Genomic DNA, 57,671 nt, shown 5'->3' on the forward strand with positions numbered 1-57,671 from the left:
AGGCATGAGGCAAAGTCTCCTTTCATTTTAGGTTCTGGATAAACCTAGGGGGTACTTTGCCTTATTTTTTTCCTAAAAATGTTTACACATACTTTTATACACCATCGATATATTTGAATTTACGATAGATATATCCGAAAAATCGTCGATATAATTTCACGTATCAATTAATTTGATGAAAAATTCCTCTCCGTTACATGGTGTATAATAATAAGTACCATTTTCTAATAGGAGCAGACGAATGAACGAACAATATTACGATGCTGTATTACATATAAAAACTGTCGGTGAGCAAAAGGGCTTTAACAAGTCTATGCACTATCACCGTTATGAACCGACGCCATATAGCGGATTAGATGAGTTATTGAATCAATATGAAATAAGAAGTAGCGACCGGGTTGTAGACTTTGGATGCGGAAAAGGACGATTAAACTTTTACATGCACCATAAGTGTGATGCTTCAGCGGTTGGAATTGAAATGAATGAAGAGTTTTATAAAGACGCGTTGGATAATCTTGAGCGCTATGTAAGAAAGGTAAGAAACAGCAAAGATAAAATTGGGTTTGAATGCTGTTTAGCGCAGGAATATGAAATTGACCCACGTGATAACCGGTTTTATTTCTTTAATCCATTTTCTGTACAAGTATTTATGAACGTAGTAAATAACATTTTGCTTTCAGTAGAAGAGATGGAGAGAGAAGTGGACATTATTTTATATTATCCTTCTGAAGATTATATTTTCTTCTTGGAGAATCAGACTGCGTTTGAGCTGAAGAGAGAAGTAAGATTGCCTGGGGCTTATGAGAAGAATGGGAATGAGAGGTTTTTAGTTTATACATTAAGATTATAAAAAAGCAGGTGCCACGGCACCTGCTTTTTTACTCACATCTATATAATTAGTTACGGATTAAGTAATCAAATGCGCCTAAAGCTGCGTTTGCACCTGAACCCATAGAGATGATGATTTGTTTGTACGGATTATTTGTACAGTCACCTGCAGCAAACACTCCTGGTACGTTTGTAGCGCCGTGCTTATCTGTTACGATTTCACCGCGAGCGCGTTCAACTGTTTCGCCTAACCAGTCTGTGTTTGGCACAAGACCGATTTGTACGAATACACCTTGTAATTCAACGTGATGAACTTCTTCAGTTTCACGATCGATGTAAGAAATACCGTTTACTTTATCAGTACCAGTGATTTCTTTCGTTTGAACGTTTTTCAGAACAGTTACGTTTGGTAAGCTGTTAAGACGCTCTTGTAATACAGCATCAGCTTTTAATTCTGGCATGAATTCAAGAACAGTTACGTGCTTAACAATACCTGCTAAGTCGATAGCTGCTTCAATACCAGAGTTACCTCCGCCGATAACTGCTACGTCTTTTCCAATGAATAATGGACCGTCACAGTGTGGGCAATATGCTACACCTTTATTTTTGAACTCAGCTTCACCCGGTACGCCAACGTTACGCCAGCGAGCACCTGTTGAAACGATTACGCTTTTACTTTTCAGAATAGCGCCGTTTTCAAGTTCCACTTCAATAAGTTCTTTTTTCTCTAAACGTTTTGCACGTTGTAGATTCATTACATCGATGTCGTATTCTTTAACGTGCTCTTCAAGGCTTGCTACTAGCTTAGGACCTTCAGTACGTTTTACGCTGATGAAGTTCTCAATGCCCATAGTATCCATTACTTGACCACCGAAGCGCTCAGCAACGATACCAGTGCGGATACCTTTACGTGCTGCATAAATTGCTGCACTTGCACCAGCAGGGCCGCCACCAACAACAAGAACATCGTATGGATCTTTATCAGAAAGCTCTGATGCATCTGGACCGTTACCCATTTTAGCTAAAATTTCTTCAAGAGTCATACGACCGCTTCCGAAAGATTCGCCGTTTAGGAAAACTGTTGGTACTGCCATGATGTCTTTGCTTTCTACTTCCTCTTTAAATGCAGCGCCATCAATCATAGTATGTGTAATACCAGAGTTTAGAACGCTCATTACGTTAAGAGCTTGTACAACATCAGGACAGTTATGACAACTTAGGCTGATATAAGATTCAAAATGATATTCGCCTTGAATGTTTTTAATTTGATCGATTAATTTTTGTTCAACTTTTGGAGCGCGTCCACTTACTTGTAGTAAAGCTAACACTAATGAAGTAAATTCGTGTCCTAATGGAATACCAGCGAATACAACACCAGTGTCTTCACCAGGGCGATTTACGCTAAAGCTTGGTGTTCTCTCTAATTCAACTTTTTCTACTGTAATCTTAGATGACATAGTAGCTAATTCGTCTACTAGAGCTAACATATCTTTAGATACGTCGTCGTCTCCAGCGCTTACTTTAAGTAAAATATCGTTCTCCATTAACTGAAGGTATTGGGATAATTGTGTTTTTATATCTGCATCTAGTATCATTTTGATCGAACTCCTTAGATTTTGCCTACAAGGTCAAGGCTTGGTTTAAGTGTTGCAGAACCCTCTTGCCATTTAGCTGGGCAAACTTCACCTGGATTGTTACGTACGTATTGAGCTGCTTTAATTTTGTTAACAAGAATGCTTGCGTCACGGCCGATACCGTCAGCATTGATTTCCATAGATTGGATAACGCCGTCTGGATCGATGATGAATGTACCACGAGCAGCAAGACCTTCTTCTTCCATTAAAACGTTGAAGTTTGTAGTGATTGTGCGAGTTGGGTCACCAATCATAATGTATTCGATTTTGCCGATAGTTTCTGAGCTATCATGCCATGCTTTGTGAGTGAAGTGAGTGTCTGTAGATACAGAGTATACTTCAACGCCTAACTCTTTAAGAGCTGCGTATTGGTTTTGTAAGTCTTCAAGTTCAGTTGGACAAACGAATGTGAAGTCAGCTGGGTAGAAACAAACTACACTCCATTTTCCTTTTAAACTTTCGTCAGTAACTTGGATAAATTCTCCATTATGGTAAGCATTAGCTTTAAACGGTTTTACTTCTGTGCCGATTAATAACATATTAAAATTCCTCCTAAATGTTGGTTTTGAGCATCAAAAAATAGTGTGCTCATAAAATATATTTTTTAATTAACTATAATAATTCTAATTCGATATTAATTATCATATAGAATTGGTTATTTTGTCAAGAGAATAAACCAACTTTATATCGATTTAATTAATATTTATTCTCAATTAAGATTGTTAAGGAATGAAAAGGTAGTTTTCATATAATAGATTTTCAATGAGTATGTAAAAGCGTAGTGTGTATGTTAGAGATATGTTGTAAGTATAAATTGATAGGAAGGGAATAATTCTTAGAAGTTGTGGATTTGAAAAGGGATTGCTTATTTCTATTTTACAAAGAATTGTGTGATAAATAAAATAAAATGAATTAAAATCTTTTTGAACAATTTTTGTCATCTCAAATATACAACTAGGAAGTATATTGCAGTGGATATAGAAGCATTGACTCAAAGGGCTAACAAGATATAATAAAACCTAGATATACCTTTCAAAAAGAAGAAGATATAATATAGGATGTTTAACCTATTATTTTTTATAGCTTTTAGAAAACGCTTACAATTAGTGTGGAGGAGAAACCATGTCTAAGTTCACGAAGTATTTTTTAATGGAAGCTAAAGATGTGATTGTATATGTGAAAGAGAAATTATGTAAGTTTGAGGATGCAAAGGGGTTACAGTGTAAAGAAATAGGCGATGGTAATTTAAATTATGTGTTCCGCGTTTGGGATGAACAGAAGAATATTTCTGTCATTGTAAAGCAAGCTGGGGATACAGCACGTATTTCAGATGAGTTTAAGTTGTCGACGAATCGTATTCGTATAGAATCAGATGTTTTGCAGTTAGAGGAGGAGTTAGCACCTGGGCTTGTTCCAAAGGTGTATTTGTTTGATAGTGTGATGAATTGCTGCGTAATGGAAGATTTATCGGATCACACTATATTGCGCACAGCGCTTATAAATCATCAAATATTTCCGAGGCTTGCTGACGATGTAACGACCTTTTTGGTAAATACACTCCTATTAACATCGGATGTTGTAATGAATCATAAAGAGAAGAAGGAACTTGTGAAAAATTATATAAACCCTGAGTTATGTGAAATTACAGAAGACCTTGTCTACGCTGAGCCATTTACAAATCATAATAAGCGTAACGAGTTATTTCCGCTAAATGAAGGATGGATTAGAGAGCATATTTATAGTGACAAAGAGCTTCGTATGGAAGTAGCAAAACTTAAGTTTTCTTTTATGACGAATGCACAGGCGCTTATTCACGGTGATCTGCATACTGGTTCTGTTTTTGTGAAAAATGATTCCACAAAGATTATTGATCCAGAGTTTGCTTTTTATGGACCAATGGGATACGACGTTGGGAATGTAATGGCGAATTTAATGTTTGCTTGGGTGAATGCAGATGCGACCATGTCACCCGGGGCTGAGAAAGATACGTATATGAGTTGGCTACAATCGACAATGGTAGAGGTAATTGATTTATTTAAGAAGAAGTTTTTAGATGCTTGGAATATTCATGTGACAGAGATTATGGCGAAGGAAGAGGGCTTTAACGAAGTATATTTACAATCTGTATTAGAGGATACGGCTGCAGTGATGGGCCTTGAGTTAATTCGTCGTATTGTTGGGCTAGCAAAAGTAAAAGATATTACTTGTATCGAGAACGAGGAAGCACGTGCTAGAGCGGAACGCATTTGTCTTCAAGTAGCGAAGGAATTTATTTTACAGGCGAATCAATATAAAACAGGCACAAGCTTTGTAGAAACGTTAAAAGAACAGTCCATGCACTATGCGAAGTAAGGGGAGAAGATGATGGAAGAACAATTAGTACCAATTCAGTGGAAAGATGATGCTTTAGTTTTATTAGATCAAACATTACTACCGAATGAGGTTGTTTATGAATCTTTCAAGACAGCTGAAAGTGTGTGGGATGCCATTCAAGTAATGAAAGTAAGAGGGGCGCCAGCGATTGGTGTTTCGGTAGCTTATGGTGTGTATTTAGGAGCCAAGGAAGTTACTCAAAATACGGTGGAAGAATTGATAGAGGAAGTAAAAAAGGTATGTGCATACTTAGCAACATCAAGACCGACAGCAGTAAACTTATTTTGGGCACTTGAAAGAATGGAGGCAGTCGCGACAGAGAACGCACACTTATCAATCGCCCAGTTGAAAGATAGATTACTAGAAGAGGCAAAAGAGATTCATAGAGAAGATGAAGAAATTAACCGTCAAATTGGAGAGCATGCATTAACGTTATTCCATGATGGAATGGGAGTATTAACACATTGTAATGCAGGTGCGTTAGCGACGACTAAGTATGGTACCGCAACAGCTCCAATGTACTTAGCGAAAGAAAAAGGATGGGACTTAAAAATCTTTTCGGATGAAACACGCCCTAGATTACAAGGTTCAACGTTAACAGCATTAGAACTACAACGAGCGGGAATTGATGTTACTGTCATTACGGATAATATGGCCGCTATGGTCATGTCACAAGGGAAAATTGATGCGGTAATTGTTGGATGCGACCGTGTGGCAGCAAATGGTGATGTAGCAAATAAAATTGGGACATTAGGCGTATCTATTTTAGCGAAATACTACAACATTCCGTTTTATGTAGCGGCACCAACGCCGACAATTGACTTAAAAACACCGACAGGAAAAGAAATTCCAATCGAGGAAAGAGATGCTTCTGAAGTGATTAATCGTTTCGGACAATATTCTGCTCCGAAAGAAAGTAAAGTATATAATCCAGCATTTGATGTCACGCCACATGAAAATGTAACAGCGATTATTACGGAAAAAGGGATTGTAAAAGCACCGTTTACGGAGAACTTAAAAAAGCTATTTCAATAAGTAGATAGAATAAAAAAGTCAGTCATCATAAGCTTCATACTTAGGGGGATGTATATGTTATTACAAAAAGAAAGAGAAGAAATTGTAGCGTATGGAAAGAAAATGATTTCTAGTGGTTTAACAAAGGGGACAGGCGGTAATATTAGTATTTTCAATCGCGAACAAGGTCTTGTTGCGATTAGTCCAAGTGGTTTAGAGTATTATGAAACAAAACCTGAAGATGTAGTTATATTAAACTTAGATGGTGAAGTGGTAGAGGGAGAGAAAAAACCATCAAGCGAATTAGATATGCATCTTATTTATTATAGAAACCGTGAAGATATAAATGCGCTTGTGCATACACATTCACCTTACGCGAAGACAATTGCATCATTAGGGTGGGAGCTTCCTGCTGTATCGTATTTAATTGCTTTCGCAGGTCCGAACGTTCGCTGTGCACCGTATGAAACATTTGGTACGCAGCAATTAGCAGAGGCTGCTTTCGAAGGCATGATCGATCGCCGTGCCGTTTTACTTGAGAACCACGGTTTAATTGCAGGTGCAAATAACATAAAAATGGCGTTTACTGTTGCGGAAGAAATTGAGTTTTGTGCGCAAATTTATTATCAAACAAAAAGCGTCGGAGAGCCGAAGCTATTGCCAGAAGATGAGATGGCGAATTTGGCGAAGAAGTTTGAAGGGTATGGACAGCAGTAAATGAAAAAACACCCTCAAGATTTGACTCTTGAGGGTGTTTCTTACGCCTTTTTAAGCAACAAATACATAAAGTAAGGAGCACCAATTAAAGCAACGACAATACCTGCTGGGATGCCATTAGGTTCAACGATGTTTCGTCCGATTGTGTCTGCTAATAGCAATAGCCATCCGCCGATTAAAAGAGCGATAGGCATGAAGATTTGATGTCTTGGACCTACTAAAGATTTCGCGATATGAGGGGCCATTAGTCCGATAAAGCTAATTCCTCCTGTTACGGAAACAGCTGCAGCTGCAAGCGCAACGGCTGCAACTAATAAGTATCTGCGTTCTTTTTCAATTTCAATTCCAACACCGATTGCGACTGGTTCGTTTAATGCTAGAATGTTTAATCGATTTGCTTTATAGAAAACAAACGGAATTAATACGATTAACCATGGGAGCATTGCGAAAACGAAGACCCAGTCATCTCCCCAAATGTTTCCGGCAATCCACTTAGCGATAAAGTCTACTTTCATACGATCAGCGGATGAAATAAGAACAATCATCATTCCAGATAGTGCGAATGAAAAACCGATACCGGTTAATGTTAGTCGAATTGGCTGAAGCCCAGTTGATTTGCTATATGAAAATACGTAAATTAGAACAGCTGTCAGAAATGCTCCGACAAATCCAACGACAGGTAGTAAGTAAAGAAATGAACCTACATCTATTGGAAAGTATAAAAAGAAAATAGCGACAGCAACACCGGCCCCAGAGTTGATACCGAGAATACCAGGTTCAGCTAAATCATTTCGAGTAATTCCTTGGAAGATAGCCCCTGATAAAGCGAGAGCCATACCAGCTAATAATGTAATAACAATTCTAGGTAGTCTTAAAGAGTATAAAACAAACTCCTCTTTAAAAGTCCCTTGTCCCATTAATGTTGGGAGTAGTCGATCATAAGATAAAGATGCTGAACCAAGTCCCATTCCAACTATAATGGTGGTGATGGTCAGTATTAGTAAAGCGAGTATAATAAGACGTTGTTTTCTTAGAATAGATTGCATCATGAGAATGTTTTTCCTCCTTTACGTACAACGAATAGGAAGAATGGTAGCCCTACAATTGCGACAATAGCGGCAACTGGTGTTTCGTACGGAGCGTTAATAGTACGTCCGATTGTATCTGCAAGTAGCATAAAGGAAGCTCCAGCAATTGCTGACATCGGTATAACAAATCGGTAATCTGGACCGACAATTGGGCGTACCATGTGAGGCACCATTAAACCGATAAATGCCATATTTCCGACAAGCGCTACAGACGCACCGGCAAGCAAGATAATAATGATAAATAAAATGGTTTTAATAACAATAATTTTTTGACCTAGCCCAATAGCCACTTCTTCACTGAAACTAAGAACTGTCAATTTTTTCGCTAGTAAGATAGCGATAAAGATACTAATTGAAATGACTGGAATAATAATTTTCAATTGGCCCCAAGTTGTTCCAATTACGCCGCCAGCAGTCCAAAGTGATACCTCTTGTGAAATTTTAAAGTAAATGCCGACGCCTTCTGAAATTGCAAGGAGAAATGCTGAAACGGCAGCACCAGCTAATACAATTCGAAGGGGGGACAGCCCGCCTTTTTTCACCATACCAATGCCAAATACCATAATCGCGCCAATTGCAGCACCAATAAAGCAAGCAAATGTTAAGTAAAGATAGCTGATGGAGGGGTTGAAGGCTAGCGTTAACGCAAGTGCAGCATTTGCTCCACCAGATAATCCTAATAATCCAGGATCTGCAAGGGGATTTCGTGTTAATCCTTGCATAATTGCTCCAGAAACAGCAAGTCCAGCTCCTACAAAAATAGCAGCTACTTCACGTGGTAAACGAATTTCGCGAATAATAGATATTTTGTCTCCTTTAGCGGAGGATGTGAGCGCTAACCATACGTCTTTTATTGAAGTATCTGCAGCACCTAATACCATTGCCACCATAAAAATAAGAAAGAATGCAATTATGCTCAACATGAGTTTGTATGTAAAAGCTATAGAACGTGGATTGTCGTGATTTTTTGTCATTCGTTTCACATCTTTTCTGTTCATAGAATAAAGGAAGAGGAATTCTTAAATTAAGAATTCCTCATGTTTGTATTATTTACCAAGAAAGCTCTTCTTGAAGAAGTCTAGTTGGAAATCTAATGTAAGTGGATCATTGAAATAGAATTCCATCATGTTTGCTTCGTATACGCGATTATTTTTTACTGCTGGGATGTTTTTATATGATTCTGTCTCTTGGAATGAGTTATCAGTATCTTTGTTCTTACTTACGATTAAGTAATCACCAGCAAATTCAGGTAATACTTCAGTAGATAATGCGTAGTAACCTTCTTTTAATGCTTTTTCTTTTACTTTTTCAGGCATTTTTAATTTCATTTCTTGGTACAGAATTTCTGTTCCACGGCCCCAGTTCTCGCCGTATACATAAAGCTGTTTGTTGAAGTTTTCTACAACAGAAACTGTTGCATCTTCACCGATTTTTGCTTTAATTTCTTTACCAGCATCTTGTGCACGTTTCTTGAAGTCATCAACCCAAGTTTTTGCTTCTTTTTCTTTGTTTAATAACTTACCGATTTCTAAATGCTGTGTTAAGTAATCAACTTTTCCGTAAGTGTATGTTACAGTAGGAGCGATTTTCTTTAACTTATCAACATTTTTAATATTTGATAATCCAATGATTAAATCTGGATTTAGTTCAGCGATTTTTTCAACATTTTCATCTGATACTTCAGCAACATCTTTCAGTTTGCTATCAAAACGTGGGTTTTGTTTAGACCATGAATCTACCCCAACAAGGTTTACATCTAATGACATTACGTTACCAGCGAATGATGATAAAACAACAACGCGTTTTGGATTTGCAGGAACCTCTACTTTACCATTTTCAGATTGGTATGTAATTGTTTCTGATTTACTACCTTTTGCATCGTTCTTTTTGTCTGTAGAGCCATTGCTACAAGCGCTCATAACAAGAACGAAAAGAACTGTTAGTGAAATAAATAACTTTTTCATTGTCTTTCTCCTTTAACATAGATGATATGTGTATACAATAATTTGTTTAACTGTAATCTTTTTGAGAGAGTAGTGGTAATGCAAAATGCTTATTGAAAATCTTGAATATGAGATTCTACAATATAGTATTAACCATATTAATAAAAGAAGATGTAATCTCAAATTTGCTAATTATTAACAAATTGATAATGATTATCACTACTGATTCATTAAATAATATAATTTTATCTAGTTGTATTGTCAATAGTAATTTTAATTGTAAATTTTGCAGAAACAGGTTATATTTTATTGAGAATGATAATCAATGATTAGTAGCTGAGGAGTGAAGGTGGATGAATAGAGAAGAATTGTTTGATGTAACCGTGATAGGCGGGGGACCTGCAGGGCTTTATTCAGCTTTTTATAGTGGACTCAGAGAGATGAAAACAAAAATAATAGAATTTCAACCACAGTTAGGTGGAAAAATACATGTTTATCCGGAGAAAATGATTTGGGATATTGGCGGATTATTACCGGTTACTGGTGAAAAGTTAATTGAGCAACTTGTACAACAAGGGTTAACTTTTCAGCCGGAAGTTGTATTGAATACAAAAATAGAATCAATTATTCGTAATAAAGATGGTATTTTTACGTTAAAAACAAGCACTGGAGAAGAACACTTTTCAAAAACAGTGATCGTTGCAACTGGAAGTGGTATATTGAATCCGCAAAAGTTATCAATTGAAGGTGCGGAGCGATTTGAAGTATCAAACTTAAATTATACAGTTAAATCTTTGAAACGTTTCAAAGATAAAACGGTCATTATCTCAGGCGGAGGTAACTCTGCAATTGATTGGGCAAATGAGTTAGAACCAATTGCGAAAAAAGTTTATTTAACATATAGAAAAGAAGAATTATCCGGTCATGAGGCACAAGTAAAACAACTTATGAACAGTTCAGCAGAATGTTTCTTTAATACATCGATTACAACATTAATTGCTGGCGATAATCATGAAGCGATTGAATATGTAGAATTAACAAATCACGAAACAGGAGAGGTTTCTCAGTTAGCTATCGATGAAGTTATTATTAATCATGGATATGAACGTGACATTACGTTATTAGAAAATAGTGAGTTAGACGTTGCGATTATAGATAATTATTATATTGCAGGTAATGCGAATAGTGAGTCTTCTGTAGATGGATTATATGCTGCGGGAGATATTTTAAAGCATGAAGGGAAATTACACTTAATTGCGGGGGCATTCCAAGATGCTGGAAATGCTGTAAATAAAGCGAAACAATTTATTCAACCAGATGCAAGTGAGTACGGAATGGTTTCTTCGCATAATGAAGTATTTAAGAAGAGAAATCGTGAATTGATTAAGCAGATGATGAAATAAGAAAGGAACAAGTATACCCCCATTTACTTCTCTATTCGAGTGACGAGAGAGGTAAATGGGGGTTTTCCTGTTTACTATATTTTCAATCATTATAATGACACCGGTTTCATCAGTTCATGTAATATGAACGTTTTATTTGTAAATCTATCTATAAAACAATGAATCTATGTTTTGCTGCCGCAGAACAGTAGTACATTATGCTGTCCCTTTAGCTCGTTCGTTAGGAAATGGCATATTTAATATAGAAGCAATGTACTGTTTTCCATGCATTCGAGCTAATGATTCTAATATTTGACGGACGCGTTTTGTAAGATGTCCTTGTTCCTTTATAGCTTCACAATATGCGTCATAGAAAGCGTATTTAGCCCAAAGGAAATCATCTTGTTGGAATAAAAAGTGATTTCTGTACCATTCCCCAATTGTATGGTAACAATTGTTTTCATGTATTGCTACGCTTTGAGAAAGAATGCGATCAGATAAAGATGTAGTTAAATGAGAAATTGTGTTTTCTGTTTCAACCTGTAATGTTTTTTCTAACATTGTAATGATGTGACGAGTAGCCATATGTTAACTCTCCTTTGTGTAAATGGGTAATACCATTCTATATTTAAAAAATTCTTACTATATATTAGTATACAATATATGGAATGCATCTACCTGCTTTTTAAGCTGCATTTACAAAATCTTTTTTATTTGTTTACAAAAATAAAGTAAGATACAGTATATAGGAAAAAATAATAAAGGAATGAACGCGTTGTATATAACAGTAGAAGAAGCTGCGGATTATTTGAATTTACCAAAGTCGTATATTGAAGAACTAATTCAGCAAAAGAAAGTTCGCGCAATATTTGATGGAGAGCAATATTTATTAAATAAAGAACAATTCAATACACATTTAGAACAAATGGAGAAATATAAGCAATTAGTGGAAGAAATATTAAACGAACCAATTCCAGAAGATATGGATGTTAAAGACGAAGATTAAACGATGGGAAATCCTTTTATATGTTGTACAACTAATGGAAAGTTATGCAGTAAAATATAGAGTACGATTTCATTTGCAAGTAGATGGAAATAGGAACGAAAGTAGAGATTTTTTACCGACAGTATAATGGGCTAGAAGAAAATATTTTTCAGAAAAGTGTTCTTGTTGTGTAAATATAAACATTTTATAAAATGTTTCAAGAAGGGTTTTTTTTATAAAATACTTCGTTTATAATGGAGGAAAATATCGACATGAGATTTGTTATTCATGTAACGGTTCGGTAGTGTTAGAAAAAGAAGGGGTGCACACGCATCCTTTTTTCTATGCAGATATTATAAAAGAGGTGGTATTGATGGAATTAACATTAAATTCGACTGTATGTTTACACACGATTCAATTTAGAAAAGAGCAAAAGAATTATATTGTAAAAGATACAATTACAGGAGAAAAATATGAAATGCCGCCACTTTGGATTGATGCATTGGCAATGATGCGTGACGGTTTTTTATTGGGGGAAATTGAGGAGAAATTAAAAGAAGAGTATCCTGACGAAGAAATAAATATGTTAGCATTTACGAGGCAACTGTTAGAGCTAGAGCTTGTCGAAATGGTAGATGGGGAAGAAATAGCTTGTACAAAGAAGAAAGAGAAAGATTATTTAGCTTGGTTACGTCCTCGTGTTGAGCAATTCTTTCTTAATTTAAATAAAAAAAATAGAAGCAAAGGTCAATGATGATCTTTGCTTTTTTGTATAGCTTGTTTAAAAAATTACAGCGAATGCTCTTGCGAAAGCACCGTCGCTATCTTTAATTTTTAAAGGTGCCGCTGAAAAAAAGAAACGCTTCGTGTGTATGGCATCTAAGTTTGTTAAATTTTCGATTAAATAAATATTATTCCCAAGTAGTATGTGATGAATCGGTGATGTTACTGTCGTTACCTCATCAGGAGAGATGAAATCTAAACCGACTGATTTTACTTTTAAGTGAACTAGTTCTTCAGCTAATTCTTCAGAAAGATAAAATGCTTCTTTCTCATACGCCTCTGTATTCCATTTAGTAGATAGATTGGAATGGAAAATGACAATATCACCTTCTTTTATGTCAGCATTGTGCAATACTTCTTTAGGTAACTTTCGTTCTTGAATATGAGTTACATCGATAAGAACAGCTTCACCTACAAATTGATCTAGGGGTAATTGATCAATAGTCGTTGCGCCTGAAATGAAATGGGCAGGAGCATCGCAATGCGTACCAACATGAACGACAGAATGAAAATCTGTAACTTGATAACCTGTTTCTTTAACACTTGTAATGGCTTCTAAATTGATTTTTGGTGTGCCAGGAAATTGAGACATATTGTTTTCAAATGTTTGTGATAGGTCAATTACTTTCACTTTAAATACCTCCAATATATGTTTTGAAATATAAAAAACTCACCTTTCATAATCAAGACAGATGAGTTTTGCACACAATAGTTACGTTTTATCTTTCAAAATGCAGTGCATTTTGCAGGAATTAGCACCTATTCAGTTTATATAAACTGAGGTTGCTGGGCTTCAAAGGGCCGGTCCCTCTGCCTCTCTTGATAAAGATATATTAAGTTTTGGATTCTGAATATTCATTACAATTAAATTGTAATTCATTTCCTTTTTTTGTGCAATAACAAATAGGTATTCACCCAAATAAAGCTACTCGCATATTGTAGCTTATGTAAATAGAATGCTGCGAAGGAGTGAGTGCAGTGACAGGGAATGTACTGAATTATTATGCTGGTGGAAATACAGCTAGAGGGTTTCATAATTTATACGAAGAGAACTTAAAAGGACTCAACAGATTATTTATTTTAAAAGGGGGCCCTGGAACCGGGAAATCTTCTTTAATCAAGTCAATAGGTCGTGAGTGGGTTGAAAAAGGATATGATATTGAATTTTTACACTGTTCTTCTGATAATAAATCGGTTGATGGTGTCATTATCCCGAAGTTAAAAGTAGGAATTGTTGATGGAACATCACCGCATGTTATTGAGCCGAAAATGCCAGGAGTTGTCGAGGAGTATATCAATTTAGGAGTTGCCTGGGACTCAGATAAATTAAGAAAGCAGAAGGTGGAAATTGAACGATTTGTTTCAGAAGCAAGCAAAGCTTTTCAAGCGGCTTACGCTCGTTTCCATGAGGCGCTGATTATACATGATGAGTGGGAGAAAATATATATTAGTAATATTGATTTTAATAAAGCGAATGAACTAACCAATCAGCTAATTCAGAAGTTATTTACAGATAAAGGCGGGAAACAATCGCTTGTGAAACATCGGTTTTTAGGAGCAGCTACACCGAAAGGAGCAGTTGATTTTGTTCCGAATTTAACAGAAGGATTACCACATCGTTATTTTATAAAAGGACGCCCAGGCTCTGGGAAATCAACAATGCTCAAAAAATTAGCTAAGGCAGCAGAAGAAAAAGGATTTGAAGTTGAAGTATATCATTGTGGATTTGATCCAAATAGTCTTGATATGGTTATCGTAAGAGAATTAGGGTTTGCAATTTTTGATAGCACTGCGCCACATGAATATTTTCCGAGCCGCGAAGGTGATGAGATTATAGATATGTATGCCCTGATCGTGACACCAGGGACAGATGAGAAGTACGAGGCGGAGATTCGCGACGTCTCCATTCAATATAAAGCAAAAATGAATGAGGCGATGTCTTTCTTAGCGAAAGCAAAATCAGTTCGTGATAAATTAGAACGAATTTATATTGCTGCTATGGATTTTTCAAAAGTAGACGCATATAAAGAGGAGATTCAAAAAGAGTTTGAACGAATTGCTACTACTGTAATTGAAAAGAAAAAATAGGGCGTTTCAAACTGTCAGAAGTTTTCTGACAGTTATTTTAGTATGTAGTAAAATTAGTAGTATATTTGTCGAATTTCCAAGGAAATAATCAAAAAATGGAGAGGGTATGAAATGAGAGAGAAAATTAGAGTAGAGCTAGAAAGAATTGAAAAAGAGAATGAAGTGAAAATTTTATTTGCAGTGGAATCAGGGAGTCGGGCTTGGGGATTTCCATCGAAAGATAGTGATTATGATGTTAGATTCGTTTATATGCACCCGGTCGAATGGTATTTATCAATTCATGATAAACGAGATGTAATTGAATATCCGATTAGTGATGATTTAGATATAAGCGGATGGGATATTAAAAAGGCATTACAACTATTCGCAAAGTCAAACCCAGCTTTACTTGAATGGATTCGATCACCAATTTTTTATTCGAAAAACTCTCATTTTCCAGAGCAACTTCAACAAATGAGTGAAAAGGATTTTGATCCAAAAGCAACGATATATCATTATTTACATATGGCATCAAAAAATTATCGGGAATTTTTGCAAGGTGAGAATGTAAAGCTGAAAAAGTACTTCTACGTATTACGTCCTATTTTAGCTTGTAAGTGGCTAAAGGAAAAAACAACTTTGCCTCCTGTAGAATTCAATCGATTGATTACAGAATTATCGTTAGAACGTAGCGTATTAGATGAAATTGAACAGTTGTTAATAAAGAAAAAGGCAGGTACTGAATTAGATATTGGATTAAAAATTGAGGTTTTGAATCAATTTTTAGAAGAACAAATTCATTACTATAGGCAATATGTAAAAGGAATTGAAAAGGGATCAGGGATCGAGATTGAGAGTTTAAATACATTGTTTCGAGATATGTTGTTTGCAGTATATGAAAAAGAGCACAAGTAAGTTTGTGCTCTTTTTTTATTTTGTAGGAATAAAGAAAACAGATATTGCTGCAAGAAGACCGGCAAATGAGAATAAGTAAAAATTCCATGCTAAGTCGTATTGCATTGTCATAATAATACCGACAAGAATAGGACCAGCAATTGCACCAACTCGGCCAAGTCCAAGTCCCCAGCCTAAGGAAGTAGCCCGAATATGGGATGGGAAGTATTGTGTTACATATGCATTTAATATTTGAGTAATGCCGACTGATCCAATTCCAGCAAGACCAATTAAAAGATAGATAATTGTAACAGATGGTTTAATTGTTAATAGTCCAATACATATTGCTGCCATAAGATAAGAGATGCTAATAATAATTTTAGCTCCAATACGATCCGCGATTGCTCCAGCAAATAATGCACCGATAGCGGCAGTAATGTTTAGCATAAGTAGAAATGATAAGCTAGATCCAAGAGGGTATCCTGCTTGGCGCATCATCTGAGGTAACCAAGTATTTAAACCATATATTAAAAACATTCCCATTATATAAGTGATCCAAAAAAGTAGCGTTGCTTTTATGTATTCTTTTGAGAATAAAGTAAGGAATCCATTTTTCTTTCGTATATTAGGTGGGGGTTGATGAGTTTCATCGTTTTTATGGAATTCAATTTGAAAACGATGAAGGATTTTGTCTACTTCTTCTTGGCGATTACGTGATAATAAAAATTGAATGGATTCAGGTAAATAACGGATAATGAAAGGAATGAGGAGCAGTGGAATCATTCCGATGCCAAACATAGTTCTCCATCCGAAATCTTCTAACATAAACATAGACAAAATAGCGCCTAATACGATACCTAAAGGATAGCCAGTAAACATAAGGGCATAAATAAAAGATTGACGCTTTTTTGGTGAATATTCAACGGTAAGTGCTGAAGCTGTTGGAATAACACCGCCTAATCCGATTCCTCCGATAAACCGAGATAAACCAAATAATTCGGGAGAAGGCGCAAGTGCAGCTAGACCCATTGTGATAGAAAAAAGTGCTAAACAGCATATAAGTGTCCATTTTCGCCCAATTAGATCTGTAATGGTTCCAACTAGAATAGCGCCAATAAACATCCCAAATAAAGCATAGCTAGCAATTGTACCAGCGTGTGCCGGTGAAAGTGCCCAGCTTTTGTCTTCTAGGAGCTTTGGCAGAACGGCACCGTAAATACCTAAATCATATCCATCAGCTAGAATGGCTAGCCAACAAATAAAAACAACAAGTTTTGTAATAGAGCTCGAAAAGATAGTTTCTGTAGATTCTAGATGAGATGGAGCTGAAGGTTGCATAATATTCCCCCCTTTTAATTTGTAGATGAATATATTATTTTATTTTATGTTAATATTTTCCTTCTTGTATCGAAATTTATCTGAAAAGGTTTTATAACAAATAAAGAAGTTCAACAGGAAACCTGGTGAACTTCTTTATTTGTTTACTCATTATCAACTCGTTTTAACGGTTGATCTGCTGGACCTTCAATTACATCTCCTTCAATTGAAAAGCGGGAACCGTGGCAAGGACAGTCCCAAGTACAATCGCCATTATTCCATTCAACTTCGCAGCCGAGATGTGTACAAGTTGTATCGACAAGATGTAATTTTCCATCTTTGTCCTTATAAGCACCTGCTCGTTTCCCGTTAACATGTACGACAGATCCTTCACCAATTTCGAGATCTTCTGGCTTACGTAATGCCGTTTCAATCTTTCCTTCAATTAAATGTTTCGCAACATCAATGTTTTGGGAGAAGAACGTTTTTATATCTGGATTTGCATGGAAGCGTGATGGTGCATACAGTTCTTTATATGGACTGTGTACTTTTAGAATGGAATCTTTCAGTAAATGAGCAGCAGCAGTTCCAGTTGTCATTCCCCATTTACGATATCCAGTTGCAACAAATATATTTGGATTTCTTTCGTTAATATGTCCGATATAAGGTAGCTTATCTAGTGTGATTAAATCTTGTGCTGACCATCTATAAGAAACTTCATCTACTCCAAACGTTGCTTCCGCAAAAGAATACAGTGCTTCGTAATGAAGCATCGTGTTTATTCCTTGTCCTGTTTTATGACTTTCTCCGCCAATTAAAATTAACTTTTCACCATTGTTTGTTGTATAGCGTAAGGAACGTTTTGGATCATCAATACTTAAATACATGCCACCTGGATAATCTGTTTTTGCTTTAATGGCAAGAGCATAAGAGCGTTCAGCATACATTCGCGTAAAGAAAAAGCTATTCGCATCATAAAAAGGAAAATGTGAACAAGAGACAACATATTTGCAAGTGATGCGATGTCCGCCCTTTGTAATGACTTGTGGATAATCACCCTTTTCCACATCAATAGCTGTTGTTTGTTCATAGACTTTTCCACCCATCTCAACAAACTTTTCTAAAAGTGTTTTCAAATAAAGGATGGGATGGAATTGTGCTTGATTTTTCATGACAAGTGCAGATTGTACGGGAATTGGAATCGATAGAGATTGAACATAGTCACAAGGTATATTTAATTTTTGATAAGCTTCATATTCTTTTGATAAATTTCTTAATCCATTATCAGTAGTTGTATATAAATATGAATCTTCATTTGAGAAATTACAGTCGATTTTATATGTTTGCACCGTCTCATTTATGAACTGTAGAGCATGATTATTTGATTCATAGTAAAGCCTCGCTTTTTCTAAACCGAAATGATTTATTAATTCATCATAAATAAGATCGTGTTGTGCTGTTACCTTTGCAGTTGTATGCCCAGTCGTTCCATTTAAAATAAGACCAGAATCAATTAAAACAACGTTCATACCTTCTTTTGCAAGTAAATAGGCAGTCGTAATGCCTGTAATACCAGCTCCGATAACAGCAACGTCCGTCTTTGTATCTTCAGATAAATGGGGAAAAGCAGGGACCTGAGTAGATTCAATCCAATAGGATAATGGCAATTGTGGAAATGTATCGCTTGTCATTATAGAAACCTCCCGATTTTAGAACAATTTTCCTTTTAATATTTCCATATCATATGAAATTCATGTGTGTTGTTTTAGAAGGAGTCTATTTTTATTAAAAGAAAGATAAAATTATTTCAATATAATTATTTGATATTGTCGGTATGAAGAAGTAAGAGTTGTGTAAAGCTAGATTCAGGTGAGGTTATTTGCTATTTATACAGAGAGTTCTTGAATAATATAGAATCTATAGTATGCCAGTGTGTGTATATGCATAACGGATAAAACCTTATAAAATCTATGTTTTTTCTTTAGTGAAATAAAGTGTAATTATAAAAATATAACCAACTTTTATTACTAGGTCATAAAAGTTGTTGACAATATGGAAATTCTATTGATATGATTCATCATGTGGAAAGGTTGATAGAGAGTAAAAAGAGAAATGTTTTTCATTGATAATAAAAGCGAAAAATAAGTGACGATAGAGTGAGTATATTTTCCTTATAATAGATGCTTTTTTAATCACCTAGTACAATCAATCTGGAAGCAAGAATTGATATATGTAAGTTGCGCAAGGCGCGGCATAAGAAAGGGGCAAAAGGATGAAGGAGCTTCATACGTTTGGGTGGTATGCGGCACGTGTATCACCACATTTGCCAAAAAAAGCGTTTAAACCAGTGCCTACTCGTTTATTTGGTGGACTGGCTTATTTGCTTGTGGCATTGGCGGGTTTAATTTCGATTGGTGTATTTGAATTGAATGTGTGGGCAAATCTAGGAATTGCGATCGTTCTTGGATTATGTTTTGCTTCACTTGGTTTTTTAGGGCATGAAATTTTACATGGAACTGTTGTGAGAAAGGCATGGCTTCGTGATTTTTTAGGAGCAATTGCATTTATGCCGTTATCAACAGGTCCTAAACTTTGGAGAAAGTGGCATAATGCAACGCATCACGTTCATACACAACATGAAGAGAATGATCCAGATGCATGGCCGACACTTGAGAAGCTTAAGAAGAGTAAGTTTTTGAGCTGGGTATATCGTATGCCTCTTCATGTACGTTCATTCTTTAGTTTTCTGTCATTAACCATTCAATTTACATTGCATTCGACTCGAATGTTCTTTCATTTTATAAAAGAATTTAAGTCATCCAATCAAAAATCTGTATGGCTTCAACTTCTTTTGCCTTGGACAGTTTGGATTAGTTTATTGTTTATTATGGGACCGGCAAAATGGTTATTTGCATATGTGATTCCGTTGTTAATTGCTAACTTTATTGTAATGGCATATATCGCAACAAATCACCGCTTAAATCCAATTGTTCCAGTAAATGATCCGTTAGCAAACTGTTTATCAGTAACAGTGCCGCGCTGGGTAGACGTTTTACATTTCAATTTCTCATACCATACAGAACATCATCTGTTCCCTGCTATGAGCTCTAAATACTATCCGTTAGTAAAAGAGAAAATTAAAGAAATGTGGCCGGAACGCTATCACGAGATGCCGATGACAAAAGCTTTGGCAGCGCTATGGAATACACCACGTGTGTATTATCACGGAAGTGAATTAGTGGATCCGCATAGAGAGCATTTCTATGGTTCTTTAGGAAATGGACTAGATCCTCATAATATTTCATATCGTGAGGAACATATAGAGGAAGACGAGAGTATAAAAAAAGTAAATCAGTAAAAATTGATATATTTTTGCAGTGAAAAAGCAAGCCATCTCAGGCTTGCTTTTTCTTATAAAGAGACTTCTTTTTTATTCTTTGTACTAACTTGAACTGAATTTGTTTCTTTTCTTTGTAGTCGTTTCTCTAAAAGATTAACAAAATAAGTAAATAGAAGAACAAGTACGAGGTAATATAAACCAACGATTATGTATGTTTCTAATTGTTGGAAGTTACTTGCAGCAATTGATAAACCTGATCCCCATAATTCAGATAACCCTACATATGCAACGAGAGAAGAGTCCTTTAATCCAATAATAAATTGATTTCCTAAAGGAGGAAGAGATTGACGAAATGCTTGTGGTAATACGATACGGCGCATCGCTAAAGGATACGGCATGCCTAGAGAGCGAGCAGCTTCCAATTGTCCACGGTCGATAGATTGGATGGATCCGCGGAAAATTTCAGTAATATATGCACCGTTATGGATTGCTAAAGCAATTGCTCCTGCCCAAAAGGGAGTAAAAACAACAACGGATGTAATCCCAAAATAGAGAATGGCAATTTGAACAATTAAAGGTGTACCACGAATAATGGCGATGTATACATGAGCTATACTATTTAAAACTTTATTGTTAGAGATTCGAAAAAAAGCGAATAGTAATCCAATTAGTGAACCGAGTAATAGGGATGTTAATGTTAGTTGTAATGTGATAATAGTAGCCTTTAAGAGTGTGGGATAAGTAGACATAAAAATTTCAAACATATGTGTCACCTCATATTGTATGGATTTTGGTAGGGAATGAAATGCCCCACTGATTATTATCTCGCACCAATTGGGAGTTTTACTGCCCAGAAAATAGCGGGATAAAAAGTGGGGCATAAATTATGAAACATTTGAATAGCTAATTTACTTCGTTTTTTCCTCTTCACCAAGAATATTACGTCCAAACCATTTTTTACTGATCTTTTCATACGTACCATCTTTAATAATTTCATCTAAAGCTTTATTTACTTTCTCAACCATTTCTTTATCATCTTTACGGATAGCAATTCCCATTTCATCAAGATTTAATGGTTTTCCAGCTTCTTTTATATTTGATTTACCTTCTTTGATCATGCGTAAACCAACCATTTGATCAGTGATTACTGCATCAATACGTCCAGGCTCTAAGTCCATAAGTGCAGTAATATCGCTATCGTATTCTGTAATTTGATCTGTATGTTTTGCAACAAGGTCTTTAAAGGTACTAGCTTTAACAACACCAATTTTCTTACCTTTCAAATCTTCTGGAGAAGAGATAGATGTATTCTTTTTAGCTACAAAAATTTGGGCACCAGAACGATAATAAGGATTGGAGAAATTAACAGCTTTTAATCGTTCTTCTGTAATTGCCATACTGCCGAGTATTGCATCATACTTTTTTGCCTTGAGACCTTGGATTAGCGTTTCCCACGGATTTGTAATAGGAGTTGGTTTCATATTCATTTTTTTCGCAAGTGCCTCACCAATTTCCACATCAAAACCGGCAAGCTTTCCGTCATTTTCTTTATAGTTAAAAGGTTTATATAAGCCACTCATCGCATAACGAAATTCTTTTTCACCATTTGAAGAAGTAGTAGAGCTTTCCTTGCTACAGGCTCCTAGTATGAAGGATGTACATAATGTAATACTCGCAACAATGGTTAATAGTTTTCTTTTCATAAAACCCCTCCTATATATTGATCATACGGATGGTTTTAAGTATGGTATTGAGATATTGTATTTAGATGATTAGTTGTGCACCGTATGAATGTATTTCTTTCGTTTGAAACAGAAGTTACACTATAAAACGTTGCGTAAAAATTGTTTTGCTCGTTCATGTGATGGAGCTGAAAAGAATTGCGCTGGCGGAGCGTCTTCTACAATCTTTCCGTCATCCATAAAAATGACGCGATCAGCTACATCTCTTGCGAAATTCATTTCATGAGTAACGATAACCATGGTCATTCCTTCTTCAGCAAGTTCTTTCATAACTTGCAATACTTCTCCAACAAGTTCAGGGTCTAAGGCTGAGGTAGGTTCATCAAATAGCATAATTTTAGGATTCATAGCAAGGGCTCGTGCAATGGCAATGCGCTGCTTTTGACCACCTGACAGGAGGTGGGGGGTTACATCTGCTTTATCTTGTAGACCGACTTTTTGCAAAAGCTGATTTCCAATTTCCTTTGCATTTGCTGCTTCTAATTTTTTTACATGAATAGGTGCCTCTATGATGTTTTCTAGTGAGGTCATATGGGGAAAGAGGTTAAAGTGCTGAAAAACCATACCGACATTTTCACGGACTTTGTTTAAATTTGAATGCTTTGGATCAATTCGTTCACCTTGTAAGTGAATTTCACCTTCATCGTACATTTCTAAAAAGTTAAGACAGCGAAGTAATGTACTTTTACCGGAACCACTGGCACCAATTAAAACAACAACTTCTTTTTCTTTTACTTGTAAATCAATTCCTTTTAAAACATCAAGTGAGCCGAATGATTTTACTAGATTTCGAACCTGAATCATACAAAACCCCCAGTCAAAAATATATTTTACAAATGTTGCCCCTTATTTCTGTTATTAGCCACAAATTGTCAGAATCCTTCATTTTTTTCGGAGGACAGTTCTTATATAAACAAATCTGAATGTGCAATTAAAATAGAAAGACCACCTAAATTAGGTGATCTTTCCGATGTTTACAAGTTTTTAATTTTTAATTTTTAATTTTTAATCTTAAATTGAGTGGCGAACGTTTCTAATTCTTCAACAAGTTTTTGCATTTGAAGAGACATATTTGTAATTGGTTTGTAGAGCCTTTTACTTTTGCACTTGTTTGAATTACATTGTTAATAATTTGCTGTAAATTTAATATCATTTGATCAAAACTATTAAACATATGACCAAATTCATGATGGTATTGTTTTGGTACCGTAATAGTTAAATCGCCTTTGCCAGCTGTATTCATTATGCTTCGTAATGAATTGATTGGATTGATAATAGATTTAGCAGTAAATAAGGAGATGAGAATGCAAAGAACTAAACATGCAATGAATAAAATAATTGTTACGCTTATCACTTGCTTATAAGAGTGTTCACTGTCGCTATACACACTTTCAGCTAGCTTTTCGTTATAATCACTAAGATTCTTTAAAGCGTCTACTGTAGCCGATAAATTAGGGTCAACTGTAGTTAGGTAGAATGAATATGCTTGATTCAGCTTATTCTCTTTAATGAGATCGAGCATTTGAGCTCGATGTTTTTTATAGTTTGTAAGCTTTTCTTTATATTGGTTGAGGAACTTTTTTTCTTCGCCTGTTACATATGTATTTTCATATTGAGCTCGTAATTTTTCGGTTTCTTTATTTGTATCATTTAATTTATTTAAAATTGTAGTTCGTCGATTTTCATCTTCCGTAATAATGAGTTCCTTTACATAACTAGACTCTTGGTACATGCTGCTCTCGATAGAGCCTAGCCATTTAATAGGTAGTAGACGATCCACATATACTGTTTGAAGTTGTTTGTGCATTTGTTGTAAATTTATATAATTTACAACGCTAATAATTAGTATGGAAAGAATGGGTACTGCCACTAACAATATCAATCTATTTATAACGTTTAAACGATTTAAAATCTTTAACATAGAATCACCTAACCTTACATTATTTAGTTGAATATATAATTGGCATCCAAATAAAATTATACATTATTTTTATTTATATACAGAAAAAGTAATGTAATGAATATGTAAATAAAAAATTAAAATCAATATATCTTTCTATAAGGAAAATATGGATAATGATATATAGATAGTATGTATATTATTTATGAGGAGGAATGAGAAATGGAAAAGGAGAAGAAAACTTTTTCCTTTGGTTTACGTACACAACTTATGCTATTTACTACAGTTTTAGCTTTTATTACATATTCAACAAGCATAGTTTTTATTTACGTGATATACGATTATTTTCAAAGTTATGTAAGTCAAACTGTTTATAATATTATCGTTATGTTATTAGGTGTAGTATGGTCTGGAATTTTAGCGTATGGAGCAGCAATCTTTTTAATTACACCACTTCGGAAATTGGAGGAGGCTGCAAGGAAAGCGGCCGATGGCGATATTCGTGAAGATGTCCCGTTACCAAAAACAGATGATGAGATTAAATCTTTAAGTGTTGCATTCAATATGATGCTAGGGAACTTAAGAGGTATGGTAAAAAATATTGATACTACATTTTCGTATACAAATAATCAAGTTCAGCAAATTAGAAGACAAACAGAAGAAGCAACAAAGCAAGCACGAGGTGTGTCTGAAACTCTTGCAGAGATTTCTTCTGGCGCTGAGCAATCAGCAGCTTCCATTCAGGCGATTGTTTCGGCTGTTGATACAACAACTTCCATTGCGAGTGAAGTAGAAGAAAAAGCAAAACAGTCTGACGAGTTGTCTTTAGAAATGGTTCAAGCTTTAGGGCAAAGTACACGAGTCTTTACTTCTTTAATTCAAGGTATTCAAACATTGGCAAAGGAAAATGAAAATTCGATGCAAAATGTACAGAAGTTAGAAGAACGAATGAAACAAGTGGAACATATTGTTTCTGTTGTGAGTGAGATTGCTAGTCAAACGAATTTATTAGCACTGAATGCTTCGATTGAGGCAGCTCGTGCTGGAGAGCATGGAAGGGGCTTTGCAGTTGTAGCTGAAGAAGTACGTAAGCTTGCCGATGAAAGCGATCATTCTGCAAGAAATATATCGCAGTTATTACGTAATATGCAAGAGGAAGTGCAACAAGTCGCATTGAAAATGACGGAGCAAGTGAAAACTGCTAAAGAAGAAGCAAAACGCGGGGCAGCGACAGAATTAATTTTAAAAGAAATGTCATCGAGTATTATGGAGGTTGCCGATGCAACGAAGCAAATTAGTAGCTATATGAACGAACAAGTGAGTCACATTCATCAAACAGGAGCACAGACGAAGGCTGTAGCAGCAATTGCTGAGGAAACATCAGCTGGTTCACAAGAAGTAGCACGTGTAACGTTACAACAATCTAAAAATATGGTACTAATCGATCAATTGTTAAAGGATTTAGAGCAGCAAGCAGCGGATTTGAAACAAACAATTGAACGATTTTCAATGTAAAAAGGAAGAACAGTATTCTGTTCTTCCTTTTTTACGTATGAAAGGGTGGGATACTTTGTTGAAAACGAAAAACATTGCAAGGGTCATATATGGTTTTCACTTTACGCAATCTTTGAAAGTTAGGGCCATAATAACTAGTTTGCCAATTTTTAATGTCGATATCGGGCCAATTGACATAGTCACCTAGTGTATAAGGGTCTAAGCTTTCTCGTAAATTTTTAACCCAGCGTATATTACGATTTTCTTCATCGTCGCATTTCCAAGAGATAATGTATTCTTGCGCAATAATTGCCTTACGATGGAAATAAGCTGTTTCAGTAGGCGTAATATTTTCAACAGCACCTACGAGTGATTGGTGCCAAATACTCGCATCTTTATTTGGTGCATGAGAAAGAAAATATTGCATGATTTGAATTCCTTTAAGGGGAATAGGTTTATATACATAGGAACCAGAGCGCTTAAAATTTTCAGGGATATTACCGCTATTAAAAAATTGAACAGCCTTTATATACGGAACTTCATCTATAAAAAGAGAGGGAGTACCAGTTTCAAGTAGAGGAGATAATAAGGAATGGAGTTCAGACGGAGAGCCAACAAACTCACCCTTTACTTCAATTTTATTTTGTTGTTTCGAAAATAATTCAATTGATGAAGTGAGACGTTCGTCTATATAAGGCGCCCAGCTTTGCCAAGCTTGGAATGCAGCAATAAAATCTTCCCATTCCCATGTCAGTGAGAAAATCGATACGTTCTTTATAGGATGGACTCGAAAAGTTAAGGAAGTAACAATGCCAAAGTTTCCACCGCCGCCGCCGCGGCACGCCCAAAACAAGTTATGGTTTTCATGTTCGTTTGCTCGAATGATTTTTGCCCCAAACTTACCGCACGCTTGTACCATTTCAACTTCTACTAATTGATCACATGTTAATCCGAATAAGCGTGAAAGCATACCGATGCCACCGCCAAGTGTCAATCCAACAATACCAACACTTGCGCTTGTGCCGGCTGGTATTGTAAAACCATCTTTCCAAAGTTCTTTATAGACAGTGCCGAGATTTGCACCGGCCTCAATTGTTGCGGTTAAACTTTGGGTATTAACAGTAATTTGATTCATTTCACTCACATCAACAATAAGTCCACGATTTAAAAGGGAGAAATTTTCGTAGCTATGACGCCCACTTCTTAACCGAAATGGTATATGACGTTCGCGTGCCCATTTTAAGGCGTTACAGACATCATTTTTATTTTGGCAAAAAACAATAATACAAGGGAGTTTTGGAATACTTAAATTTAAATTCATTCGGGCTACGTCATAGTTAGGATCTGAGGGAACGACGATACGACCTGTTAATTTTGTTTGTTTCAATTTATCACTCCTTTCTAAAACAAGCAGTGCTTTTTATTAATATATGAAAAGCGTATGTAACGTGCGTGGACAAGAGCAGGTGAGAAATGAGATTTGTTTTTGTGAGAAATAAATAAAGCATAAGAATAAGGAATCTACATAGAGTTCAATGAAAACAGTTGCAAACTATTTATATTTTGTTATGATAGTGTTACGAAAACGTTTGCATAAAAATTCCGATGGGATGCAAAAGGAGAGAATGACTATGAATAAGACATGGTGGAAAGAAGCGGTTGCTTATCAAATTTACCCACGTAGCTTTATGGATTCAAATGGTGATGGTATTGGAGATTTACGGGGTATTATTGCGAAACTGGATTATTTAAAAGATTTAGGTATAGATGTAATTTGGATTTGTCCAATGTATAAGTCACCTAATGATGATAATGGTTATGACATTAGTGATTATCAAGATATCATGGATGAGTTTGGTACGATGGAAGACTTTGATGCTTTACTAGATGAAGTTCATAAGCGTGATATGAAGCTTATTATTGATTTAGTTATTAATCATACAAGTGATGAACATCCATGGTTTATTGAGTCTCGTTCATCTAAAGACAATCCGAAGCGTGATTGGTATATTTGGCATGATGGTAAAGATGGTGCGGAACCAAACAACTGGGAAAGTATTTTTAATGGTTCGGCATGGGAATATGATGAAGTAACAGGACAATATTATTTACACTTATTCTCGCGTAAACAACCAGATTTAAACTGGGAGAATAAAGAAGTTCGCGAAGTGTTATACGATACAGTTAATTGGTGGCTTGATAAAGGAATTGATGGTTTCCGCGTGGATGCAATCAGCCATATTAAAAAAGAAGATGGCTTCAAAGATATGCCAAATCCAAAAGAATTAAAGTATGTACCATCTTTTGATAAACATATGAATGTGGATGGTATTCAACCTTTATTAGAAGAGTTAAAAGAAAATACATTTTCTAAGTACGATATTATGACTGTTGGTGAAGCTAATGGCGTTAAGATTGAAGATGCTGAGCTTTGGGTTGGAGAACAGCAAGGTAAGTTCAATATGGTATTCCAATTCGAACATTTAAGCTTATGGGATGCAGAAAAGAAGAAAGATCTTGATGTTGTAGGACTGAAAAAAGTATTAACGAAATGGCAAAAAGGGTTAGAAAATAAAGGCTGGAATGCTTTATATATTGAGAACCACGATAAGCCACGTATCGTTTCAACTTGGGGAGATGATAAACAATATTGGCGTGAAAGTGCAACAGCTCTAGGAGCAATGTATTTCTTTATGCACGGTACACCGTTTATTTATCAAGGACAAGAAATTGGGATGACAAATGTTCAATTATTAAATATTGAAGATTACGATGATGTAGCAACTAAAAATTTATATCGAGAGAAAATGGCAGAGGGCGTATCACATCAAGAGATGATGGAGATTATATGGGCTTCTTGCCGCGATAATTCACGTACACCTATGCAATGGAACGATGAGATGAATGCTGGCTTCACAACAGCAGGTGCACCTTGGTTTGGTATGAATCCAAACTATAAAGAAATTAATGTTGAAAAGCAAAAGAATGAAGAGAATTCTATTTTCAATTTCTATAAGAAAATGATTGCCTTGAAAAAAGAGCACGATGTACTGAATTACGGTACGTACGATTTACTTTTAGAAGATGATCCACAAATTTATGCGTATACTCGTACATTAAATGATGAAAAAATCGTTGTAATTAGTAATATCTCAAAAGAGGAAGCTGTATATAATGAGGGTTCATTTGAACTAGAACGCAAACGTTTGCTTTTAAATAACTATGAAGTTGCGGAACATGAACGAGTAACTACAATCACGTTAAAGCCTTATGAAACAAGGGTTTATCGCATTTCATAATAAAAAAGGATGCTCTTAGAGCATCTTTTTTTATGAAAAAAAATAAATTTCTATTGCAAAGTGAAAACGCTTTTATTAAAATAGATTTATGAAAACGGTTGCGTAAAGATAAAAATAAAGTAACATAAGGAATCGTTTTCATAATAGAAACAGAAATTATAATTTAAATCATTACGTTATTATAAATAAAGGGGAGGAAGAACAGATGAAAATTACGTCTTTTGATTTTTGGCAAAAGTTCGGGAAAGCATTATTAGTTGTTGTAGCTGTAATGCCAGCAGCTGGTTTAATGATTTCTATTGGTAAGTTAATTGGGATGTCTGCTGGGGATATTAACGCAGTTCATACAATCGCTCGCGTAATGGAAGACATCGGTTGGGCAATTATCACAAATCTACACATCTTATTCGCAGTAGCAATTGGGGGATCTTGGGCGAAAGATCGCGCAGGTGGTGCATTTGCAGCACTATTAGCATTCGTCTTAACAAACAGAATTACAGGAGCTATATTTGGCGTAAACGCTGAAATGTTAGCGGATTCAAAAGCGAAAGTTTCTTCAGTATTAGCAGGAGATTTAGTTGTAAAAGATTACTTTACTTCTGTACTTGGTGCACCAGCATTAAACATGGGAGTTTTCGTAGGGATTATCACAGGTTTCTTAGGAGCTACTCTATATAACAAATATTATAACTATAACAAACTGCCACAGGCATTAGCATTCTTTAACGGAAAACGATTCGTACCATTCGTTGTAATTGTTTGGTCTACAGTTACTGCAATTGTATTATCACTTTTATGGCCATTCATCCAAAGTGGATTAAATGAATTTGGTCGCTGGATTGCAGCTTCAAAGGATAGTGCACCAGTTGTTGCACCATTTGTATATGGAACGTTAGAGCGTTTACTATTACCATTCGGTTTACATCATATGTTAACGATTCCGATGAACTACACAGAGCTAGGCGGAACATATACGATGTTAACTGGCTCAAAAATTGGACAAGTTGTAGCAGGACAAGATCCTTTATGGCTTGCATGGATTACAGATTTAAATAACTTATTAGCAAATGGAGATACAAAAGCATATAACGATCTATTAAATAATGTTGTACCAGCCCGATTCAAAGCTGGACAAGTTATCGGTTCAACAGCAGCGTTAATGGGTATTGCATTCGCAATGTTCCGTAATGTTGATAAAGAAAAACGTGCAAAATATAAACCAATGTTCTTATCAGCAGCATTAGCAGTATTCTTAACAGGTGTAACAGAACCAATTGAATTCATGTTCATGTTTATTGCTCCAGTATTATATGTTGTATATGCAATTACAACAGGACTTGCATTTGCATTAGCAGATTTAATTAACTTACGTGTTCACGCATTTGGATTTATTGAATTAATTACTCGTACACCGATGATGGTTAATGCAGGACTAACTAGGGATTTAATCAATTTCGTTATCGTTTCATTAGTATTCTTCGGTCTGAACTTTACATTATTCAATTTCTTAATTAAAAAGTTCAACTTACCAACACCAGGACGTGCTGGTAACTATATTGATAATGAAGATGAGTCATCAGAAGGAACAGGAAATGTACAGGATGGTTCATTAGCAACAAAAGTTATTGATTTATTAGGTGGAAAAGAAAATATTGCTGACGTAGATGCTTGTATGACACGTTTACGTGTAACAGTAAAAGATTTAGATGTTGTTGCACCAGAAGTACAGTGGAAACAAAATGGTGCTTTAGGGCTGATCGTAAAAGATAAAGGTGTACAAGCAGTATATGGTCCGAAAGCTGACGTATTAAAGTCAGACATTCAAGATATGTTAGGTGCGTAATAATATGAAATTGCTAACTTTAAACTGTCACTCTTGGCAAGAAGAAAATCAAATAGAAAAGATAAAATATCTTGCTAAAGTCATTCAAGAAGAACAGTATGATGTGATCGCATTGCAAGAAGTAAGTCAGTCGATACAAGCTGAAAATGTATGCGGTAACAAGAAAGAAGATAATTTTGGACTTTTACTATTAGAAGAGTTAAAAGCGTTACATGTAAAAGATTACAATATTACTTGGGATTTCTCTCATATTGGTTATGATGTGTATGAAGAAGGATTAGCGATTGTAACGAAACATAATGTTGTAAAAGAAGATACGTTCTTTATTTCAGAAAATAAGGATACAACGTATTGGAAAACGCGCAAAATTATAAGTACAACAATTGCTTATAATGGTAAGAACATCACGTTTTACTCTTGTCACCTCGGTTGGTGGAATGATGAAGAAGAGTCATTCAAAGGTCAAGTTGATCGTTTAATGGAGCGTGTAAATCGTAATGAACTTTCCTTCTTAATGGGTGACTTTAATAACAATGCTCGTTTGCAAGGCGAAGGTTATGAATATATGATGCAAAAAGGTTTGTATGACACATATGAACTAGCAATAGAGAAGGATGAAGGAACAACTGTCCAAGGTGAGATTGCTGGGTGGGATGAAAACAAACATAAATTACGAATCGATCTAATATTGTGTAACCAAAGCGAAAAAGTTCGTTCTTCAAAAGTCATTTTTAATGGTACAAACCGAAAGGTAATTTCAGATCATTTCGGTGTAGAAGTAAAAGTAGATATATAATAGAAGAAATCCTCACAGATGATGAAAAGCTGTGAGGATTTTTTTAGGAATACAAGTATTTCCAAGAGAAAATACTTGTATTTTTTATGACATTTCCTATATATTTGTTATTATTGAATGTAAAACTAATTTGGTCATTTTGTATGCATACTTTTTTTACTTCGTTATATAATGAAGTAAGTGAAATATTTAATGGGAAAAATAGTGTGTTTTCGTTTAATCCACGATGTAGAAAGTGATATAATTGCAAAATGTATGTATCATTTTCTAAAGAAGGAAAAATATATAATTAGGTGATAACTTCTATGAAACAAATTTGGCGTATTTATAAGACAGATTTACGGAATGTAGCTAAACATTGGGCTGCAATTGTTATTGTTTTAGGGTTAATGATTTTACCATCGTTATATGCATGGTTTAACATTAAAGCTTCCTGGGATCCTTATGGAAATACGAAAGGAATCCAGATTGCAGTTTCTAACCAAGATGCTGGATCAAATTTAAGAGGAAAAGATATTAACATTGGGAAAGAAATTGTAGATTCACTTAAGAAGGACAAAAATTTTGGGTGGAAGTTTGTTGATGAAAAGCAAGCAATTTATGGGGTAGAGCGTGGAGATTACTCTGCAAGTATTACTATTCCAAAAGATTTTTCAGAAAAGATTGCAACAGTCTTGAATGAAAATCCACAGAAACCAGAAATTGATTATTACGTAAATGAAAAGGTAAATGCCATTGCGCCGAAGATTACAGCTAAAGGTGCATCGGGTCTTACAGAAGAGATTAGTAAAAACTTTGTTAAAACAGCAAACGGCGAGATTTTTGAAATCTTCAACGATCTTGGAATCGATTTAGAAACGAACTTGCCAAGTATTGAGAAGGTAAAGGATCTTGTCTTTAAGTTAGAAGCGCAGTTCCCAGAAATGAATACACTGATGGATAAGGCGTTAGATGATGCGACTCGAGCAGAGGATATTGTGAAAGTAGCGCAAAAAGAGTTGCCGGTTGTAGAAAGTGTTATTAATGATGGGCAAGAAGCGTTAGGGAATTTAGATAAATTCTTTGCGAGAAATGATGAAACACTGAATCGGGCTCCGGGAACTATTAAAAATAATTTAACCGTAATGAAGCAGGGGTTGGATGCTGCAGCGGAAATTACGGATTACTTAAAAAATCCGGCATTTGACTTTAATCTGACATTGCCAGATCCAGCCAAATTACCGGAGTTACCTAATATAACTATTCCACAAATACCAGAGATTCCAGCCTTACCACAAGTGAATGGTGAGGGGTATAAAAACATTGCTAAAAATATTGATCAAACTGTAAACAATGTTTTCAATTCTACTCGTGTTGGAACGGCATATGTAAAAAGTGTTATGGATGGTCTTCAAAATAAGGGTGTGGATCCAGCTGTAGCACAGAAAAATGTGCAGGATGCTTCAAAGCTCCTTCAAGAGCGTATTGATAGTGTTTCATATTTGATTGATTTCTTTACAGCTTTTAAGGAATCAGCTTCAACGGACTTCGGTAAACAGTTCTTTGGGAACAGAGTGGAAAGTTTAACAGTGCTTAAAAATTCTATGGAGGATGCTAATAATAGAGTAAAGCATGTAGGAGATTTAATTAGTTCCGGACAAGAAGTTAAACAAGATGTACGTGATGCTGTAAATCAAAAATTAGATGCAGTAAATAATTTAGTAAATCAAGCTGAAAAGGATTATAATGCAACGTTTGTAGCTGATTTTGAAAAAGCAGTAAGTACAGCTGAACAACTGAAAAATAAGGCTGAAAATGTGCAGGGAAATGCGCAGCAACTTAGAGGTAATTTAAATCAAGATATAAACAAAGCTAATGAGATATTAAACAATGGTAGAGAGAACTATGATCAGGCTGTAGCGGATTACGCAAAACTAAAAACTAGTCTCGAAAAGGCAAAAGCAGATTTAAGTAATAAAGGTGTTAACGGTTTAGACTCTACAAAAGTAGCCTTAAATGATTTAAATGGGCAGTTCAAAGCAAGTTGGAATTTAGTTAATGATATGATTCCGGTTCTGGAAAGTACAAATAAGGTTTTAGCGGATGTGAATAGTGATAAAAACCTTAATGGTACAATTACTAAGTTAAACAAAGCAAAAGATGGTTTGCAAAAAGGAATGGATTTAACTGATAAAGGAATTGATGCTATTAATAAAGGCCAAAAACCAGCAGCAGATGTTATTGAGAGTATTAACAAAGTATCTAAAAGTGTTTCGGGCCAAATAGGTGACATCTTAGCTAAATATGATTCTGAAATCACTCCAAATTTCAATGCAGCTATTGCTCGTACAAAAGAGATGTCTAAAAACACATCTCAAATTTTAAAAGAAGCAGACAAAAAGCTTCCAGATGTTAAAAAATTACTAGAAGATTCATCAAAAGGCTTAGTAGACGGTAAAAAGAAATTAGCAGACATTAAAGCTGAAATGCCGGAAACTGAGAAAAAGATTAAAGACTTAGCAAATAAAATTCGTGATTTTGAATCAGAAGAGGATATAAAAGACATTATACGCTTATTGAAAAATGATGTTGAAAAGCAAAGTGATTATTTCGCGAATCCAGTAAATTTAAAAGAGAATAAATTATTTGCAATGCCGAACTACGGTTCAGCAATGTCACCATTCTACACAGTGCTTGCATTATGGGTAGGCGCACTATTAATGGTTTCGTTATTAACGGTAGAAGTACATGAAGAGGGCGCGAATTATAAGAGCCATGAAATATACTTTGGACGTTTATTAACATTCTTAACGATAGGTCTTTCGCAGGCGTTTATCGTATCGATGGGGGATATATTCTTACTCGGTACGTACGTAGTCGATAAATTCTGGTTTGTGTTATTTAGTTTATTTATTGGCGGAGTATTTGTTTGTATCGTGTACTCACTTGTTTCTATCTTCGGAAACGTTGGCAAATCGATGGCAATCATTTTACTTGTGCTTCAAGTAGCAGGATCGGGTGGTACGTTCCCAATTCAAATGACACCACCATTCTTCCAAGCGATTTATCCGTTCTTACCATTCACATATGCAATTAGTGCAATTCGTGAAACAGTAGGTGGAATGCTTTGGGATATAGTTATTAGAGATTTACTTGTATTAAGTGTTTTCGTAGTAGTCATCGTTATTGCTGCGTTATTATTGAAAACACCAATTAACAAATCGAGTGAAAAGTTTGTTGAGAATGCAAAAGGAAGTAAAATTATCCATTAAACAAAAAGGTTCCTACCGATAGAGGTAGGAACCTTTTTGTTTAATCAAATTTTAATTTCTTTAATGCTTCTGCGAACGGGTTGTTTAATGGTTCTTCTTTATTCTGTTGTTTCATATATTTTTGAACGTCGCGCTTATCAGCCTTGCTTCCAGATTCTTTTTTACGTCTTTCCTGGAATGTCGATAATTTCTCGCGATAGCCACATTTACATGCGAAAATTTGTCCTGCACCTTCACCACGTAATTCTAACTTCTTCTTACATTGTGGGCAACGAGCGTTTGTTGTACGAGATACATTTTTACGATGACCACATTCACGGTCTTGGCAAACGAGCATTTTTCCTTTTTTACCGTTTACCTCCAGCATTGGTTTACCACAGTCTGGACAAGACTTCGTTGAAATGTTGTCATGTTTATATTTTTTATCACTTGATTTAATTTCAGAAACAATTTCTTTCGTATAGTTCTTCATTTCTGAAATGAATACTTCTTTTTTCAGTTTACCCTTCGCAATTGCTTCAAGCTTTTGTTCCCACTCACCAGTTAGTGTAGGTGATTTTAACTCTTCTGGCACTAAATCAAGTAACTGACGGCCTTTTGAGGTAATGTGAATATCTTTACCACGTTTTTCAAGTAAGAATGAATTGAATAGCTTGTCGATAATATCAGCACGCGTTGCTACAGTACCTAATCCACCAGTTGATTTTAACGTATCAGCAAGTTGTTTATTTTGCGTATCCATATATTTCGTAGGATTTTCCATTGCTGAAAGTAAAGTAGCTTCGTTAAATCGTGCAGGTGCTTTTGTTTGACCTGATGTTTGCATAATTAACTTTACAGTTAATGTATCGCCTTTTTCAATGTGAGGTAGAAGTTGTTCTTTTACGTCATCCGTTACATCATCATCTTCAAAGCGATTTTCATATATTTCTTTCCAACCGGCATGCAGAATAGTTTTTCCGCGTGCAATGAATGTTTCATTACCAACTTTTGTGCGTAACGTTAGTTGCTCGTACTCGAATGCCGGGAATAAAACGGCTAAGAAACGTTTTACAACTAAATCATAAATTTTACGTTCTTTATCTGTGAAGGCCGAGAAGTTAACGTATCCTTCTGTCGGAATAATTGCGTGATGATCACTTACTTTACTATCATCAACAAATGACTTATTAGACTTGATAGGCTTTTGTAATACTTTATGTGCTAAAGGACGGTACTCTCCAACGCCACATGCTTTTAGACGTTCTGGAAGTGTTCCAACGATATCAGATGAAATATAGCGTGAATCTGTACGAGGGTACGTTAGCACTTTATGTTGCTCATACAATTTCTGCATAATGTTTAACGTTTCTTTCGCAGAGTAACCGAACTTTTTATTTGCATCACGTTGTAATTCAGTTAAATCGTAAAGACCAGGAGAGAATGACTTCTTCTGTTTTTTATCAATTTCCACAACAGTAGCATTATGTTTATCTAAACCTCTTACGATGCTATCAATTTTTTCTTTATTAAAACTGCGGCTATTGCCGTTTGCATCTTGCCAAGTTAGTTTTAACTGATTCGTCGTTTGTGCTTCGATGCCGTAGTAAGTTTGAGCTTTGAAGTTCTTTATTTCATCTTCACGATTAGCGATCATAGCTACAGTAGGTGTTTGCACACGGCCGCAATTTAGCTGGGCATTAAAGCGAGTCGTTAAAGCGCGAGTCGCGTTAAGACCGATATACCAATCAGCTTCTGAACGTGCAACTGCCGAAGCGTATAAATTGTCATATGCTTTACCTGGTTTTAAATTAGCGAAGCCATCTTTAATTGCTTTATCAGTAACAGATGAAATCCATAGACGTTTGATCGGTTTGTTAACTCGAACTTTATCGATAATCCAGCGAGCGACTAATTCTCCTTCGCGCCCAGCGTCTGTCGCTACAATAATTTCATTTACATCTTTTCTAAGAAGCTGACTCTTCACAGCATTAAATTGTTTACCAGTTTGTTTAATAACCGTTAATTTCAAACGCTCAGGTAGCATCGGTAAATCTTCTAAATTCCACTTTTTATATTTCACATCATAGCTTTCTGGATCTGCTAATGTAACGAGATGGCCTAAAGCCCAAGTTACAATATATTTACTACCTTCAAGGTAGCCGTTTCCTTTTTTATCGCACTTCAGTACGCGAGCAATATCACGTGCAACGGAAGGCTTTTCAGCGATTACAACGCTTTTTGACATATTTAAAACATCCTTTCAAATTTCCATACGTTAACTATAGCATACATCTTCTTGAGATTCAGTTTCGCTCCAGATTTGAACGTTTTTTAGTGGGATAACATCCGTTTGAAAGAGAATGATGGCGACAGAACATAATATGCACCATGATGAGACTGTGAGAAATAGATAGTTATTATGCTTATTGTCTTATTAGTTGCTTCTATTTAAATAGAAAAGTAAAGAACTTGTTATTTTACTAGAATAAGAGTAGACTTTGAAGTAGAAGAATAATAAGCACATGGGAGTTTGTGGATGCAAGCTGAGAGTATGACTAATCCGTCATTGACCATTTGAACCTGTTGGATAATGCCAGCGTAGGGAGAGTGTAAAAGCACATGTTCAGGCACTTTGCGTACGCGCAAAGTGCCTTTTTGTGTATCTCCCATTACTATAGTTAGGGGATGAGAAGGATGAATATGAAAGAAATTAGTAAAGTAGTGGATTTGGTGAGAGAGTCTAATCCGCTTGTTCATAATATTACAAATGTTGTTGTAACAAATTTTACAGCTAACGGCTTGTTAGCGTTAGGAGCATCACCTGTAATGGCGTATGCGAAAGAAGAAGTAGCAGAAATGGCTAGCATTGCTGGAGCGTTAGTATTAAATATGGGGACACTTCGTCCTGAAGAAGTAGAAGCGATGTTACTCGCGGGTAAATCAGCAAATGTGAACAATGTACCAGTACTGTTTGATCCAGTTGGTGCAGGAGCAACATCGTATCGAACAGAAGTTGCGAGACATATTCCGGCTGAAATTGATTTAGCAATTATTCGCGGAAATGCAGCAGAAATAGCGAACGTTATTAATGAGAGATGGGAAATTAAAGGGGTAGACGCCGGTGCTGGAAATGGCAATGTCGTAAGTATTGCAAGGCAGGCAGCTGATGAATTAAATACAGTTGCGGTGATTACTGGAAAAGAAGATGTTGTTACAGATGGAGAGCGAACGATTCTTATTCGAAATGGTCACCCTATTTTAACGAAAGTTACGGGAACTGGTTGTTTACTAACTTCTGTAATAGGAGCATTTGTAGCAGTAGAAAAAGATTATGTAAAGGCAGCAGTAGCGGCATTAACGTTTTATGGTGTAGCGGCAGAATTGGCAGCTGCTAAGACAGTGGAAAAAGGACCTGGTAGTTTCCAAATTGAATTTTTAAATCAGTTAGCGAATACGACTTCAGATGATATAGAGAAGTATGGGAAGATTGAGGTTATATAGTAAGGAGGGAAAATAAATGTCGCGTATTTCAAAGGCAGAAATGTCTAAGTTATTATCAGTATATTTTATTATGGGAAGTAACAATTGTACGAAGGAGCCACTACAAGTGTTGAGAGATGCACTTGAAGGTGGTATAACAATTTTTCAATTCCGTGAAAAGGGGGAAGGGGCTTTAACGGGAGAGAAGCGTATTTGTTTCGCAAAAGAACTACAAGCAATTTGTAAGGAGTACGGTGTCCCATTCATTGTAAATGATGATGTGGAACTAGCTATCGAGTTAGATGCAGATGGCGTACATGTTGGACAAGATGATGAAGGAATTACTTCTGTTCGTGAAAAAATGGGGGATAAAATTATTGGTGTATCTACACATACAATTGAAGAAGCGTGCTGGGCAATTGAAAACGGAGCTGATTATTTAGGTGTTGGCCCTGTTTTTCCAACGAGTACGAAAAAAGATACGAAAGCAGTGCAAGGAACGAAAGGTTTAGCTCATTTTAGAGAACAAGGAATTATAATACCAATCGTCGCGATTGGTGGCATTACAATTGAAAATACAGCTTCAGTTATAGAAGCAGGTGCGGACGGTGTTTCCGTTATTTCTGCGATTAGTTTAGCGGAATCTGTGTATGAAAGTACGAAGAAGCTAGTAGAGGAAGTAAGTAAGAGTTTGTAGAAGAAGGCTATGTAGTATTAAAATGCTGCATAGCTTTTTTGATATTAATTATTAGAAATAGGGGGGATTATTTGAAACGAAATAGGTTTGTAGAGTTGCAGAATGAGTTGTTTCGTTTATCCGACTTTAATGGGCAGTAAGACCCCCACCTCAAAATTCAGCGAAAGCAAAGAAGTTAGGTGGGGGATCAACTGCTCATAAAAGTCCGATTGGTTCAACTAATAATCAGTGGGGGATGAAGAAAACCCCCACTGATTAAAGTTTCACTTTATTTAAACAAACGTTTGATTAAAAAAGCACAAACCCTTTTAAATTATAGGTTTGTGCTTTTCTTTAAAACATAATTGATATTAAGAGCATTCCAATGCCGATAGAAGTGAATGTTGCGATTAGGCCTGGAATCATAAAGCTATGATTTAAAACATATTTACCAATGCCAGTTGTACCAGTGCGATCAAAGTTAATGGCAGCAACGATTGTTCCATAGTTTGGAATGAAGAAGTATCCATTTACTGCAGGGAACATCGCGATTAATAGTGCGGGTGGAATACCGAGTGATAATCCAAGAGGCATTAAAGCACGTACTGTTGCGGCTTGGCTATATAATAAAATAGATAGAATGAATAATGCGATGGCAAATAGCCATGGTGCACTTGTTACTAGGTGCTGAATTGATCCTTGAATCATATTTAAGTTTCCGTTAAAGAAAGTATCTCCCATCCAAGCGATACCGAAAATAGCAACAACTGCTGTTGCCCCCGCTTTAAAGACGTTACCAGACACGATGCTTTCTACATTTGGTTTGCAGAAAATAATAATAAGAGCTGCGATAGTTAACATAACCATTTCAATTGTGTTTGGCATTGAAAGACGAACTAACTTCCCGTCGACCATCCATCCTGGACGAAGTGCTTCAAATGAACCGAGAAGTACGACAAGGAAAGTTCCTACTAAGAAAAGGATAACGGATAGTTTAGCGCCTTTTAAACCAACAAATTCTTTTTTCTCTTCAATTTTAGGAATCATTCCTTCTTTTAAACGTTTCAAGTATTCAGGGTCTTCATTTAATTCTTTCCCCATTTTGCTAGCAACAAATGCAGCTACCATACAAGCGATGAAGGTAGAAGGAATACTTACTTTTAAAATATCTAATAAAGTGATTTTATAGTCAGCTAGCATTGCTAAAAGGGCAACTGTTGCAGCTGATATAGGGCTAGCTGTAATTGCTTGTTGGGAAGCGATTACGGCAATTGACATTGGTCGTTCCGGTCTAATCCCAGATTCGCGAGAGACTTCTGCGATAACAGGAAGTACAGAATAAGCAACGTGACCAGTTCCTGCGCACAGTGTAAATAAATAAGTAACAATTGGAGCAAAGAATGTAATGCGCTTTGGATTTTTTCGTAATGCTTTCTCAGCCAGATGAACAAGGTAGTCCATTCCTCCAGCGGCTTGCAGTGCACCGGCAGCTGTAATTACTGCTAAAATCATAAGCATTACATCAATAGGGGGAGCTGTAGGTTGTAAGTGGAAGACGAAAACAAGTATTGCCATACCAACGCCACCCATTACTCCTAGACCAACTCCGCCTAGGCGTGCGCCAATAAAAATACAGAGTAGTAACGTAAGAAATTGTAGCCAAAACATGATAAACTACCTCCGAAATTCATTAGTTAAGATATATTCGAATAATTTAATTTGAATGAAAATTAAAATAAATACTCAAAATAATCCTTGTGTTATATACATTTTTTATTATATAACACAAGAAATGTAACATTCACGAACTTTGTTAAATTATTTCGAAAAAATAATACATTGAAACTTTACATTTGCATCTCTAAATAGGTAGACATTTTAATTTTTATGTTGTAATCTTTGATAGAGAATAATGTAATTCTCATAGAACTCCCATATCGTTCAACTCGTTCAGCGAGAAAGGCAAACTGATGGAAACATTAGGACGCAAAACTACAGGAGCTAAGGCCGAAAGGTTATGCTAGCCAGTTACCGGACGGATAGGGTTGGTCTTGACCAATGCTCTTTTCATTGGTCTTTTTTTTGTTTATAAACAAATGAGAACTGTTATCGTTTATTAATAGGGTGTATATTTTAATAGCGTTACTTTATAGTACGTTAATTAAGAAAGGTGATGTTAATGAAAAAATATTGGCACAAACTATCATTTCTTCAAAAGAATGTATTGTTAACTGTGTTAGTTATTTTGACGCTTGTTGGTACTATGGGAGCGTTAAGTTTTAACATGTTTCAAAATAGCATGATGTCTATATTTGAAAGGCATTCTTTTGAAACAGGAGATACGGTATTACATAAATTAGACGAAGAAATAGTGAGAGATGTTACAAAAGATCCAGTGGCACAAAGAGAAAAGAGAGAGAAGTTAACAGAGAAATTAGATGAAGCAACGGAAGAATTGAATAGTGTTGGACAAACCTATATTGTTGGAGCAAAAGAAAATGAAAAAGGTGAGTTACTAATCGTTGATTTGTCTACAGGGTTAGCAAATGTTGTTGAAGTAAGGCCGGGAGAATATTATAAACAACCAGATCTTTGGATGGAAGCATATGATAAAGTAATGAACACAAAAAAAGCAAACATGACAGTAGTATATGAAGATGCATTAGGAACATGGGTAACGATATTAGAGCCAATTAAAGATGGAGACGGAAATATTGTGGCAATTGTTGCAGCCGATGTAGATGCCTCTATTGTTCCTATTACAAAGGAAAGATTCATTATACAAGGTTTAATGTTTATTTGTATTTCTGTTCTAATTGCCACTGTTATTCAATTCTTAATCGTACGTAACGCACTTGCTCCATTGCGAGATTTACGTGAAGGATTGCGTAAAGTCGGTGAAGGTGATTTAAGTATTAAATTAGAGGAAAGACCAGATGATATTGGTATTATTAATGCATATTTTAATAATACCATCGAGAAGTTTAAAGGAATTATAGATAAAGTGAAGCAGACAGCAGAACAGGTTTCCTCATCTTCACAAGAATTGTCAGTGAGTACGAAAGAGAATAGTATGGCAGTTCAAGAAATCGTAAGTTCTATGGTTGGATTAAGAGCTGGCGCTCAATCACAAGAAACGTCAGTACCACAGTATTTAGGTATTGTATGTGAAATGGAAGATAAGATGGAAGAGATAAAGAATGCTGCAGAACAAATGGCGAAAGAGTCTGAAGGTACGAAGCATCATTCAGTAAAAGGAAATGGTGTTATTAAACAGGCGATTAATCAAATGAATATAATACAAAATGCAGTACAAGATTTATCTTCTATCATTCATTCTTTGGAAACAAGATCAAAAGAAATTAGAGATATTGTCAATGTAATTACAGGTATTTCAAATCAAACGAATTCGCTAGCTTTACATGCTTCTATTGAAGCTTCACGTACTGATGCAAGCGGAAAGGGATTTGAAGCTGTTGCTGATGAAGTGCGTAAATTAGCAGAGCAGACGGAAGCATCAGCAAAAGATATAGCGAAATTAATAGGGGAAACACAAGCTGAAACGGAAGAAGCTGTTGCTTCAATGCAAAAAGCTTCAAAAGAAGTAGGATCTGGAATGAAACTTGTTGAAAGTAGTGGTACTTTCTTTGAAAAAATTTCAAAATCAGCACAATCTGTTACAAATCAAGTTAGAGTTGTTTCTAGCAATTCAAGTGATATATTGCAAAATAGCCAAAATATAGTTCGTGTTGTAAATGAACTATCGCTTATCGCAAACACGTATGCGAATAGTAGTAGTAATATTGAAGAAAGTATGAAAGAACAGGAAATGTCTGTACAAGATATTGCTGAATTAGCTAGTTCTTTAAGCTGGCTTTCACAGGAGTTACAAGAGTTAATTGGGGAATTCAAAAGTTAAATGAAATGATTATACACGCTTTTGTTTGTTCAATAAAATAAATCATGCTACAATGAAAACGAATTAAGGACCGGGGAGCCAATTGGCTGAGAGGATGTAAGTATACATCGACCCTCAACCTGATCTGGATAATGCCAGCGTAGGGAGTTACTTAAAGTGATGTAGCATATGTTATTCTATAATAACTTGCATACAAGGCTTTCCTACGCAGTAGGAAAGCCTTTTCTTGTTTTAACATTTTATTTTATAAGGGGGATTTTACTATGTCACAACAAGTTACAATTTCATTTTCAGTAGTACCACAAGCGAAGAATAAAGATGTGTATTCTGTTGTCGATAAAGCAATTGAAGTTGTACAACAATCGGGAGTTCGTTATGAAGTAGGGGCAATGGAAACAACGCTGGAAGGAGAATTAGATGTACTTCTTGACGTCATTAAACGTGCGCAACAAGCTTGTGTGGATGCTGGAGCAGAAGAAGTGATTACTTCTATTAAAATCCATTATCGTCCAAGCACTGGTGTAACGATAGATGAAAAGGTTTGGAAGTACCGTGATGAATATGCAAAACCAGAAGCAATCTAAAATAATTACAACAATTTGGCTTATCCTTCTCATTGCAATATGGGAAGGATCTGTTTCATTATTTAAAATTGAACCGTGGATTTTGCCGAAGCCTTCTGCCATTGTTCAAGAATTAATTGGAATGAAAGATTTACTATTACCGAATACGATGCAAACGTTACAAGAGGTTCTAATCGGACTGTTCTTTGCGATTTTAATTGGGACAAGTATTGCAATTATTATGGACGTTATCCCTTTATTTCGTATTTTAATAAATCCGTTGCTTGTTATTTCGCAAACGATTCCAATCGTTGTACTTGCACCGTTATTTATTATTTGGTTTGGATATGGAATGCTACCGAAAGTAATGGTAGTCATACTCGTTTGTTTCTTCCCGATTGCGCTTAGCATTTTAGAAGGTTTTCAAACGGTAGATAAAAATATGTTGAAGTTGTTGCAAACGATGAAGGCAACGAAATGGCAAGTTTACCAGAAAGTAAAGTTTCCCGCAGTGCTTCCATACTTTTTCTCAGGTTTAAAAATTGCAGTTACATATAGCGTAATGGGAGCAATTATTGGAGAATGGCTCGGTGCAAGCGAAGGATTAGGAGTTATGCTTACAAGGGCTACAAAATCCTTTTTAACAGCCCGAGTATTTGGCGTGGCAGCAATTATTGTTATGGTGACATTATGCCTGTATTTTATCGTAGAGTTTATGGCAAGAATAACAGCACCATGGATATATAGAAAGGACGGCAGAAAATGAAAAAAGGTTTAAAAGTTATGTTGGCTGCCTTATTAGCAGTAGGTGTGGCTGGATGTAATCCGGCGAAGAAAGAAGAAAGTGCAAGTAAAGATCAAAAAGTAAAAGTAGTATTAGATTGGTTTCCGAATACGAATCATACTGGTTTATATGTAGCGCAAGCGAACGAGTATTATAAAAAGCAAGGATTAGATGTAGAAATTATTCAGCCAGGTGATAATGTGACAGCGGAGCAAATGATAGCTTCAGGAAAAGCTGACTTCGCAATAAGCGCACAAGAAAATGTAACGTTGGCTCGTGTGGAAGGTATACCTGTTGTATCTGTAGGAGCGATTATTCAGCATAACACTTCAGCTTTTGCATCGCTTAAGAAAGATAATATGACGTCACCAAAAGATTTTGAAGGTAAACGTTACGGAGGCTGGGGAGGACCAGCAGAAGAAGCAACGTTGAAGACAATTATGGAGAAACATAAAGCTGATTTTAATAAAGTTGAAAAAATCATCTTAGGACAAACCGATTTCTTTAAATCAATCGGCCGTGATGCAGACTTTGAATGGATTTATTACGGATGGGATGGAATTGAAGCGAAGCGCCAAGGAAAAGAGTTAAATACGATTATGGTGAAAGACTTAGACCCAGCGCTTGATTTCTATAGTCCTGTTATTATTACGAGTGAAAAACATACGAAGCAAGATAAAGACTTTGTGAAAAAGTTTATGAGTGCAACGACAGAAGGTTATAATTTTGCAATTAAAGAACCGAAAGCTGCTGCTGATATTTTAATTAAAGCAGTTCCAGATGTGAATAAAGAGTTAGTACAAGAAAGTCAAAAATGGTTAAGTACGAAGTATCAAGATGATGCAAAAGCGTGGGGAGTACAGAAGGAAGACGTTTGGACGAATTACATGAATTTCTTATATGATAACAAAGTTATTAAGAAGAAAATTGATGTGAAAGATGCCTTTACAAATGAGTTCCTTCCAAGTGAAAAATGAGTGGATTACAAATAAAAGAGGTTGTAAAAGCTTTTGATGGAAAGAATGTATTAGCAAATATTAGTGCTTCTATACGAGAGGGAGAGTTCGTTTCCTTTGTAGGACCGAGTGGTTGCGGGAAAAGCACATTATTAAATATGATTGCAAATGTTGAAAACCCAACAAGTGGGAATGTAACGTATAAGGATAGGCACGTACAAGAGCAAGATGTTGTAAGTTATATGCCGCAGCAGGATTTATTACTACCGTGGCGATCAGCTTTGCAAAATATAGTTCTTCCATTGGAAATCGAAGGGAAACCGAAAAAACAAAGGCTGACAGAGGGAATGGAAGCATTAAAGCAATTTGAACTAGATGAATATGCAGACCATTATCCAGATGAATTGTCTGGTGGTATGCGTCAAAGAATTAGTTTTTTGCGCACATATTTATGTGAAAAGCCAATTATGCTACTCGATGAGCCTTTTGGAAAATTAGATGCCTTTACAAAAATGGAAGTACATAGCTGGCTTTTAAACTCTTGGCACCAAGAGAAGCAAACAATTGTTATGGTTACACATGACTTAGATGAGGCAATTTTGCTTTCGGATCGCGTCTTTATTTTATCTCAAAGACCAGCCTCAATAGTTGGTGAGGTACAAGTGAAATTACCTAGGCCGAGAACGATGGATATGTTAACATCACTTGAGTTAAAGAAGGATAAGGAAGAAATTTTGAGAGTATTAGCTCCTTATATGAAAAAATAGAAAAAGCCTTTTAACAGTTTTTGGTATAATCGCTGTTAAGAGGCTTTTTATATAGGGGGAGAAAGATGAAATCTATAGAGCAAATAGTTGATTCGTTAACAGCTGATAATCTTGAAGAAGGAAAGTCCTTATTAAAAAATCATATTTTATTGATGAAGTATGGTATGGAACATCATGAATTAAAAGAAGAAGAAATGACAGAAGTTTTAAAGTGGGTTCAAGGCCGGGATCAATTGAGAAAAGGTGTTCCAGAATTACGTGATTTACATTTAGTTAAAAAGTTTCAAGCGCTATTAGATGAATTTATTCATTCTATAATTTCAAATGGTTATGTGGAAGATGCAGTAGAAATTTTAGAGAGTGTATTAAAAAGTATGGGGTCAGTCGCTCATATTGTAAAAATTATGTTTGTCGGCAAAAGGACAGTTAATAGAAATTCTTTAGAAATGGTAGAAGAGTTAAAACGAGAGTGCTACAGCTTAATGGAACAGCGTGCTGCTGTCGGGTTGCATGCTCAAATCTTTCACGTTTTAGGTTTTGTTCATTCAATTCAGTTTGATTTAGAAGAAAGGTCGCAGGAACATGGACGAACTGTAATAGGCCTTTTAACGGATTTTAAGACGAAGGAATTGAAATCTGTACAACAATTTCAAAACGAAGAGCATATTCCAGAAGTGAAAAATATGGTTAGTAAAGAGTATGGGATAGAACTACAAAGAAGAATTTATATGTGGAAATCGTTAACGCTCATCTTTACAAGTCCATATGCATTAGAAAAGATGTATAAAGAAATTTACGCAGAAAATGAAAAAACGGAGAAGGAACAAAAAGAAAAATAGAGAATAGAATATAACAGAGTAGTTTATACTCTTAATATAACAAATGTTAAAGGAGTGAAAGGATAAAATGACTTTATCAACTGTTCTTCAAATGGTTTTAGCTTGATACGGGAGAAGTCTGCCCATTTTTAATGATTAAGCTAAATTGAAGACAGCAGGTAAAGAACCTTAATCCTTTTTTACGATAATATGTAATGGGTAAGGTGTATTCACCTTACCCATTTTTTATATATACAATTAAATAAGGCTTTATACTGTTGCTCTCTCTATTTAGCTTATGAACTATAAGTAGAGGAGAGAAAAAATGAGTATATTAACAGTAGAAAATTTAAGTCATTCGTATGGTGAGAAAACCATTTTATATAATGCATGTTTTCGACTATTAAAGGGCGAGCATGTTGGATTAGTTGGGGAAAATGGAATTGGAAAATCAACATTGTTAAAGATTTTAACAGGAGAACTTATACATGATGACGGAAGCATTGAATGGTTTCCACAGATGAAGGTAGGTTTTTTACAGCAGCATATGGATTTACAAGAGGGGATCACCATTGAAGGATATTTACAAAGTGCATTTTCGGATTTGTATGCGATTGAACGCGAAATGTTAAAAATTGCAGAAGAAATGGATGGAGCAGAAGAAATAGAAAAACTGTTAGTAAGATATGGGGAATTACAAGCTATATTGGAAAGCTCTAATTTCTATCAAATTCATACAGAAATTGAAGAAATAGCAATCGGTTTAGGGTTATTTGAAATAGGGTTGAAAAAGGATGTTTCAAAGTTAAGTGGAGGACAGCGCACAAAGTTATTACTTGGGAAGCTCCTTTTAGAAAAAGCTGATGTTTTATTATTAGATGAGCCAACAAACTATCTAGATACAGCTCATATAGAATGGTTGCAATCGTATTTGAGACTGTATGAAAAAGCTTATGTGATCATTTCACATGACGAAGTATTTTTGAACAGTATTACGAATGTTATTTATCATCTAGAAGGAGGGAAAGTGAAGCGATACGTAGGAAATTATGAAAAGTTTGTACAAAGTTTTCAAGTGCAAAAGAAACAATTACAATCGGCGTATGCGAAACAACAAAAAGAAATTTCTCAGTTAGAAACATTTATCCAAAAAAATAAAATTCGAAAAGCGAAACAGGCTAAAAGTCGAGAGAAAGTATTAGAGAAAATGCAAAGGATTGAAAAGGTTACTCATGTAACTCGATCCCGTTTTGATTTCAATGTTTATGAGGAGCCAGTGAGTCGTATATTGCAAGCTGAGAAATTAACGATAGGTTATAGTGATCCGTTATGTCCAGAATTGAATTTGCAAGTGAAAAAAGGAGAAAAGATAGCGATCGTTGGTCATAATGGTATTGGAAAAACGACAATGTTAAAAACGTTATTAGGTCAAATAAAGCCGCTAAGTGGTTCAATTTCCGTTGGAGAACGAGTAAATCCTGCCTATTTTGCACAGGAAGAGTTTGCATCAGAAACAACACCATTAGAGAAAGTTTGGGCGGAACGACCAGATATGACAAAGAAAGAAGTACGCCAAGCATTAGCAAAGTGTGGATTGAAAGAGGAACATGTATTAAAACCTATTCGTTTATTAAGCGGCGGGGAACAAACGAAAGTACGTTTATGTGAACTTATCGTAACGAAAAGCAATGTTTTAATTTTAGATGAACCGACTAATCATTTGGATATAGAAACAAAGAAGTCTTTGCAGGAAGCGTTACAGCAATATAAAGGAACAGTTTTACTTGTCTCACATGAGCCTTCTTTCTATGAAGCGTGGATAACAAAAGTATGGAATATAGAAGAATGGAACGCTGAACGATATGAATAAAGAAAAGGCATTAGCTTGTATAAGCTAATGCCTTTTCTTTGCGATTAACATGATTTTCGAGAACTCTTACATGAGAATTGTATGAAGAAGCACTCTTATGGTGCGCTTATAAGCGTGCTTTTTCTTTTGTTATGTTTATATTTATAATAATACTAGATGCCTTTCCCTAATAGGCGACTATCTTTCTTTGTATATATAGATAGTTTGAAATGGAATGAAAATTAATTCCTATATGTAAAGGATAATGTGATTGGTATAGGAAGACAATAGAACTCAAAGGAAATTCATGTAAAATTCAGATGAACTTCACACGAACTTCATATTATAAACTAAATATGACTATAATAGGTTATTATAATGTTTGTTTGTGCTTTTTCATAAAATTAAAAGTTTGAATTTAGGATAGAGCACTCAAACCTAAATTCAAACTTTAGTGAAATAATTAATGGAAATTACGTTTAGTTTTCGCTAATGGATGTATTTACAAGTTCAGCAGGGTTGCCTGTTCCTGCACCTCCAATTGTAACCGATCCTCCAGGAGGAATTTCACCATTCCATCCTGCATTCGTAATTACGTAATGATTATTTATTTTACTACTAATTTTAGAATCCCAAACTTGTGTTAAATTGCCGTTGTAATCAAATTCTAATTTCCAGTTTTTAATAGGGGTCGTTCCACTATTTTTAATTACAATCGAGAAGTTGTAACCACTTCCCCAATTTGAAGTGACTGAAAAAGTAGCATTCCCATTTCCACCAGGAGGTGTTGTGTTAGCATCGTCTGTTTTTACAATAATAGAAGTAGGCTGTGATTTATTCCCAGCAGCATCTTTTGCTATTATTGAAAATGTGTATTCTGTATTAGATTTTAAGTTTTTAATTGTAATGCTATTTGTAGTTGTACTCCATTTCTCTTCTCCGGCAGTAATTTCATATTCCGTAACTCCTACGTTATCAGTAGATGCAGTCCAGTTTAATTGAGCGGAGTTTGAGTTTTTATTTGTAACAGCAATGTTTTTTACGTTTGTTGGTGATTCGGTATCTTTTTGAGTAATAGGTCCACCAAGTAACTCTTTTACTAAGGTATCAAGTAATTTAGGTCCACTACAACTATATTTTGGACTTGTACGGCAATCCCCGCTTAGTTCCCAAAACATTGCGCCACTTAAACCTTTTGTTTTTATATAGTCTGTTTTATATTTCATAGATTCGCTGTCATCATAGCTAATAAACGTTCCTGTAGTCGCATTATATAAATAAGGTACTTTTGCTACATCGTTCCATCCGCGAACAAAACCATTTTTATTAACATAATTAGCTGCTAAATCACCATAATCGTACACACCTGTGTCACCGGTAGAATAATCATCCCAAGTTCCTTTAGAAGCGAGTTTTCCATCACTACCTGGCTTACAAGGTTGGTATTGGCCGTTATTTTCTTTTCCGCAACTTTTCCATCCACGTCCGTAAAAAGGTACACCTAATACGATTTTATCCGCTGGAACCCCTTCATTTATATAAATGTCTATCGCACCATCTACATAAAATTTCGTATCCGCTGCTGGATCATTCGGGTCTTTGTATAGAGCTGCATTATGGTTAGAAGTAGCTTCCCATCCACCATGGAAATCATATGTCATAATATTAATCCAATCCAGTATTTGAGAGATTTTCTTTAGCTCTGTATGATCCGCATAACGTTGGCTTGCACCTGACGCGATTGTTAGTAAATATTGTTTCCCATCTTCTGCACCAGCTTTCGTTAATGCATTTCGAACATCTTGAAGGAGTAGGGTGAAGTTTTGCTTATCTTCAGGACGATAACTACCACCAGGAATTGTTTCAACGCCTGGGTATTCCCAATCTAAATCAACACCGTCAAATCCATATTCGCGAAGAAAAGCTACTGTAGATTCAGCGAATACTTTTCTTGTTTTTTCATCGGCGGCCATGTCAGAAAAGCGATTAGACCAAGTCCAGCCACCAACGGAAATAATTGTTTTTAAGTGAGGATACTTAGCTTTTAATCGTTTCAGTTCTCCGAAATTTCCGCAACGGGCGTATTTATCACAATCTTCCCAAGTTGTACCTGATCCCGGATAAGATTTTGTGACATCAGCCCATGGTTCGCCGAGTACGAGAGTACCATTAGGAACCTCTTTATTTTGCAGTGGTACACCAGATTCTTTACAGTTCCACGTTTGCTTATTTGGATTATCGGGGTGAGTAGAAGGGTTTCCGTGTTTTCCATTCCAGCAAATATCAGCGAAAGCATAGTTTAAATGAGTTAGCTTTGATGCATCAATGTCTGCAACTTGATAATTACGTCCGTAAATGCCCCAAGAAGGAAAATACCCAACAATTTTTTGACCTTGCTTTGGTGAATCTGCTAATGCGAAATTTGGAGTAATAAAGTTTGTGAGAAAAAGAGGTAAGAAGAGTAGTAGGGATAGTAATAGCAGCGTGAATTTTTTTGATTTCATAGTCATTTCTCCTTTCAAAATAAAAGATATATTTAAAGGCATGCGCCAATAAACCAAAATGAAACGTCTAGATAAAAATGATCAGACATCACGAAGTCTATACAAGGGAGCTGGGGTGATTAAATCGTAGCAAATGTAAGATTTGGTGTAAACGCTTTATTTGATTCGAAAAGACTTTCTCAATATGAAATGGCTCTAATACAGATTACACATGAAAATAAAATATTGATTAGGGGGGAAAGGGCTTCTTGGAATTAAATTTGAGAAAAAATTGTATGAGGTCAATTTGTAATAGCGTAGCAAGATGAGAAAATATCATGTAAAATAATAGTAAAAATATGTAAAGGAGAGAATGGTGTGGATGTCTTTTTGAACATTGCTGAAGAAAAAATTCGACAAGCAATACGGAATGGAGACCTTGATCATATTCCGGGAAAAGGAAAACCACTACAATTAGAAGACCTTTCAATGGTACCTCCAGAACTTAGAATGAGTTATAAAATCTTAAAAAATGCGGGTATGATTCCACCAGAAATGGAACTACAAAAAGATATATTAAAAATAGAAGACTTAATTGCGTGCTGTTATGATGAAGCAGAGAGAAAAAAATTACAAGAAGAGTTAACAGCAAAAACGCTGCGTTTTCAGCAGGTAATGGAAAAGAGGAAAATTAAAGATAGTTCAGCTTTTCGTATGTACCAAGGTAAAGTATTTCGTAAATTACGCTAAGAGGGATAAGATGAATACATTTGAAACGATAGAAGAATTAGCGACATATATTGAAGAACAACAATTAGTACTTCTGCTTATTAAAACAGAAAATTGTGGTGTTTGTGATGTTATGTTAAGAAAAGTAAATGGTATATTAGAGAATTATGATTACGTAGAGAAAGTAGAAATATTACTACAAGACATGCAAGAAATTGCGGGGCGATATGCAGTATTTACAGGGCCAACAGTTTTATTATTTTATAATGGAAAAGAGATCCTTCGTGAATCTCGCTTTATTTCACTTGAAAATCTAGAAAGAACCATTCAATTATTCGAAGATTAAGGGAGGTTTTTATATGGAATTTATTATTTTCATACTATTATTTGTTGTAGTTGGAATAATTGTAACAGCAGTTCGATCAAACAAAAAGAAGGTAAATCTTACGAAACAAAACAACATTCATAATTCATCTAACAACTCATCACCATTATTTTTCTTTGCTGGATCTGATAATGATAGCTCACACGATGGAGGTTCACATGATTGCGGAGGTTCTTTTGGTGGAGATAGTGGAGGCAGCTGCGGTGGTGGAGGTGGCGGTGATTGATGAAAATGCGCCTTATAAAGGCGTATTTCTTTTTAAACAAACGTTTGATTAGTTGGCTTACATATGCATAAAAACAGTTAAACAAACGTTTGATTAATATTTTTAATGTACTAAGGGGAATAGAAATGAAAAGGGAACCGAAAGTGAAAAATAAGGGGAAAGTAGTGTTATTTTTATTAGCTGCGGGAGGCGTATTTCTTGTTAAATTAGGGTTTAAAATTGGAATAATACATATGATTCGAACGTGGTTTGAAAGTACGTTTTCTAAATAAGGAATATAGCCTCTTGCGATAGAGGTTTTTTATTTGTTATTATTAGACTGAACGGTCGGTTTAAAGAGGTGTAAATATGAGAAGAAGCGCAGAAGAGATAAAGAAAGAAATTGCATATAAAGCAGAAAGTCTGTTTTCACAGAAGGGCTATGCAGCTACATCTATGGAAGAGATTTGTGAAATTACAGAGCGAAGTAAAGGAAGCATTTATTATCACTTTAAAAGTAAAGAAGAGTTATTTTTATTTGTAGTGAGACAGCATACGTATGATTGGCTTGAAAAATGGAATGAAAAAGAGAAGTTGTATAGTACTAGTACTGAAAAACTATATGGTCTCGCGGAATATTATGTAGAGGATATACAGCAACCAATTTCAAATGCAATAGAGGAATTCTCTATGAGCCAAGTTGTAAGTAAAGAGATTTTGGATGAACTATTGGCTTTAACTAGAGAATCATATGTTATGGTTGAGAAATTAGTTGAAGCAGGCATACAGTCTGGAGAGTTTCGTGAAGATAATACGCGCGACCTTATGTATATTGTGAATGGATTATTATCAGGGCTTGGAGTACTTTATTACGAGTTAGATTATAAAGAGCTGAAACGTATTTATAAAAAGGCAATAGATGTACTGTTAAAAGGAATGGCAACTGAGTAATAAGTCAGTTGCTTTTCTCACCAAATAAATTAGACCGAACGGTCGGTTTGTGGAAGGGGAATGAAAATGAACGCTTTATTTAAAAACCGAGCATTTATGCTCGTTATGGCATCTGATATTTTACAACAGTTTGCAATTTGGATCAGAAATATGGCTCTTTTGTATTTCATAATGGAGCGAACGAATAATGATCCAGTTTCTGTTTCATTGTTATCAGTTATGGAATATGCACCTATCTTTATCTTCTCGTTTATCGGTGGTGCGCTAGCTGATCGCTGGAATCCGAAAAGAACAATGATCGCTGGAGATATATTAAGCGTACTGTCTATTATAGGAATTGTCTTGTTGTTAAAGCTGGATTATTGGCAGGCTATATTTTTTGCAACACTCATTTCCGCTATTGTAGGCCAGTTTTCTCAGCCGTCATCTTCGCGTATATTTAAACGCTATGTAAAGGAAGAACAGGTAGCAAATGCGATTGCATTTAACCAAACATTACAGTCATTATTTATGATTTTTGGACCAGTGGTAGGATCGCTTGTGTACACACAACTTGGTTTATTTACGTCACTATATAGCTTAATCATTTTATTTTTGTTATCTGCTATCGCCCTTTCATTTTTACCAAAATGGGTGGAACAAGAGCAAGTGGCGAGAGATTCATTAAAAAATGATATAAAAGAAGGGTGGAAATACGTTCTTCATACGAAAAATTTACGTATGATTACAATCACTTTCACCATTATGGGCTTAGCTGTTGGACTAACGAATCCATTAGAAGTGTTTCTTGTAATAGAGCGTCTTGGAATGGAAAAAGAAGCAGTTCAATATTTAGCCGCAGCTGATGGAATCGGTATGTTGATCGGTGGTATTGTTGCTGCAGTTTTCGCTTCAAAGGTAAATCCGAAAAAGATGTTTGTATTCGGTATGAGCATATTAGCTATATCATTTTTAGTAGAAGGGCTATCTACATCATTTTGGATTACTAGTTTCATGAGGTTTGGAACAGGTATTTGTTTAGCTTGCGTTAATATCGTTGTCGGTACGCTTATGATCCAGCTTGTACCAGAAAATATGATTGGGAGAGTAAATGGAACAATTTTACCACTGTTTATGGGGGCAATGTTAATCGGAACTTCACTAGCTGGAGGGTTGAAGGAGATGACCTCACTAGTTACTGTATTTTGTATAGCAATGTTACTTATTTTATTCGCGATTGGACCAGTTCTACGCATGCAAATAAATAAAGAAGATGTCGCTAATAAAGAGGAACTAACAAATTCGTTAGCCTCGAAATAACCACTGTAAGGGAGCAGAATTGCTCCCTTTTCTTGTGGCATTCTTTTGACAATGAAATGTCCCAACTATATACTGGTGATGTAAAAACGATTTTACAGGTTAGGAGAAATGGTGTGAAAAATCAAATTTATGAATTACGCACTGAAAATAATATTTCACAAGGCGTATTAGCTGATAAATGTAAGGTTTCTAGACAGACGATAAATGCAATTGAGAATAATAAATATGATCCAAGCTTAGCATTAGCTTTTCGTTTAGCGGAAGTATTAGGAACAACTGTTGATAAACTATTTTTGTACAAGCAGTAGGGGGAGTAGTTGTTGGGGAAAGAGAAAATAAGCTTGTTCGTTACGGCCGTAGTAGCTGTCAGTACACTATTGTTTGCACTTTACTACTGGTTAACTGAACTTCAAGTAAACTGGTATGCACTATTTATTTGTAGTATCGCATTACATTATATGTTTAAAAGTTTGGTATTGCATAATGGTGATGCACTAATGGAGGAGAACGAAGATTTAGAAAAACATGTATTAAAAGCGAGTGCAAATGTTACATATTATGTATTAGTTGTATTGATTTTTGGTTTATTTTTCGCATCGGTAGGCTTTAATAAATGGATTGATTTTCATAATATACCGCTATTGTTTGCGTTATGTGCTGCTATAGTTGTAAAGCCAGCTGTTGAGTTTTTAATTGTAAGGCGTTATCGATAAAATAAAGAAAAGATCCTCTTCTTATGTGAAGAGGATCTTTTCTTATAGCGTTTTCGTTTTTGGACTAGGTGGTGTAACGGATGTATCATTTTCTGGAACTCTAGTTAGTAAGAATCCACCGATAACGAACAGTACAATGATACTAAGGACACCAGCGTTGGTTTTTCCTGTTAATTGCGTTGTAACACCGACTAATACGGGACCCATAATTGCCGCGAATTTACCAAATATATTATAAAATCCGAAGAATTCATTTGCAGATTCTTTAGGTACTAGTTTTGCAAAATAGGATCGACTCAGCGCTTGAATCCCGCCCTGAGAAGTGGCAACTAACATTGCTAAAATCCAGAAATCGAGTGTCGTTTTTAAGAAATAAGCATATGTGCAGATAATGATATAAATAATAATACCGACATATAGCATCTTTTTACCTGTAAATGTTTCTGATAATTTTCCGTATAATAAAGCGAATGGACAAGCTACAATTTGTGTGACGAATAAGATGATTAATAGATTCGTTGCACTAATACCGAGATCTGTTCCGTAAGCGGTGGACATAGTAATAATTGTATCGACCCCATCAATATAGAAAAAGTAAGCGATTAGGAACATGAATACAGTTTTATATTCTTTAATATTTTTAAAAGTAGCAGCAAGGCGTTTGAAGCTCATTGTAATTGGTCTAGGGTGACGTTCAATATAGTGCGTTTGCTCTACGTTTTTTAGCATTGGAATCGTAAATAACCCCCACCAAAGAGCTGTTATCGCAAATGAAATTTGACTAGCAATACCAACAGATAAAGGGATAGTTCCTTTTTGAGAAAGAATAATAAGAGCGATACAACCGATAAAAGGAATAGTACTCCCAATATAGCCTAATGCGAAACCTCGCGTAGAAATTTGATCCATTCTATCTTCAGAAGTGACATCTACTAAAAATGCATCATAAAAGATGTTTGCCCCCGCAAAACCGATTAATGCGAGCATATAGCATCCTAGTAATAAGTACCACTGAGATGTTGGGACGACTGCTAGCATACTTGTAAATACGATACCGAGTCCAAAGAAGAATGTGAAAAATCGTTTTTTAAATCCTTTATAATCAGCAACTGTGCCGAGAATAGGAGCAAGTATAGAAATTAAAAGTGTAGCGAACGAGTTTGCATATCCCCAATATGCTGTTGAAGTTGCACCAGATAGTCCAGCTTCTTTTGCAGCTGCCTTAAAGTAAATTGGGAATAATGCAGTTGTAATGACGAGCGAATATACGGAGTTCGCCCAATCGTATAATATCCAGCTTTTTTCTTGTCTGGACATTTTTTTCATATAGTGTTCCCCCTTAAATTAGTTCTACTAACAGTGTACAAAAATAAAAATTATAAAAAGAGAAACAGTGATGATTTTTACATAACTTTTACATATATACACAGTTCTTTACAATTGGAGTAAATCCTCTACAATTGATCCGTCTGTTTCACCTAAGTGTAAACCGAGTAGTCTAGCGATAGTTGGACCTTCATCAATAAGTCTCATATACGGGATGGTAACGCCGCTTTTTATCCCTTTCCCAGCAGCGATAAAAATTGTTTCATAGTTAGGTTTTGTTGGAGAGTATCCATGCGTACCAAATGTATATTTTTTACTAGGCGTAACATCTTTTTCAGTAATTTCTTTTATAAAATCTCCTGTATAGTTTTCAGTGAAATAATATCCTTCTCGCGCTTCTAACATAAATAAACAATTACCATCTGCACCACAGTCTTTTGCAGCTTCATCATGAAATATAAATTCAATACCGTTTTGTTTATTTTGAAGTAGTTCTTCAAGTAGTAGTTGTACGTCTCGAATTGTATCGGTATCGTTCTTGTCTTTCACATATACATAGGCAGATCCGTCACAACTTTGGCAATAGGTCTTCCAGTCTACTAATTTTCCTTTTGAATTTATAGATATAAGCCCTTTTTGATGAAATAGTACATTTAATTGAATGGCTTTGTTTTCACTTAAAGCGCTATGATCACCGAGAGCGATAATTGTACTTTCTTTGTATAGGTCACTGTCTTTTAAAGCTTGAATAATTTTCCCTAGCCGTTCATCGTGTCTATGAATTGCAGCTACTGTTTCTTTTGATTCAAAGCCGTGATAGTGTCTTTGAGTGTCTAAATCGGTGAAATGTACAAACATGACATTCGGCTTTTTCGTCTGAATTGTATGTACAGCAGAAGCAAGTACGAAATCATCGAGTTCAGGTTGTGACAGTCCATTTCGTATATGACCAAAGCGCTGATTTAAATCTAATTGATATAGCGGGCTACCACTAAATAATGAAACTAAAATTTGATTTTGCCACGGTCTATTTGGAAAGATTTCTGGCAAATTGTAATCAATATTTGCTCTGCCGGTAACAGGCCATAGAAGGGCA

General features: G+C 35.5%; 50 protein-coding genes, 2 pseudogenes and 4 riboswitches (1 of these 56 running past the window's edge). Of the genes and pseudogenes, 33 read left to right on the top strand and 19 right to left on the bottom strand.

The annotated features are described in order from the left end of the window. Positions 1 to 241 precede the first annotated feature (241 nt). Complete coding sequence (locus ACTFOB_RS18420) at positions 242 to 850, top strand: SAM-dependent methyltransferase (protein WP_440029227.1); 609 nt, start codon at positions 242 to 244, stop codon at positions 848 to 850. Between the two features lie 46 nt (positions 851 to 896). Here ACTFOB_RS18420 and ahpF read toward each other — a convergent pair whose 3' ends face one another. Both ahpF and ahpC read right to left on the bottom strand, forming a co-directional pair. Continuing rightward, positions 897 to 2,423, bottom strand: coding sequence for an alkyl hydroperoxide reductase subunit F (ahpF, locus tag ACTFOB_RS18425; RefSeq protein WP_000599491.1), 1,527 nt, complete (start codon positions 2,421 to 2,423; stop codon positions 897 to 899). A 14-nt stretch (positions 2,424 to 2,437) separates the two neighbouring features. Next, the gene (ahpC, locus tag ACTFOB_RS18430) at positions 2,438 to 3,001 is read right to left on the bottom strand and encodes an alkyl hydroperoxide reductase subunit C (protein ID WP_097840583.1); all 564 of its coding nucleotides are present in this window, start codon (positions 2,999 to 3,001) and stop codon (positions 2,438 to 2,440) included. A 583-nt stretch (positions 3,002 to 3,584) separates the two neighbouring features. On the opposite strand from ahpC, the gene mtnK reads away from it, so the two are divergent. Genes mtnK through ACTFOB_RS18445 form a run of 3 tightly spaced genes read left to right on the top strand, consistent with a single transcriptional unit; the run spans position 3,585 to position 6,566 of the window. Continuing rightward, entirely contained in the window at positions 3,585 to 4,814 is a 1,230-nt protein-coding gene (mtnK, locus tag ACTFOB_RS18435; protein ID WP_440029225.1) for an S-methyl-5-thioribose kinase, read from the top strand. A 12-nt stretch (positions 4,815 to 4,826) separates the two neighbouring features. Beyond that, positions 4,827 to 5,870 carry an S-methyl-5-thioribose-1-phosphate isomerase gene (gene mtnA / locus ACTFOB_RS18440; protein WP_440029223.1) on the top strand — a complete coding sequence of 348 codons (1,044 nt, stop codon included), beginning with the start codon at positions 4,827 to 4,829 and terminating at the stop codon, positions 5,868 to 5,870. A gap of 54 nt (positions 5,871 to 5,924) precedes the next feature. Further along, complete coding sequence (locus ACTFOB_RS18445) at positions 5,925 to 6,566, top strand: L-fuculose-phosphate aldolase (protein WP_440029221.1); 642 nt, start codon at positions 5,925 to 5,927, stop codon at positions 6,564 to 6,566. A gap of 41 nt (positions 6,567 to 6,607) precedes the next feature. Here ACTFOB_RS18445 and ACTFOB_RS18450 read toward each other — a convergent pair whose 3' ends face one another. Genes ACTFOB_RS18450 through ACTFOB_RS18460 form a run of 3 tightly spaced genes read right to left on the bottom strand, consistent with a single transcriptional unit; the run spans position 6,608 to position 9,618 of the window. Continuing rightward, positions 6,608 to 7,615, bottom strand: coding sequence for a FecCD family ABC transporter permease (locus tag ACTFOB_RS18450; protein WP_440029219.1), 1,008 nt, complete (start codon positions 7,613 to 7,615; stop codon positions 6,608 to 6,610). Further along, positions 7,612 to 8,652 (bottom strand): FecCD family ABC transporter permease, encoded by a 1,041-nt coding sequence (locus tag ACTFOB_RS18455; RefSeq protein ID WP_151633965.1) that lies wholly within the window; start codon positions 8,650 to 8,652, stop codon positions 7,612 to 7,614. Before ACTFOB_RS18455 ends, ACTFOB_RS18450 begins: the two co-directional genes overlap by 4 nt. Before the next feature lie 48 nt (positions 8,653 to 8,700). After that, positions 8,701 to 9,618: an iron-hydroxamate ABC transporter substrate-binding protein gene (locus ACTFOB_RS18460; RefSeq protein WP_000732569.1), complete on the bottom strand. Its 918-nt coding sequence runs from the start codon at positions 9,616 to 9,618 to the stop codon at positions 8,701 to 8,703. A gap of 332 nt (positions 9,619 to 9,950) precedes the next feature. Here ACTFOB_RS18460 and ACTFOB_RS18465 point away from each other — a divergent pair, with 332 nt between their 5' ends. Continuing rightward, the gene (locus tag ACTFOB_RS18465) at positions 9,951 to 11,000 is read left to right on the top strand and encodes an NAD(P)/FAD-dependent oxidoreductase (protein ID WP_151633967.1); all 1,050 of its coding nucleotides are present in this window, start codon (positions 9,951 to 9,953) and stop codon (positions 10,998 to 11,000) included. A 195-nt stretch (positions 11,001 to 11,195) separates the two neighbouring features. On the opposite strand, the gene ACTFOB_RS18470 is transcribed toward ACTFOB_RS18465, so the two are convergent. Continuing rightward, positions 11,196 to 11,564 carry a hypothetical protein gene (locus ACTFOB_RS18470; RefSeq protein ID WP_440029217.1) on the bottom strand — a complete coding sequence of 123 codons (369 nt, stop codon included), beginning with the start codon at positions 11,562 to 11,564 and terminating at the stop codon, positions 11,196 to 11,198. Positions 11,565 to 11,745: 181 nt separating this feature from the next. On the opposite strand from ACTFOB_RS18470, the gene ACTFOB_RS18475 reads away from it, so the two are divergent. Both ACTFOB_RS18475 and ACTFOB_RS18480 read left to right on the top strand, forming a co-directional pair. Next, entirely contained in the window at positions 11,746 to 11,985 is a 240-nt protein-coding gene (locus ACTFOB_RS18475; RefSeq protein WP_440029215.1) for a helix-turn-helix domain-containing protein, read from the top strand. A gap of 352 nt (positions 11,986 to 12,337) precedes the next feature. Then, a complete protein-coding gene (locus ACTFOB_RS18480) occupies positions 12,338 to 12,718 on the top strand; it encodes a hypothetical protein (RefSeq protein ID WP_151633973.1) in 381 nt (126 codons plus the stop codon). 27 nt (positions 12,719 to 12,745) lie between these two features. On the opposite strand, the gene ACTFOB_RS18485 is transcribed toward ACTFOB_RS18480, so the two are convergent. Next, positions 12,746 to 13,378, bottom strand: a complete 633-nt coding sequence (locus ACTFOB_RS18485; protein ID WP_440029213.1) for a cyclase family protein — start codon at positions 13,376 to 13,378, stop codon at positions 12,746 to 12,748. 85 nt (positions 13,379 to 13,463) lie between these two features. Continuing rightward, positions 13,464 to 13,576, bottom strand: a riboswitch (SAM riboswitch). Positions 13,577 to 13,725: 149 nt separating this feature from the next. Here ACTFOB_RS18485 and ACTFOB_RS18490 point away from each other — a divergent pair. Both ACTFOB_RS18490 and ACTFOB_RS18495 read left to right on the top strand, forming a co-directional pair. Beyond that, positions 13,726 to 14,835: a PRK06851 family protein gene (locus ACTFOB_RS18490; protein WP_440029212.1), complete on the top strand. Its 1,110-nt coding sequence runs from the start codon at positions 13,726 to 13,728 to the stop codon at positions 14,833 to 14,835. Between the two features lie 111 nt (positions 14,836 to 14,946). After that, entirely contained in the window at positions 14,947 to 15,729 is a 783-nt protein-coding gene (locus ACTFOB_RS18495; RefSeq protein WP_440029210.1) for a nucleotidyltransferase domain-containing protein, read from the top strand. Positions 15,730 to 15,744: 15 nt separating this feature from the next. Here the strand turns inward: ACTFOB_RS18495 and ACTFOB_RS18500 are convergent, their stop codons facing one another. Both ACTFOB_RS18500 and ACTFOB_RS18505 read right to left on the bottom strand, forming a co-directional pair. Continuing rightward, positions 15,745 to 17,046 (bottom strand): MFS transporter, encoded by a 1,302-nt coding sequence (locus ACTFOB_RS18500; protein ID WP_440029208.1) that lies wholly within the window; start codon positions 17,044 to 17,046, stop codon positions 15,745 to 15,747. A gap of 143 nt (positions 17,047 to 17,189) precedes the next feature. Further along, positions 17,190 to 18,716, bottom strand: coding sequence for an FAD-dependent oxidoreductase (locus ACTFOB_RS18505; RefSeq protein ID WP_440029206.1), 1,527 nt, complete (start codon positions 18,714 to 18,716; stop codon positions 17,190 to 17,192). Positions 18,717 to 19,297: 581 nt separating this feature from the next. Between ACTFOB_RS18505 and ACTFOB_RS18510 the strand changes: the two genes are divergently transcribed. After that, complete coding sequence (locus ACTFOB_RS18510) at positions 19,298 to 20,383, top strand: fatty acid desaturase family protein (RefSeq protein WP_440029205.1); 1,086 nt, start codon at positions 19,298 to 19,300, stop codon at positions 20,381 to 20,383. A 53-nt stretch (positions 20,384 to 20,436) separates the two neighbouring features. Here ACTFOB_RS18510 and ACTFOB_RS18515 read toward each other — a convergent pair whose 3' ends face one another. The 4 genes and pseudogenes from ACTFOB_RS18515 to ACTFOB_RS18530 all read right to left on the bottom strand — a co-directional run. Further along, complete coding sequence (locus ACTFOB_RS18515) at positions 20,437 to 21,129, bottom strand: amino acid ABC transporter permease (RefSeq protein WP_151630239.1); 693 nt, start codon at positions 21,127 to 21,129, stop codon at positions 20,437 to 20,439. Positions 21,130 to 21,273: 144 nt separating this feature from the next. After that, positions 21,274 to 22,068, bottom strand: coding sequence for an ABC transporter substrate-binding protein (locus ACTFOB_RS18520; RefSeq protein WP_076542076.1), 795 nt, complete (start codon positions 22,066 to 22,068; stop codon positions 21,274 to 21,276). Between the two features lie 120 nt (positions 22,069 to 22,188). Further along, on the bottom strand, positions 22,189 to 22,911 hold the full coding sequence (locus ACTFOB_RS18525) for an amino acid ABC transporter ATP-binding protein (protein WP_076542079.1): 723 nt from the start codon (positions 22,909 to 22,911) through the stop codon (positions 22,189 to 22,191). A gap of 271 nt (positions 22,912 to 23,182) precedes the next feature. Beyond that, positions 23,183 to 24,028, bottom strand: a pseudogene (locus ACTFOB_RS18530) (MCP four helix bundle domain-containing protein); the annotation flags it as partial. Positions 24,029 to 24,394: 366 nt separating this feature from the next. Between ACTFOB_RS18530 and ACTFOB_RS18535 the strand changes: the two are divergent. Together ACTFOB_RS18535 and ACTFOB_RS18540 are read left to right on the top strand one after the other, a co-directional pair. Beyond that, positions 24,395 to 24,580 (top strand): annotated as a pseudogene (locus ACTFOB_RS18535) (HAMP domain-containing protein); the annotation flags it as partial. A gap of 15 nt (positions 24,581 to 24,595) precedes the next feature. Beyond that, positions 24,596 to 25,522, top strand: coding sequence for a methyl-accepting chemotaxis protein (locus ACTFOB_RS18540; protein ID WP_440032733.1), 927 nt, complete (start codon positions 24,596 to 24,598; stop codon positions 25,520 to 25,522). A 31-nt stretch (positions 25,523 to 25,553) separates the two neighbouring features. Here ACTFOB_RS18540 and ACTFOB_RS18545 read toward each other — a convergent pair whose 3' ends face one another. Then, complete coding sequence (locus ACTFOB_RS18545; protein ID WP_440029202.1) at positions 25,554 to 26,888, bottom strand: FAD-binding oxidoreductase; 1,335 nt, start codon at positions 26,886 to 26,888, stop codon at positions 25,554 to 25,556. Between the two features lie 244 nt (positions 26,889 to 27,132). Here ACTFOB_RS18545 and ACTFOB_RS18550 point away from each other — a divergent pair, with 244 nt between their 5' ends. From ACTFOB_RS18550 to ACTFOB_RS18565, 4 genes are all read left to right on the top strand, one after another. Next, a complete protein-coding gene (locus ACTFOB_RS18550) occupies positions 27,133 to 28,800 on the top strand; it encodes a glycoside hydrolase family 13 protein (RefSeq protein ID WP_440029200.1) in 1,668 nt (555 codons plus the stop codon). Positions 28,801 to 29,005: 205 nt separating this feature from the next. Continuing rightward, a complete protein-coding gene (locus ACTFOB_RS18555; RefSeq protein WP_440029198.1) occupies positions 29,006 to 30,643 on the top strand; it encodes a PTS transporter subunit IIBC in 1,638 nt (545 codons plus the stop codon). Between the two features lie 4 nt (positions 30,644 to 30,647). After that, positions 30,648 to 31,439: an endonuclease/exonuclease/phosphatase family protein gene (locus ACTFOB_RS18560; protein WP_440029196.1), complete on the top strand. Its 792-nt coding sequence runs from the start codon at positions 30,648 to 30,650 to the stop codon at positions 31,437 to 31,439. A gap of 305 nt (positions 31,440 to 31,744) precedes the next feature. Beyond that, complete coding sequence (locus tag ACTFOB_RS18565; protein ID WP_440029194.1) at positions 31,745 to 34,690, top strand: YhgE/Pip family protein; 2,946 nt, start codon at positions 31,745 to 31,747, stop codon at positions 34,688 to 34,690. 40 nt (positions 34,691 to 34,730) lie between these two features. Here the strand turns inward: ACTFOB_RS18565 and topB are convergent, their stop codons facing one another. Continuing rightward, complete coding sequence (topB, locus tag ACTFOB_RS18570) at positions 34,731 to 36,917, bottom strand: DNA topoisomerase III (RefSeq protein ID WP_440029193.1); 2,187 nt, start codon at positions 36,915 to 36,917, stop codon at positions 34,731 to 34,733. A gap of 267 nt (positions 36,918 to 37,184) precedes the next feature. Further along, positions 37,185 to 37,294: riboswitch (TPP riboswitch) on the top strand. A gap of 63 nt (positions 37,295 to 37,357) precedes the next feature. Here topB and thiM point away from each other — a divergent pair. Then, complete coding sequence (gene thiM / locus ACTFOB_RS18575; RefSeq protein ID WP_440029191.1) at positions 37,358 to 38,173, top strand: hydroxyethylthiazole kinase; 816 nt, start codon at positions 37,358 to 37,360, stop codon at positions 38,171 to 38,173. 16 nt (positions 38,174 to 38,189) lie between these two features. Continuing rightward, entirely contained in the window at positions 38,190 to 38,849 is a 660-nt protein-coding gene (gene thiE / locus ACTFOB_RS18580) for a thiamine phosphate synthase (RefSeq protein ID WP_440029189.1), read from the top strand. Positions 38,850 to 39,182: 333 nt separating this feature from the next. Here the strand turns inward: thiE and ACTFOB_RS18585 are convergent, their stop codons facing one another. Further along, positions 39,183 to 40,496, bottom strand: a complete 1,314-nt coding sequence (locus tag ACTFOB_RS18585) for an anaerobic C4-dicarboxylate transporter family protein (RefSeq protein WP_000498713.1) — start codon at positions 40,494 to 40,496, stop codon at positions 39,183 to 39,185. A 283-nt stretch (positions 40,497 to 40,779) separates the two neighbouring features. Further along, positions 40,780 to 40,864, top strand: a riboswitch (cyclic di-GMP riboswitch). A 143-nt stretch (positions 40,865 to 41,007) separates the two neighbouring features. On the opposite strand from ACTFOB_RS18585, the gene ACTFOB_RS18590 reads away from it, so the two are divergent. From ACTFOB_RS18590 to ACTFOB_RS18620, 7 genes are all read left to right on the top strand, one after another. After that, positions 41,008 to 42,747 carry a methyl-accepting chemotaxis protein gene (locus tag ACTFOB_RS18590; protein ID WP_440029188.1) on the top strand — a complete coding sequence of 580 codons (1,740 nt, stop codon included), beginning with the start codon at positions 41,008 to 41,010 and terminating at the stop codon, positions 42,745 to 42,747. 61 nt (positions 42,748 to 42,808) lie between these two features. Further along, positions 42,809 to 42,910: riboswitch (TPP riboswitch) on the top strand. Positions 42,911 to 43,010: 100 nt separating this feature from the next. Beyond that, positions 43,011 to 43,331 carry an MTH1187 family thiamine-binding protein gene (locus ACTFOB_RS18595; protein WP_000082898.1) on the top strand — a complete coding sequence of 107 codons (321 nt, stop codon included), beginning with the start codon at positions 43,011 to 43,013 and terminating at the stop codon, positions 43,329 to 43,331. Beyond that, on the top strand, positions 43,303 to 44,076 hold the full coding sequence (locus ACTFOB_RS18600; RefSeq protein ID WP_001057159.1) for an ABC transporter permease: 774 nt from the start codon (positions 43,303 to 43,305) through the stop codon (positions 44,074 to 44,076). The genes ACTFOB_RS18595 and ACTFOB_RS18600 overlap by 29 nt, the downstream gene beginning before the upstream one ends. After that, complete coding sequence (locus ACTFOB_RS18605; protein WP_440029186.1) at positions 44,073 to 45,071, top strand: ABC transporter substrate-binding protein; 999 nt, start codon at positions 44,073 to 44,075, stop codon at positions 45,069 to 45,071. Before ACTFOB_RS18600 ends, ACTFOB_RS18605 begins: the two co-directional genes overlap by 4 nt. Then, complete coding sequence (locus tag ACTFOB_RS18610) at positions 45,068 to 45,817, top strand: ABC transporter ATP-binding protein (RefSeq protein ID WP_440029184.1); 750 nt, start codon at positions 45,068 to 45,070, stop codon at positions 45,815 to 45,817. Before ACTFOB_RS18605 ends, ACTFOB_RS18610 begins: the two co-directional genes overlap by 4 nt. Before the next feature lie 65 nt (positions 45,818 to 45,882). Continuing rightward, the gene (locus ACTFOB_RS18615; RefSeq protein WP_440029182.1) at positions 45,883 to 46,656 is read left to right on the top strand and encodes a hypothetical protein; all 774 of its coding nucleotides are present in this window, start codon (positions 45,883 to 45,885) and stop codon (positions 46,654 to 46,656) included. A gap of 304 nt (positions 46,657 to 46,960) precedes the next feature. Beyond that, entirely contained in the window at positions 46,961 to 48,505 is a 1,545-nt protein-coding gene (locus ACTFOB_RS18620; RefSeq protein ID WP_440029180.1) for an ABC-F family ATP-binding cassette domain-containing protein, read from the top strand. Positions 48,506 to 48,963: 458 nt separating this feature from the next. On the opposite strand, the gene ACTFOB_RS18625 is transcribed toward ACTFOB_RS18620, so the two are convergent. Then, complete coding sequence (locus ACTFOB_RS18625; RefSeq protein ID WP_440029178.1) at positions 48,964 to 50,988, bottom strand: glycosyl hydrolase family 18 protein; 2,025 nt, start codon at positions 50,986 to 50,988, stop codon at positions 48,964 to 48,966. A gap of 357 nt (positions 50,989 to 51,345) precedes the next feature. On the opposite strand from ACTFOB_RS18625, the gene ACTFOB_RS18630 reads away from it, so the two are divergent. The 8 genes from ACTFOB_RS18630 to ACTFOB_RS18665 all read left to right on the top strand — a co-directional run bounded on the left by ACTFOB_RS18630 (position 51,346) and on the right by ACTFOB_RS18665 (position 55,249). Next, entirely contained in the window at positions 51,346 to 51,717 is a 372-nt protein-coding gene (locus tag ACTFOB_RS18630; RefSeq protein WP_151630260.1) for a J-domain-containing protein, read from the top strand. 10 nt (positions 51,718 to 51,727) lie between these two features. After that, on the top strand, positions 51,728 to 52,042 hold the full coding sequence (locus tag ACTFOB_RS18635; RefSeq protein ID WP_440029176.1) for a thioredoxin family protein: 315 nt from the start codon (positions 51,728 to 51,730) through the stop codon (positions 52,040 to 52,042). 13 nt (positions 52,043 to 52,055) lie between these two features. Beyond that, the gene (locus ACTFOB_RS18640) at positions 52,056 to 52,307 is read left to right on the top strand and encodes a hypothetical protein (RefSeq protein ID WP_440029175.1); all 252 of its coding nucleotides are present in this window, start codon (positions 52,056 to 52,058) and stop codon (positions 52,305 to 52,307) included. 125 nt (positions 52,308 to 52,432) lie between these two features. Further along, positions 52,433 to 52,579 carry a histidine kinase gene (locus ACTFOB_RS18645; protein WP_440029173.1) on the top strand — a complete coding sequence of 49 codons (147 nt, stop codon included), beginning with the start codon at positions 52,433 to 52,435 and terminating at the stop codon, positions 52,577 to 52,579. Positions 52,580 to 52,655: 76 nt separating this feature from the next. Further along, positions 52,656 to 53,237, top strand: a complete 582-nt coding sequence (locus tag ACTFOB_RS18650; protein ID WP_440029171.1) for a TetR/AcrR family transcriptional regulator — start codon at positions 52,656 to 52,658, stop codon at positions 53,235 to 53,237. Between the two features lie 66 nt (positions 53,238 to 53,303). Next, positions 53,304 to 54,536, top strand: coding sequence for an MFS transporter (locus ACTFOB_RS18655; RefSeq protein WP_440029169.1), 1,233 nt, complete (start codon positions 53,304 to 53,306; stop codon positions 54,534 to 54,536). A gap of 56 nt (positions 54,537 to 54,592) precedes the next feature. Beyond that, entirely contained in the window at positions 54,593 to 54,844 is a 252-nt protein-coding gene (locus ACTFOB_RS18660; RefSeq protein ID WP_151630266.1) for a helix-turn-helix transcriptional regulator, read from the top strand. A gap of 12 nt (positions 54,845 to 54,856) precedes the next feature. Then, on the top strand, positions 54,857 to 55,249 hold the full coding sequence (locus tag ACTFOB_RS18665; protein ID WP_151630267.1) for a hypothetical protein: 393 nt from the start codon (positions 54,857 to 54,859) through the stop codon (positions 55,247 to 55,249). A 42-nt stretch (positions 55,250 to 55,291) separates the two neighbouring features. On the opposite strand, the gene ACTFOB_RS18670 is transcribed toward ACTFOB_RS18665, so the two are convergent. Beyond that, positions 55,292 to 56,575, bottom strand: coding sequence for an MFS transporter (locus tag ACTFOB_RS18670; RefSeq protein WP_151630268.1), 1,284 nt, complete (start codon positions 56,573 to 56,575; stop codon positions 55,292 to 55,294). A gap of 108 nt (positions 56,576 to 56,683) precedes the next feature. After that, on the bottom strand, positions 56,684 to 57,671 hold the 3' portion of the coding sequence (locus ACTFOB_RS18675; RefSeq protein ID WP_440029165.1) for an alkaline phosphatase family protein. Its footprint extends 326 nt past the window's final position; only the last 988 of its 1,314 coding nucleotides appear in the window; the start codon falls outside the window, past its right edge; the stop codon is at positions 56,684 to 56,686.

This window comes from Bacillus cereus group sp. MYBK79-1 (assembly GCF_051915365.1).
Lineage (GTDB): Bacteria > Bacillota > Bacilli > Bacillales > Bacillaceae_G > Bacillus_A.

What these genes read in the sequence shown, in the direction of transcription:
- ACTFOB_RS18420 (WP_440029227.1), top strand. Translation starts at nt 242, where the DNA reads ATGAACGAACAATATTACGATGCTGTATTACATATAAAAACTGTCGGT.
- ahpF (WP_000599491.1), bottom strand. Translation starts at nt 2,423, where the DNA reads ATGATACTAGATGCAGATATAAAAACACAATTATCCCAATACCTTCAG.
- ahpC (WP_097840583.1), bottom strand. Translation starts at nt 3,001, where the DNA reads ATGTTATTAATCGGCACAGAAGTAAAACCGTTTAAAGCTAATGCTTAC.
- mtnK (WP_440029225.1), top strand. Translation starts at nt 3,585, where the DNA reads ATGTCTAAGTTCACGAAGTATTTTTTAATGGAAGCTAAAGATGTGATT.
- mtnA (WP_440029223.1), top strand. Translation starts at nt 4,827, where the DNA reads ATGGAAGAACAATTAGTACCAATTCAGTGGAAAGATGATGCTTTAGTT.
- ACTFOB_RS18445 (WP_440029221.1), top strand. Translation starts at nt 5,925, where the DNA reads ATGTTATTACAAAAAGAAAGAGAAGAAATTGTAGCGTATGGAAAGAAA.
- ACTFOB_RS18450 (WP_440029219.1), bottom strand. Translation starts at nt 7,615, where the DNA reads ATGATGCAATCTATTCTAAGAAAACAACGTCTTATTATACTCGCTTTA.
- ACTFOB_RS18455 (WP_151633965.1), bottom strand. Translation starts at nt 8,652, where the DNA reads ATGAACAGAAAAGATGTGAAACGAATGACAAAAAATCACGACAATCCA.
- ACTFOB_RS18460 (WP_000732569.1), bottom strand. Translation starts at nt 9,618, where the DNA reads ATGAAAAAGTTATTTATTTCACTAACAGTTCTTTTCGTTCTTGTTATG.
- ACTFOB_RS18465 (WP_151633967.1), top strand. Translation starts at nt 9,951, where the DNA reads ATGAATAGAGAAGAATTGTTTGATGTAACCGTGATAGGCGGGGGACCT.
- ACTFOB_RS18470 (WP_440029217.1), bottom strand. Translation starts at nt 11,564, where the DNA reads ATGGCTACTCGTCACATCATTACAATGTTAGAAAAAACATTACAGGTT.
- ACTFOB_RS18475 (WP_440029215.1), top strand. Translation starts at nt 11,746, where the DNA reads ATGAACGCGTTGTATATAACAGTAGAAGAAGCTGCGGATTATTTGAAT.
- ACTFOB_RS18480 (WP_151633973.1), top strand. Translation starts at nt 12,338, where the DNA reads ATGGAATTAACATTAAATTCGACTGTATGTTTACACACGATTCAATTT.
- ACTFOB_RS18495 (WP_440029210.1), top strand. Translation starts at nt 14,947, where the DNA reads ATGAGAGAGAAAATTAGAGTAGAGCTAGAAAGAATTGAAAAAGAGAAT.
- ACTFOB_RS18500 (WP_440029208.1), bottom strand. Translation starts at nt 17,046, where the DNA reads ATGCAACCTTCAGCTCCATCTCATCTAGAATCTACAGAAACTATCTTT.
- ACTFOB_RS18505 (WP_440029206.1), bottom strand. Translation starts at nt 18,716, where the DNA reads ATGACAAGCGATACATTTCCACAATTGCCATTATCCTATTGGATTGAA.
- ACTFOB_RS18510 (WP_440029205.1), top strand. Translation starts at nt 19,298, where the DNA reads ATGAAGGAGCTTCATACGTTTGGGTGGTATGCGGCACGTGTATCACCA.
- ACTFOB_RS18515 (WP_151630239.1), bottom strand. Translation starts at nt 21,129, where the DNA reads ATGTTTGAAATTTTTATGTCTACTTATCCCACACTCTTAAAGGCTACT.
- ACTFOB_RS18520 (WP_076542076.1), bottom strand. Translation starts at nt 22,068, where the DNA reads ATGAAAAGAAAACTATTAACCATTGTTGCGAGTATTACATTATGTACA.
- ACTFOB_RS18525 (WP_076542079.1), bottom strand. Translation starts at nt 22,911, where the DNA reads ATGATTCAGGTTCGAAATCTAGTAAAATCATTCGGCTCACTTGATGTT.
- ACTFOB_RS18540 (WP_440032733.1), top strand. Translation starts at nt 24,596, where the DNA reads ATGGTAAAAAATATTGATACTACATTTTCGTATACAAATAATCAAGTT.
- ACTFOB_RS18550 (WP_440029200.1), top strand. Translation starts at nt 27,133, where the DNA reads ATGAATAAGACATGGTGGAAAGAAGCGGTTGCTTATCAAATTTACCCA.
- ACTFOB_RS18555 (WP_440029198.1), top strand. Translation starts at nt 29,006, where the DNA reads ATGAAAATTACGTCTTTTGATTTTTGGCAAAAGTTCGGGAAAGCATTA.
- ACTFOB_RS18560 (WP_440029196.1), top strand. Translation starts at nt 30,648, where the DNA reads ATGAAATTGCTAACTTTAAACTGTCACTCTTGGCAAGAAGAAAATCAA.
- ACTFOB_RS18565 (WP_440029194.1), top strand. Translation starts at nt 31,745, where the DNA reads ATGAAACAAATTTGGCGTATTTATAAGACAGATTTACGGAATGTAGCT.
- topB (WP_440029193.1), bottom strand. Translation starts at nt 36,917, where the DNA reads ATGTCAAAAAGCGTTGTAATCGCTGAAAAGCCTTCCGTTGCACGTGAT.
- thiM (WP_440029191.1), top strand. Translation starts at nt 37,358, where the DNA reads ATGAGAAGGATGAATATGAAAGAAATTAGTAAAGTAGTGGATTTGGTG.
- thiE (WP_440029189.1), top strand. Translation starts at nt 38,190, where the DNA reads ATGTCGCGTATTTCAAAGGCAGAAATGTCTAAGTTATTATCAGTATAT.
- ACTFOB_RS18585 (WP_000498713.1), bottom strand. Translation starts at nt 40,496, where the DNA reads ATGTTTTGGCTACAATTTCTTACGTTACTACTCTGTATTTTTATTGGC.
- ACTFOB_RS18590 (WP_440029188.1), top strand. Translation starts at nt 41,008, where the DNA reads ATGAAAAAATATTGGCACAAACTATCATTTCTTCAAAAGAATGTATTG.
- ACTFOB_RS18595 (WP_000082898.1), top strand. Translation starts at nt 43,011, where the DNA reads ATGTCACAACAAGTTACAATTTCATTTTCAGTAGTACCACAAGCGAAG.
- ACTFOB_RS18600 (WP_001057159.1), top strand. Translation starts at nt 43,303, where the DNA reads ATGAATATGCAAAACCAGAAGCAATCTAAAATAATTACAACAATTTGG.
- ACTFOB_RS18605 (WP_440029186.1), top strand. Translation starts at nt 44,073, where the DNA reads ATGAAAAAAGGTTTAAAAGTTATGTTGGCTGCCTTATTAGCAGTAGGT.
- ACTFOB_RS18610 (WP_440029184.1), top strand. Translation starts at nt 45,068, where the DNA reads ATGAGTGGATTACAAATAAAAGAGGTTGTAAAAGCTTTTGATGGAAAG.
- ACTFOB_RS18615 (WP_440029182.1), top strand. Translation starts at nt 45,883, where the DNA reads ATGAAATCTATAGAGCAAATAGTTGATTCGTTAACAGCTGATAATCTT.
- ACTFOB_RS18620 (WP_440029180.1), top strand. Translation starts at nt 46,961, where the DNA reads ATGAGTATATTAACAGTAGAAAATTTAAGTCATTCGTATGGTGAGAAA.
- ACTFOB_RS18625 (WP_440029178.1), bottom strand. Translation starts at nt 50,988, where the DNA reads ATGAAATCAAAAAAATTCACGCTGCTATTACTATCCCTACTACTCTTC.
- ACTFOB_RS18635 (WP_440029176.1), top strand. Translation starts at nt 51,728, where the DNA reads ATGAATACATTTGAAACGATAGAAGAATTAGCGACATATATTGAAGAA.
- ACTFOB_RS18640 (WP_440029175.1), top strand. Translation starts at nt 52,056, where the DNA reads ATGGAATTTATTATTTTCATACTATTATTTGTTGTAGTTGGAATAATT.
- ACTFOB_RS18645 (WP_440029173.1), top strand. Translation starts at nt 52,433, where the DNA reads ATGAAAAGGGAACCGAAAGTGAAAAATAAGGGGAAAGTAGTGTTATTT.
- ACTFOB_RS18650 (WP_440029171.1), top strand. Translation starts at nt 52,656, where the DNA reads ATGAGAAGAAGCGCAGAAGAGATAAAGAAAGAAATTGCATATAAAGCA.
- ACTFOB_RS18655 (WP_440029169.1), top strand. Translation starts at nt 53,304, where the DNA reads ATGAACGCTTTATTTAAAAACCGAGCATTTATGCTCGTTATGGCATCT.
- ACTFOB_RS18660 (WP_151630266.1), top strand. Translation starts at nt 54,593, where the DNA reads ATGTCCCAACTATATACTGGTGATGTAAAAACGATTTTACAGGTTAGG.
- ACTFOB_RS18670 (WP_151630268.1), bottom strand. Translation starts at nt 56,575, where the DNA reads ATGAAAAAAATGTCCAGACAAGAAAAAAGCTGGATATTATACGATTGG.